General features: G+C 57.8%; 52 protein-coding genes and 1 tRNA gene (1 of these 53 running past the window's edge). 28 read left to right on the top strand and 25 right to left on the bottom strand.

Features of this window, described 5'->3' with window-relative positions:
* The 3 genes from hisG to VNL17_13380 all read left to right on the top strand — a co-directional run.
* A protein-coding gene (hisG, locus tag VNL17_13390; GenBank protein HXI85074.1) for an ATP phosphoribosyltransferase crosses the window boundary here: on the top strand, positions 1–807 show its 3' portion. Its footprint begins 84 nt before the window's first position; the window shows 807 of its 891 coding nt (coding positions 85–891); its start codon lies beyond the left edge, outside the window; it ends in the stop codon at positions 805–807.
* A 43-nt stretch (positions 808–850) separates the two neighbouring features.
* Positions 851–946, top strand: a complete 96-nt coding sequence (locus tag VNL17_13385) for an AURKAIP1/COX24 domain-containing protein (protein HXI85073.1) — start codon at positions 851–853, stop codon at positions 944–946.
* A gap of 95 nt (positions 947–1041) precedes the next feature.
* Positions 1042–2676, top strand: a complete 1635-nt coding sequence (locus VNL17_13380) for a tetratricopeptide repeat protein (protein ID HXI85072.1) — start codon at positions 1042–1044, stop codon at positions 2674–2676.
* Here VNL17_13380 and VNL17_13375 read toward each other — a convergent pair.
* The 16 genes from VNL17_13375 to VNL17_13300 form a co-directional block, all read right to left on the bottom strand.
* Positions 2673–3680, bottom strand: a complete 1008-nt coding sequence (locus VNL17_13375) for a zf-HC2 domain-containing protein (protein HXI85071.1) — start codon at positions 3678–3680, stop codon at positions 2673–2675. The genes VNL17_13380 and VNL17_13375 overlap by 4 nt on opposite strands.
* Before the next feature lie 10 nt (positions 3681–3690).
* The gene (locus tag VNL17_13370) at positions 3691–4299 is read right to left on the bottom strand and encodes a sigma-70 family RNA polymerase sigma factor (GenBank protein HXI85070.1); all 609 of its coding nucleotides are present in this window, start codon (positions 4297–4299) and stop codon (positions 3691–3693) included.
* An 18-nt stretch (positions 4300–4317) separates the two neighbouring features.
* Complete coding sequence (locus VNL17_13365) at positions 4318–5313, bottom strand: NAD(P)H-dependent glycerol-3-phosphate dehydrogenase (GenBank protein ID HXI85069.1); 996 nt, start codon at positions 5311–5313, stop codon at positions 4318–4320.
* A complete protein-coding gene (plsY, locus tag VNL17_13360; GenBank protein HXI85068.1) occupies positions 5310–5942 on the bottom strand; it encodes a glycerol-3-phosphate 1-O-acyltransferase PlsY in 633 nt (210 codons plus the stop codon). The genes VNL17_13365 and plsY overlap by 4 nt, the downstream gene beginning before the upstream one ends.
* Positions 5939–7537: an apolipoprotein N-acyltransferase gene (gene lnt / locus VNL17_13355; protein HXI85067.1), complete on the bottom strand. Its 1599-nt coding sequence runs from the start codon at positions 7535–7537 to the stop codon at positions 5939–5941. Before lnt ends, plsY begins: the two co-directional genes overlap by 4 nt.
* Before the next feature lie 47 nt (positions 7538–7584).
* Positions 7585–10578: a preprotein translocase subunit SecA gene (gene secA / locus VNL17_13350; protein HXI85066.1), complete on the bottom strand. Its 2994-nt coding sequence runs from the start codon at positions 10576–10578 to the stop codon at positions 7585–7587.
* Positions 10579–10592: 14 nt separating this feature from the next.
* Positions 10593–11159, bottom strand: coding sequence for an orotate phosphoribosyltransferase (pyrE, locus tag VNL17_13345; GenBank protein ID HXI85065.1), 567 nt, complete (start codon positions 11157–11159; stop codon positions 10593–10595).
* On the bottom strand, positions 11156–12520 hold the full coding sequence (locus tag VNL17_13340; protein HXI85064.1) for a glucose-6-phosphate isomerase: 1365 nt from the start codon (positions 12518–12520) through the stop codon (positions 11156–11158). The genes pyrE and VNL17_13340 overlap by 4 nt, the downstream gene beginning before the upstream one ends.
* 141 nt (positions 12521–12661) lie before the next feature.
* Positions 12662–13420, bottom strand: a complete 759-nt coding sequence (locus VNL17_13335) for a hypothetical protein (protein HXI85063.1) — start codon at positions 13418–13420, stop codon at positions 12662–12664.
* Entirely contained in the window at positions 13420–13902 is a 483-nt protein-coding gene (locus tag VNL17_13330) for a methylated-DNA--[protein]-cysteine S-methyltransferase (GenBank protein HXI85062.1), read from the bottom strand. The genes VNL17_13335 and VNL17_13330 overlap by 1 nt, the downstream gene beginning before the upstream one ends.
* Positions 13875–14435, bottom strand: coding sequence for a hypothetical protein (locus VNL17_13325; GenBank protein HXI85061.1), 561 nt, complete (start codon positions 14433–14435; stop codon positions 13875–13877). Before VNL17_13325 ends, VNL17_13330 begins: the two co-directional genes overlap by 28 nt.
* Before the next feature lie 14 nt (positions 14436–14449).
* The gene (locus tag VNL17_13320) at positions 14450–15091 is read right to left on the bottom strand and encodes a hypothetical protein (GenBank protein ID HXI85060.1); all 642 of its coding nucleotides are present in this window, start codon (positions 15089–15091) and stop codon (positions 14450–14452) included.
* 105 nt (positions 15092–15196) lie between these two features.
* Positions 15197–16939 carry a hypothetical protein gene (locus tag VNL17_13315; protein ID HXI85059.1) on the bottom strand — a complete coding sequence of 581 codons (1743 nt, stop codon included), beginning with the start codon at positions 16937–16939 and terminating at the stop codon, positions 15197–15199.
* The gene (locus VNL17_13310) at positions 16936–17679 is read right to left on the bottom strand and encodes an ABC transporter ATP-binding protein (protein ID HXI85058.1); all 744 of its coding nucleotides are present in this window, start codon (positions 17677–17679) and stop codon (positions 16936–16938) included. The genes VNL17_13315 and VNL17_13310 overlap by 4 nt, the downstream gene beginning before the upstream one ends.
* A 4-nt stretch (positions 17680–17683) precedes the next feature.
* On the bottom strand, positions 17684–18547 hold the full coding sequence (locus VNL17_13305; protein HXI85057.1) for a hypothetical protein: 864 nt from the start codon (positions 18545–18547) through the stop codon (positions 17684–17686).
* Between the two features lie 34 nt (positions 18548–18581).
* Entirely contained in the window at positions 18582–19427 is an 846-nt protein-coding gene (locus VNL17_13300; GenBank protein HXI85056.1) for a LysM peptidoglycan-binding domain-containing protein, read from the bottom strand.
* Between the two features lie 186 nt (positions 19428–19613).
* Here VNL17_13300 and VNL17_13295 point away from each other — a divergent pair, with 186 nt between their 5' ends.
* From VNL17_13295 to VNL17_13270, 6 genes are all read left to right on the top strand, one after another.
* Positions 19614–19763 carry a DUF5679 domain-containing protein gene (locus VNL17_13295; GenBank protein ID HXI85055.1) on the top strand — a complete coding sequence of 50 codons (150 nt, stop codon included), beginning with the start codon at positions 19614–19616 and terminating at the stop codon, positions 19761–19763.
* A 151-nt stretch (positions 19764–19914) separates the two neighbouring features.
* Positions 19915–21102, top strand: coding sequence for a nucleoside-diphosphate kinase (locus VNL17_13290; protein ID HXI85054.1), 1188 nt, complete (start codon positions 19915–19917; stop codon positions 21100–21102).
* Positions 21103–21157: 55 nt separating this feature from the next.
* Positions 21158–22330: a pyridoxal phosphate-dependent aminotransferase gene (locus VNL17_13285; protein ID HXI85053.1), complete on the top strand. Its 1173-nt coding sequence runs from the start codon at positions 21158–21160 to the stop codon at positions 22328–22330.
* Between the two features lie 25 nt (positions 22331–22355).
* On the top strand, positions 22356–23471 hold the full coding sequence (locus VNL17_13280; protein ID HXI85052.1) for a DUF933 domain-containing protein: 1116 nt from the start codon (positions 22356–22358) through the stop codon (positions 23469–23471).
* Between the two features lie 117 nt (positions 23472–23588).
* A complete protein-coding gene (locus tag VNL17_13275; protein ID HXI85051.1) occupies positions 23589–24164 on the top strand; it encodes an ester cyclase in 576 nt (191 codons plus the stop codon).
* On the top strand, positions 24145–24975 hold the full coding sequence (locus VNL17_13270; GenBank protein ID HXI85050.1) for an SMP-30/gluconolactonase/LRE family protein: 831 nt from the start codon (positions 24145–24147) through the stop codon (positions 24973–24975). The genes VNL17_13275 and VNL17_13270 overlap by 20 nt, the downstream gene beginning before the upstream one ends.
* A 3-nt stretch (positions 24976–24978) precedes the next feature.
* Here the strand turns inward: VNL17_13270 and VNL17_13265 are convergent, their stop codons facing one another.
* The gene (locus VNL17_13265) at positions 24979–25791 is read right to left on the bottom strand and encodes a hypothetical protein (protein ID HXI85049.1); all 813 of its coding nucleotides are present in this window, start codon (positions 25789–25791) and stop codon (positions 24979–24981) included.
* Positions 25792–26064: 273 nt separating this feature from the next.
* Here VNL17_13265 and VNL17_13260 point away from each other — a divergent pair, with 273 nt between their 5' ends.
* From VNL17_13260 to VNL17_13230, 7 genes are all read left to right on the top strand, one after another.
* Positions 26065–27669, top strand: coding sequence for a choice-of-anchor Q domain-containing protein (locus VNL17_13260; protein ID HXI85048.1), 1605 nt, complete (start codon positions 26065–26067; stop codon positions 27667–27669).
* Positions 27670–27840: 171 nt separating this feature from the next.
* Positions 27841–29142 (top strand): isocitrate dehydrogenase (NADP(+)), encoded by a 1302-nt coding sequence (gene icd / locus VNL17_13255; GenBank protein HXI85047.1) that lies wholly within the window; start codon positions 27841–27843, stop codon positions 29140–29142.
* A 9-nt stretch (positions 29143–29151) separates the two neighbouring features.
* Positions 29152–29769 (top strand): hypothetical protein, encoded by a 618-nt coding sequence (locus VNL17_13250; GenBank protein ID HXI85046.1) that lies wholly within the window; start codon positions 29152–29154, stop codon positions 29767–29769.
* 78 nt (positions 29770–29847) lie between these two features.
* Positions 29848–30552 (top strand): hypothetical protein, encoded by a 705-nt coding sequence (locus VNL17_13245; GenBank protein ID HXI85045.1) that lies wholly within the window; start codon positions 29848–29850, stop codon positions 30550–30552.
* A 111-nt stretch (positions 30553–30663) separates the two neighbouring features.
* Entirely contained in the window at positions 30664–31575 is a 912-nt protein-coding gene (locus VNL17_13240; GenBank protein HXI85044.1) for a hypothetical protein, read from the top strand.
* Between the two features lie 687 nt (positions 31576–32262).
* Positions 32263–33123: an alpha/beta hydrolase gene (locus tag VNL17_13235; protein HXI85043.1), complete on the top strand. Its 861-nt coding sequence runs from the start codon at positions 32263–32265 to the stop codon at positions 33121–33123.
* Positions 33124–33146: 23 nt separating this feature from the next.
* Positions 33147–33512 carry a cupin gene (locus tag VNL17_13230; GenBank protein ID HXI85042.1) on the top strand — a complete coding sequence of 122 codons (366 nt, stop codon included), beginning with the start codon at positions 33147–33149 and terminating at the stop codon, positions 33510–33512.
* A gap of 24 nt (positions 33513–33536) precedes the next feature.
* Here the strand turns inward: VNL17_13230 and VNL17_13225 are convergent, their stop codons facing one another.
* Both VNL17_13225 and VNL17_13220 read right to left on the bottom strand, forming a co-directional pair.
* A complete protein-coding gene (locus tag VNL17_13225) occupies positions 33537–34022 on the bottom strand; it encodes an SRPBCC domain-containing protein (protein HXI85041.1) in 486 nt (161 codons plus the stop codon).
* Position 34023: 1 nt separating this feature from the next.
* Entirely contained in the window at positions 34024–34365 is a 342-nt protein-coding gene (locus tag VNL17_13220; GenBank protein ID HXI85040.1) for a metalloregulator ArsR/SmtB family transcription factor, read from the bottom strand.
* Positions 34366–34475: 110 nt separating this feature from the next.
* Here VNL17_13220 and VNL17_13215 point away from each other — a divergent pair, with 110 nt between their 5' ends.
* On the top strand, positions 34476–35294 hold the full coding sequence (locus VNL17_13215) for a mechanosensitive ion channel family protein (GenBank protein HXI85039.1): 819 nt from the start codon (positions 34476–34478) through the stop codon (positions 35292–35294).
* On the opposite strand, the gene VNL17_13210 is transcribed toward VNL17_13215, so the two are convergent.
* Both VNL17_13210 and VNL17_13205 read right to left on the bottom strand, forming a co-directional pair.
* The gene (locus tag VNL17_13210; GenBank protein ID HXI85038.1) at positions 35291–35923 is read right to left on the bottom strand and encodes an ElyC/SanA/YdcF family protein; all 633 of its coding nucleotides are present in this window, start codon (positions 35921–35923) and stop codon (positions 35291–35293) included. The genes VNL17_13215 and VNL17_13210 overlap by 4 nt on opposite strands.
* 69 nt (positions 35924–35992) lie before the next feature.
* A complete protein-coding gene (locus tag VNL17_13205; GenBank protein ID HXI85037.1) occupies positions 35993–38914 on the bottom strand; it encodes a Calx-beta domain-containing protein in 2922 nt (973 codons plus the stop codon).
* A gap of 921 nt (positions 38915–39835) precedes the next feature.
* On the opposite strand from VNL17_13205, the gene VNL17_13200 reads away from it, so the two are divergent.
* From VNL17_13200 to VNL17_13165, 8 genes are all read left to right on the top strand, one after another.
* Positions 39836–40306 carry a peptidylprolyl isomerase gene (locus tag VNL17_13200; protein ID HXI85036.1) on the top strand — a complete coding sequence of 157 codons (471 nt, stop codon included), beginning with the start codon at positions 39836–39838 and terminating at the stop codon, positions 40304–40306.
* A gap of 120 nt (positions 40307–40426) precedes the next feature.
* A complete protein-coding gene (locus VNL17_13195) occupies positions 40427–42394 on the top strand; it encodes a hypothetical protein (GenBank protein ID HXI85035.1) in 1968 nt (655 codons plus the stop codon).
* 158 nt (positions 42395–42552) lie between these two features.
* Positions 42553–43254 (top strand): SDR family oxidoreductase, encoded by a 702-nt coding sequence (locus VNL17_13190; GenBank protein ID HXI85034.1) that lies wholly within the window; start codon positions 42553–42555, stop codon positions 43252–43254.
* Positions 43255–43278: 24 nt separating this feature from the next.
* Entirely contained in the window at positions 43279–44073 is a 795-nt protein-coding gene (locus VNL17_13185; protein HXI85033.1) for an SDR family oxidoreductase, read from the top strand.
* 34 nt (positions 44074–44107) lie between these two features.
* Entirely contained in the window at positions 44108–44533 is a 426-nt protein-coding gene (locus VNL17_13180) for an OsmC family protein (GenBank protein ID HXI85032.1), read from the top strand.
* Positions 44534–44641: 108 nt separating this feature from the next.
* Positions 44642–45244: a YceI family protein gene (locus tag VNL17_13175; GenBank protein HXI85031.1), complete on the top strand. Its 603-nt coding sequence runs from the start codon at positions 44642–44644 to the stop codon at positions 45242–45244.
* Between the two features lie 37 nt (positions 45245–45281).
* Entirely contained in the window at positions 45282–45872 is a 591-nt protein-coding gene (locus tag VNL17_13170) for a class I SAM-dependent methyltransferase (protein HXI85030.1), read from the top strand.
* A 25-nt stretch (positions 45873–45897) separates the two neighbouring features.
* A complete protein-coding gene (locus VNL17_13165; GenBank protein ID HXI85029.1) occupies positions 45898–46449 on the top strand; it encodes a DNA-3-methyladenine glycosylase in 552 nt (183 codons plus the stop codon).
* A gap of 5 nt (positions 46450–46454) precedes the next feature.
* On the opposite strand, the gene VNL17_13160 is transcribed toward VNL17_13165, so the two are convergent.
* The 4 genes from VNL17_13160 to VNL17_13145 all read right to left on the bottom strand — a co-directional run bounded on the left by VNL17_13160 (position 46455) and on the right by VNL17_13145 (position 51839).
* Positions 46455–48683, bottom strand: a complete 2229-nt coding sequence (locus tag VNL17_13160; protein ID HXI85028.1) for a glycoside hydrolase family 31 protein — start codon at positions 48681–48683, stop codon at positions 46455–46457.
* A 52-nt stretch (positions 48684–48735) separates the two neighbouring features.
* Positions 48736–50568: a translational GTPase TypA gene (gene typA, locus VNL17_13155; protein HXI85027.1), complete on the bottom strand. Its 1833-nt coding sequence runs from the start codon at positions 50566–50568 to the stop codon at positions 48736–48738.
* 111 nt (positions 50569–50679) lie between these two features.
* A tRNA-Ala gene (locus VNL17_13150) sits at positions 50680–50755 on the bottom strand.
* Between the two features lie 565 nt (positions 50756–51320).
* Entirely contained in the window at positions 51321–51839 is a 519-nt protein-coding gene (locus tag VNL17_13145; protein ID HXI85026.1) for a response regulator, read from the bottom strand.
* A gap of 419 nt (positions 51840–52258) precedes the next feature.
* On the opposite strand from VNL17_13145, the gene VNL17_13140 reads away from it, so the two are divergent.
* From VNL17_13140 to VNL17_13130, 3 genes are all read left to right on the top strand, one after another.
* Positions 52259–55519, top strand: a complete 3261-nt coding sequence (locus VNL17_13140) for a tetratricopeptide repeat protein (protein HXI85025.1) — start codon at positions 52259–52261, stop codon at positions 55517–55519.
* Positions 55520–55623: 104 nt separating this feature from the next.
* A complete protein-coding gene (rpsO, locus tag VNL17_13135; GenBank protein HXI85024.1) occupies positions 55624–55887 on the top strand; it encodes a 30S ribosomal protein S15 in 264 nt (87 codons plus the stop codon).
* Between the two features lie 119 nt (positions 55888–56006).
* A partial coding sequence (locus VNL17_13130; protein ID HXI85023.1) for a polyribonucleotide nucleotidyltransferase occupies positions 56007–57671 on the top strand: 1665 nt, incomplete at its 3' end.

The following is a 57671-nucleotide window of genomic DNA, read 5'->3' as shown; positions in this document are numbered from 1 at the left end:
AAAGCGGGCTGGAAGATTTCCACCGGCAGCCGCAGCTATGTGCCGCGCACTGACGACGCGGACCTGGAGTTGCGGCTCATCCGCGCCCAGGAAATCAGCCGTTACGTTGAACATGGATTCCTCGACGTTGGTCTAACTGGCGCGGATTGGATTGCCGAGAACGACAGCGACGTGCAGGTGGTCGGCGAGATCGCCTACAGCAAGCAGACCACGAATCCCGCGCGCTGGGTGCTGGCCGTGCCGAACGATTCGCCCGTCAAATCGGTGAAGGATTTGCAGGGCAAACGTATTGCGACCGAATTGGTCGAGATGACGCGGCGCTGGCTGAAGAAGAACGGCGTGACGGCGGAGGTGGAATTCTCCTGGGGCGCGACCGAGGTAAAGGCGCCGGAACTGGTCGATGCGATTGTCGAATTGACGGAAACGGGTTCGTCACTGAAAGCGAACAACCTGCGCATCGTCGAGACCATCGTTTCGAGTTACCCGCAACTCATCGCCAACAAACAGGCATGGGACGACAAGTGGAAGCGCAAGAAGATCGAGACGATCGCGCTCATGCTGCGAGGTGCGCTGGCGGCGGAGGAGAAGGTCGGACTGAAAATGAACGTGCCGCGCGCAAAGCTCGCGACATTGTTGAAGGAATTGCCCGCCCTTCGCAACCCGACGATCTCGACGCTCTCTCGCGAGGACTGGGTGGCGGTGGAAACAATCATTGACGAGAAGATTGTACGCGAAATCATCCCGCAGTTGAAAGACGCAGGCGCAGAGGGTATCATCGAGTATCCGTTGAACAAGGTGATTTACTGAATTTGTCCCGAGAACTGATGCCGCAACCAACAAGGAGGCCCGGATGGGCTCGCTGAAGAAACGACGCAAGCAGAAGATCAACAAGCACAAGCGCCGCAAGCGCTTGAAGGCAATGCGTCACAAGAAGAGAAACCGGTAGGAGTCGTAATCCAGGACATGTTTTGCCCAAGAGCAAGTGCGCGCAGTCGCGCGGCTGCGCTGGCGGTTGTGTTTTCTGCCGTCGCAAGCTTGAGCATGGCCATGGCGCGCCCCGCTCCTTCCAAAGGCCCCCCGGCCGGCCCGTTGGACGGGACGGCGGATCTGTCCCCCACGCAGACACGCCGTGCCGAAGCTCTCGCGGAATATGGCACCGGCGTCTCGGAGGAATTCCGTGGCGAAATGGACAATGCCCTGGAACGCTATCAACGGGCGCTGCAACTCGATCCGCAGAACACCGCCCTGGCCGTTCGCCTCGGACAAATCTACGCAACCCGCCGCGACATCACCAACGCGCTCAGCGTGCTGGAGTCATCCGTCAAAGCCAACCCCAACGATGCGGAGCTTTCCTACTGGCTGGGTTACATCTATCGCAGCGACAACCAGAACGAGAAAGCGATCACCGCATTCCAGAACACGTTAAAGCTCGAACCGACGAATCTCAATGCGCTGGGTGGGTTGCTCGACATCTATGCCCTGAAAGACTCGCCTGTCGAGGCCGTCAAATTGTTTGATCGCGCCTTCCACCAAAAGGTGGATGCCGGCAGCTATTGGATGCGGCTCGGCGATTTTTTCACCGCGATCTCCCGGCAAAAGCCGACATGGGCGCAAAAGATGGATCGGAAGCGGATCCAGCAATGTTACGAAAAGGCGCTGGCCCTGGCGCCCAACGACGTTGAAATTGAGGTACGGCTGGCCGACACCTACGCGGATAACGGCAACTTCCAGAAGGCAGTGGACGCGTACGCCAAATTGCTCGCCCAAAATCCGGATGCCCCGCGCATTCGCGAGCGACTGGCGGCCAATTACATCCGCGCTGACCAGAAGGAGAAGGCCGCGGCGGTGCTCGAGGAAATTATCAAGCGCGAACCGCTGCAGTTTGCGATCTACAACTACCTTGGCGAGGTTTACGAGGATTTGGGCAAACACGAGAAGGCCATTTCCAATTACCAGCAATCTCTCGTCGTCAACCCCAACCAGCCGGAGAACTACTCCCTCATTACCGCCCTGCAGTTGGATTCCAAGCAGGTCGATCAGGCGTTGGAAACCCTGGCCACCTGGAAGAAAAAGTTTCCGACCGATTTTCGTGTGCCTTATTTCACAGGTCTCATCCAAACCGACAGGAAACAGTACAGCGAGGCGGTGGCCTCTTTTGCCGACGCGGAGTCCATGGCACAGGAATCGGGCCCGGACGTCAAGCTGAGCAGCAAGTTTTACTTTTCGTATGCCGCCGCATGCGAGCGAAACGGCGAGTACGACAAGGCGGTTTCGCTTTTCCGCAAGTGTCTGGAGCTCGACCCGGCGGACCATGGTGCCTGCAATTATCTCGGGTACATGTGGGCCGACAAGGGCGTCCATCTGCAGGAGGCGCTCGACCTGATTCAGAAGGCCGTGAAGCTCGATCCCGATAACGGTGCGTACATCGACAGCCTGGGCTGGGTATTATTCAAACTCGGGCGCAACGAGGAGGCGCTCGTGCAATTGCGGCGCGCGGTCGGTTTAATCAAAGATGATGCGACGCTGTGTGGCCACCTTGCCGATGTGCTCCTGAAGGTCGGCAAGACCCAGGAGGCGCTTACAGTGCTGCATCACGCCAGCGAATTGGAGCCCGGCAACAAAGAGATTTCCGAAAAGCTCCAGAAGCTGAAGGGCAACCAGTCCGCCGTTCACTAGTTCGCCGGCGCGACGACCCGGATCTCCAAAAGTGTTGTGGGCGCTGCGATCGTGGCGTCATTCCCCAGACCAAATGTTGCCAGGCCATCGGCGCTGTTGTTCGTTGGCGCATTGCCCGTCAGCACACCGGTCGGTGATGGCGCCGCGCTCGCTGTACCTGATTCGCCGGTGCTTCCGCCCGTTGCCACTGCCGCGGACGGCCCGGTGGTCTTCGATAGCTCCAACTTGAACGCCGCCACATATTCGCGCGGCATTTCCACGAATAAGGTGCGTTCCGTCACGTCTTTTGATTGAGGAACGACAACCACCCGCCCGTTGCACCGCGTCGCAAGTTGTTGCGCCCGATTCCGCACATCGTCAAAGACCCGCGCGTGAACCGTCACAATTTCACCGGGCTTTGACCGGGGAAATTCCACGCTTCGCACCAGGTCGATGACTGGCGAAGGCGCTAATGGAGGAGTCGCTGACACCTCGTCGGCATTGCCAATCACAGGGGTCCGCCCTGGGCCAGCCGCCGTGGGCATTTGAGCAGCAACAGCTGATTTCGGTTCGTTTGCTATCGCTTGCTTTGCCCGGGTACCCGACGAAACAGTATTCTCGCGCAAGTTCTCCCTGTTTTCCGCCTTGGCGAATTCGAGTGAAGCGGTCTTCTCTGCCGACAGCGGATGGCCGCTCCTTATCACGAGACCAGTGATCACAATGAGCGCCGCCACTTCCAGCGGAATCTTCAGCCAGAGCGGGCGGAACACGTAGTCCTGCCAGGTCAACGCCCCGGGTTTCCCATCAGACGCGATTTTGCGGCGCACGTCGGCGAGGAACCGCGGTGTCGGCTGCAGTTTCGGCAGCGCCGCCACGCCGGTCACCAGTGTCTTCAATTCCACCAACTCTCGCTGGCACTCCGCACACGATGCCAGGTGCGTCTCGACCTCTGTCCTCTGTGGCGGCGTCAATTCGCCGTCGAGGTAAGCCGACAACTCCCCGCGAATATGATCGCAATCCTTCATCTTTCCATCCTCACAGCTCGTCCTTCAGGCTTTTGCGCAACACCTCCCGCGCGCGCGCGATCCGCGATTTGACCGTGCCAACGGAGCAATCCAGCGCTTCGGCAATTTCTTCATAGCTCAGGTTATTGACGTTTCGCAGCACCAGTACCTCCCGAAACTTGCGCGGAAGTTCGTGCATTCGGCGACTCAATAATTCAACAAACTCGTCCTTCACCGCCTGCACGTCGGGCGCATCGGTGTTCCCGGCGATCTGCATGGACACTTCCCCATCAGCGGTCTCAACCGTGCTGTCCAAGGACATGCCCGCCTGTCGACCGCGCCGTTTCCACCAACGATGTTTGTTGCGGGCCAGGTTCACAACGATCTGGTGCAGCCAGGTCGTGAACTCGCACTCCCCGCGAAAATTGCCAATGCTCCGATAGATCCTCACAAACGCATCCTGGGCCACTTCCGTGGCATCCTCGTGGTCGCGCAGTAGTTGAAAGGCGACGTTGAACGCCCGTTGCTGGTGGCGCAGCACCAGGTCATCAAACGCTGTTTCATCGCCCGCCCGGCAGCGTTCGAGCAACTCTCGATCGCTTGCCTCAACTTTGGCGTCCGGCTTTGAGACACGCTCCATGGGAAAAAGTTCCCGCTCTCACGCGCCAAATTCAGGCTTGGCTTCCCGGGTCATCAGGTCGCGGACAGCCTGTTTGGGTGGTTTGCCTTCGTAAAGGATGGCATGCACCTCACGCGTGATGGGCACATCCACGCCATGACGTTGCGCCAGTTGCCAGGCTGAACTGGCTGTCTTTACCCCCTCGGCCACCATCTGCGTGCTAGTGGCGATCTGTTCGGGCGTTTCACCTTTTCCCAGCCGTTCACCGAATCCGCGGTTGCGGCTGTGGCGGCTGAACGCGGTGACAATCAGGTCCCCCACGCCGCTCAGTCCGAAGAACGTCTCGGAGCGCGCGCCCAACGCCACACCAAGCCGAGTCATCTCGGTCAGCCCGCGCGTGCACAACGCCGCCTTGGTGTTGTCCCCAAACCCGATCCCGTCACACGTGCCGGCGGCGATGGCAATGACGTTCTTCAGCGCACCGCCCAATTCGACCCCGATGACGTCATCGTGCGTATAAATGCGGAAGCGTTCGTTCATGAATGCCTTTTGCGCCCGGACCGCGTGCTCGGCCTGGCGCGACGCGACCACCACTGCTGTCGGAATCCCGCGTCCCACTTCCTCCGCGTGGCTGGGCCCGGAAAGCACGACAATGTGTTCGGTCTTGAGCACTTCCGCGATCACCTCGCTCATCCGGCAACCTGTTCCGTTCTCAATTCCCTTCGCAACGCTGACCACGGGAACGTCGGTGGGAAGATAATCGTGAAGTTTTGCGCAGATCGGTCGCATTCCGTGCGAGGGAACGGCCAACACCACCAACTCGGCTCCGTGCAGTGCTGATTTCGTATCCAGCGTGAGCACGATTTCCTTGGGAATCTTTACACCGGGCAGGAATGCCTTGTTCTCGCCGGCCGCAATGATCGGCTCGACCTCCTCCTTCAACCGCCCCCACAAATTGACCTTGTGCCCGTTGCCGTGCAAGAGCACCGCCAACGCCGTCCCCCACCCGCCTGTACCAATTACGGTGACGTTCATGCCATCGCGCCCTTTCCGCCTTCTTCCTTTCGCCGGCCAATACGGTTCTCGGTTCCTGCCAACAGCCGTTGGATATTCGACTTGTGTTTATAGATGATGACGGCGGCAAGAATGACAGTGAAGATGAACAGTGTCTTGTCCTTTGCCAGGAACCAGGTTGCCACAGGCATCGCAACCGCTGCGCCGATGGATGCCAGGGACACGTAGCGCGAGATGGCAAAGATGATCGCCCAAACGCCGAACGCACAGAGAAATGGTATCGGAAGAAACGCCAGCAACGCGCCGGAACTCGTGGCCACACCCTTGCCACCCTTGAATTTCAACCAGCACGTCCAGTTGTGGCCGGCGATCACGAAGATACAACAGGTGATCTGCAACGCCGTCGGACCAACACTGGGAAAAATGCGAGGCGTAACATACACCGGGAGGAAACCTTTCGCAGCGTCCAGCAACAGCACGGCCAGGCCCGGGCCCTTACCAAGCGCGCGCATCACATTGGTCGCGCCAATATTGCCGCTGCCGACCTTGCGGATATCGATTCCACGCGCTTTGGACCACAGAAAGCCGGTCGGAATCGAGCCAAGGAAATAAGAAGCGACCGCGCAGCCAATGAAGATCGCCACCGTCATATTTGCGACTCTAGCCGATTGCGGCGAAACGCGGCAAGCCCGATTGCGGCTACCGAGACAACCGCGCAGGCCCCGACAAACACATCACCGTACTGGGTGTAAAACGTTTTGGTCCGATCATTCGGCAACGGCAAATCAAAGTTCAAAGTCCCCGCGCTAAACGATGCACAACGCGCGCGAACGAAGCCGTGTTCATTTACGACGCACGTCACGCCGCTGTTCGATGCGCGGACCAGTGGACGACGACTTTCGATGGCCCGAAAGATTGCGTTGGCAAGATGCATCTCGGCAGCCGGCGAGGTCTTGAACCACGCATCGTTTGTGACATTGACCATGAAATCGACGTCTTGCCGGACAAAATGGCGGTACAAGTCCGGAACCGTGTCCTCGAAGCAAATGACCCCACCAAACCGCAGGTCCGCCGCGTGAAAGACGGTGAAATCCCGGCCCCGTTCAAAGCTGCCATCGATGGGCGTGAGCCATTTCATGAACGGGAAAATCTTTCGGAGCGGCACGTATTCACCGAAGGGCACGAGGTGGATCTTGTGGTAGATCTCGCCCACGGTGCCGTCCGGCCGCACGAGGATTGCACCGTTGAAGGCTTCGGCAGGTGACGAATACGGTGTGAGGTCAACGGTGCCGGTAAAGAGGTATGCACTCGATTTCACGGCCAGATTCGTCACTAATTCGAATGACTCGCGATCATATCGCAACGCGTCAGGTGTGGCTGTCTCGGGCCAGATGATCATCTCCGGTCGGGCCGCCATGACGGTTTCGGTCAGTGTCCGATACCGTTCCAGAATCATGGGTTTTTGCTCCGGCTCAAACTTCAAGGTCTGGGGAATATCACCCTGGATCAGCGCGAGGCGCACGGTTTTTTGTTTTACCTCACTGTGCCGCAGGATTTGCGGAAGCCCTTGCCAGAACGCAAGGCAGATCAAGCCCATGGCCACGTAGAACTCCCAGCTCAATCGCCATCGCTTCTCGCGGGTTCGCACCTGCACGACAAATCGACGGATGGTGAAATAGAGGACGACATTGACAAAGCACACCAATGCCGATACGCCGTAGACGCCTGTCACACTGGCGAACTGGATGAGCGGACCCGACTGCCACTGGGTCACGCCGAGGAAATTCCAGGGAAATCCGCCAAACAATAATTTCCCGCGCAGCCATTCCAATGTCACCCACCCGGCCGAGGCAACGGCGGCCACAAGTATGTTGCGAATCGCGACCCAGCCGCCTGATTGCTTCTCGGGATCTGCTGACTCGGGGATGAGGCTGTTCGCCATTACAAACACCACCGCACCTGCGCCGAAGTAGAGCGCGAGGAAGGCGATCAATCCCACCGTGCCGGCCGGTGTGACGTGATAAATCCACCAGATCGTCATCCCAAAGAACACCAGTCCGGCGATGTAGCCCCGACGGAACGCCTCCTCCAGACGACAATCTTCCACCGCGAACAATAACGGTACGAGTGAAAGCCAGCCCAACTCACCGCTGTTGAACGGCGGGAGTGCGAAAGCCAGAAGGGCGCCAGTGGCAACAGGCAGAAGCCAGCGGCTTCCAATAGATTTTACGGTCGCGAATCTCATTCGCGGCTTATCTAGCCCGAAACCGGTTCGGGACTACAGGCTGTGCGTCACGCATTCTTTCCGCAACAGTTCTTGTACTTCTTGCCGCTACCGCAGGGACAAGGCTCGTTGCGGCCGACCTTCGGGACCTCGCGCTTGATCGGCATGGTCGCCTTTTCAATCGCTTCGCCCACAACATCCTGGCCGCCGTTGGGAGCGGGCGCTCCTGACTGGGACGGCGGTGGCTGTTTGTAAGCCGACCCGGTCGAGAGGTCGGGACCACTGAGTTGTGTTGGCAGGGCGCGGAGGAAATTCTCGAAAGCGGCGAGCGAACTGGCGGAACGGAAGACATTGTTGGCGATTTCGTTCTTCACGTTGTCCATCATCTCTTCAAACATCGCGAACGCTTCGGTCTTGTACTCCACCAGCGGATCTTTCTGGCCGTACGCGCGCAGGCCGATGCCGTTGCGAAGCTGGTCCATATTGTACAGATGTTCCTGCCAAAGACGGTCAAGGGCATTAAGAACAATCAGGCGCTCGATGGCCTTGAGTGATTCGGGATTCTCGTTGGCCGCCTTGGCCTCGTAGGCGCGAGTGACTTTATCGAGGATCGCCTGCAAGACCTCATCCCGCGTTTTGTCGCTGACCTGCTCCAGACGCAGCCCAATCGGAAAAGCCTGGTTCGACCACCGCAGCAGCGCCTCGAGTTCCCATTCGTCCGCCTGCTTGTCCTCCGGGCAATACTCGACGACGCGCGCTTCGACAACTTCATCGATGATATTGAAGATTGCTTCGCGCGGGCTGTCGCCGCGAATGATGTCGTTGCGGAAGGCATAGAGCACTTCGCGCTGCTTGTTCATCACATCGTCGTACTCCAGCGTGTGTTTGCGCTGGCTAAAGTGGTGCTCTTCGACGCGGCGCTGGGCGGTTTCAATCGAGCGATTAAGAAGCGGGTGCTCCAACTCTTCGCCTTCCTTCATGCCCAGTTTTTCCATGATCGTGGCAATCCGGCCGCTGCCGAACAACCGCATCAGATCGTCCTCCAGCGAAACGTAGAAGCGCGAACTGCCGGGGTCACCCTGACGCGCACAACGCCCGCGGAGCTGTCGGTCGATGCGCCGCGCTTCGTGACGTTCGCTGCCGATCACATGCAGGCCGCCGACTTCCGCCACACTCTCGCCGAGTTTGATGTCGGTGCCGCGGCCGGCCATGTTGGTCGCGATGGTCACCGAGCCTTTCTGGCCCGCGCGCGCGATGATCTCCGCCTCGCGCTGATGGTATTTCGCATTCAAGACATTGTGGGGGACCTTCTGGCGGCCCAACATGCGGGACAGCACTTCGCTGGCCTCGACGCTGACCGTACCAACGAGGGAAGGCTGGCCGTGACGATGTCGTTCCACGATGTCCTCGATGATCGCGTTGTACTTCTCACGCCGCGTCTTGTAGACCACGTCATTTTCATCCTTGCGAACGCACGGCTTGTTGGTGGGAACGACGATGACACCGAGCTTGTAAATATTCTCGAACTCGGTGGCTTCCGTTTCGGCGGTACCCGTCATGCCCGCCAGTTTCTTGTAGAGCCGAAAATAGTTCTGGATCGTGATGGTCGCGAGCGTTTGCGTTTCACGTTCGATGGCAACGCCTTCTTTGGCCTCGACCGCCTGGTGCAATCCGTCGCTCCAACGGCGGCCCGGCATGAGGCGGCCGGTGAATTCGTCGACGATCATCACCTTGTTTTCCTGGACGACGTATTCGACGTCCTTCTCGAACAGGCAATAGGCGCGCAGCAATTGCGAGATGTTGTGGATCTTCTCGCTGCGCTCGTCAAACGCCTGCTGGATCTGCTGCTTCTTCTTTTCCTTCTCGCCGTCGGGCAAATGCTGGGTATCCATCTCCTGCAGGGCCGTCACGAGGTCGGGGATCACGAACGCATCCGGGTCGTCCGGACTCAGAAACTTGCGGCCCTTCTCGGCGAGATCGGAGTCGTGCTGCTTTTCGTCGATCGTGAAGAAGAGTTCTTCCTTCAGATCATGCATTTCTTTCTTGCTCGAGTCTTTCAGCACCTCCAACTCTGCCTCATCGACGAGTTGCCGAATCGCCGGTTCCTCCATCATCTTCTGCAGCTGCTTGTTCTTCGGGGTCCCCAGCTTGACCTGGTACAGCAAACGGCCCGCCCTCTCCTCGCGGTCGAAATCGTCATTGGTAGTCTTGTCGGCGCTACGGCCATCGAGCAACTGCTTTGCTTCACTCACGAACCGATTGCAGAGCATCGTCTGCGCGCGGACAAGTTCGGCGACCTGGGGCTTGTACTTGTCGTAGGCGTGCGTGGAAAGCGTGGCGGGGCCGCTAATGATGAGCGGCGTGCGCGCTTCGTCGACAAGGATCGAATCCACCTCGTCAACAATTGCGAAGAAATGACCCCGCTGCACCTGCGTCTCAATGCTGGTGGCCATGCCGTTGTCGCGGAGGTAGTCGAAGCCGAACTCGGCGTTGGTGCCGTAGGTGATGTCGCACACATATTGCGCGCGACGAACATCCGGCTTTTGGTCGTGCTGGATACAGCCAACTGTCAGCCCGAGAAACTTGTAGACCTCGCCCACCCACTCGGCGTCGCGCGCCGCGAGATAATCATTGACCGTGACCAGATGAACGTTGCCGGCGAGCGCGTTGAGATAGAGAGGCAGCGTGGCAACCAGCGTCTTGCCTTCGCCCGTGGCCATTTCCGCGATCTTTCCTTGGTGTAGCACGATGCCGCCAAGGATTTGGACATCAAACGGCACCATGTCCCACTTGTAGGGCTGGCCGCGCACGGGCCATTCCTTGCCGCAGAGACGGCGGCACGCGTTCTTCACCGCGGCGAACGCTTCCGGCAGGAGATCATCGAGGGACGCGCCATCCGCGAGCCGCTTTCGGAACTCTTTCGTCTTCCCGCGAAGCTCTTCATCGGTGAGTTTCTGGTACTCCGCCTCGACTTCGTTGACACGATGGACCAGCGGCCAGAGGCGCTTGACTTCGCGCTGGTTTTTCGAGCCCAGAATTTTCTTCAATATCCAACTAACCATACAAATCCTTCGCTTCAGCTTCCCGGTTTTATCACCGGCATACCCGCCTGACAGAGCGGACACGTCGCCGGTTCGAATGTATCAATCGACAATCTTAGCAGACTTTCCAGCGGTACGCCAAAACCTACTTTGCCGCCCGAACGATCCACCAGCGCGCCTGCCCCGACCACCTCGCCGCCGAGGGCGCGCACAATGTCGAGCGTCTCCTGCACCCGGCCACCCTTGGTCACAACATCCTCGACCACAAGCGCTTTTTCGCCCTCGGTGACCTCGAATCCGCGCCGCAATTCCAGCTTTACCGCCGCATTCTTCTCCACAAAAATATGACGGACGTTCAGCGCCCGTGCGACTTCGTGACCAACGAACAACCCGCCGAGCGCCGGCGAGATCACCACCTGCGCTCCCGCATTTTTCAACTTCGCGGCCAACTCCCCGCAGAGCCGCTCGGCGATACGCGGGTGTTGCAGCACCAGCGCACATTGGAAGTACTGGCGGCTGTGCAGCCCCGAACGTAGCAGAAAATGCCCGTCGAGCAACGCCCGCGTATCGCGAAAGATCCGCAGAACCTCAGCGTCCGTCACGCGCTCACCACCCAGTTTGGGTTCGTCTTACCGGCTTGTTCAATCTCGCGACGCTTCGCCTCGTAACCTTTGCGGCCCATCAAGCCATACGTGAAGTTCTTCGCCAGTTCTACACCGGGTTGGTCGAACGCATTGATATTGTAGAGTTCGCCCGCGTAGGCCGTTTGCATTTCGAGCAGGTAGAGCAACGCCCCGACCGTTTCCTCGTCCACGCGCGGCAGACGAATCGCACAGTTCGGTATGCCGCTCTGCGTCAGCGCCAACTCGGTCGCGCGCTGTTCGGCCTTGATCAATTCGTTCAGCGTCCGCCCGCCGAGATACTTCGCCGCCTCAAAATCAGGGGACGCCTGTGGAATCGGAACCGTCGCGCGGAATTCGTCCACGGTCAGGAAGGTCACGACTTTGTCGAACGGCCCTTCGAGGTAAAGCTGCAGGAGCGAGTGCTGATCGGTCACGCCCAGCGCCTTTTCGGGCGTCTGCCCGGCGTGTACGATCTTGCCCGCCCGGTCCACCCTCTTGCCAAGGCTCTCGGCCCAAAGTTGACAGAACCAATCGGCCACGTTGCGCAACGCGTGCGAATAGGGCATCATCACCTGGATGTTTTTGCCCTTCGCCTTGTCCATCAAGTAATGCAGGGCCGCGCCCGTGAGCGCGGGATTCTCCCACAACTTCTTCGTTTTCCGGCAGAGCGCGTCCATTTCCGCGGCGCCTTTCAGCAACCTGTGGATATCAATGCCGGTGACCGCTGCGCTCAGCAAGCCGACGGCACTGAGCACCGAAAAGCGTCCGCCTACATCAGACGGAATCGGCATCGACGCGTAACCTACCCGCCTCACAATCTCCCGCAGTTCGCCCCGTTCCGGATCCGTCGTGATGACGATGCGTTCAACATGCCGTTCGGGGCCAAGCTTTTTGATCAGCGCGTCGCGGAACACGAGAAACTCGCTCATCGTCTCAGCAGTGCCGCCGGACTTGGTGATGACGTTGAAGACGGTGTTGTCAAGATCGACAACCTCCAGCAACGCTGCGATGCGATCGGGATCAATGTTATCCGGCACGAACAAGCGCGGCCCGCGCCGGAGCGGACGAGCGAGCTGGTTGTATTCGGGATGATTGAGCGCACTGTGGAGCGCAATGTTGCCCAGCGCGGAACCGCCGATCCCGACGACAACGAAGCTGTCGCACCGTGCCTGGATTTTACTGGCAAGGGCGGCCACCTCATCTGCGAGCTTCGTATCGTGAGGAAGCTTGCGAAAACCGAGTGGCGCCTTCTCCACCGAGTCGGCAGCCGCGGCGAGCTTGGGACCGAGGGCCCGGATCTCAGCGTCCGTGACGCCGTGCTCGCCGACACGTTCGGCCATTAAATTATTGAAATCGTACCGTAAATTCAGCAAAACGCCGTCCTCCAAGTGCGGTGGTTTATCGCAGATTCAACCGGGAGCGGCAACATATTTTGCCAGTCCGCGCTCCGCGCGTGTCCGTCGAAAATCGTCAACGGCCATTCAACCACTGACGCTGCGCATCAGTTGATGGAAAGACCAAATGATTTCTTCCTCGAACGCGCGGACGCTGGGATACACGAAATAACCCCCGGCACTGAGTTTCCGGACACCGCCATTCAAGCGCTCCGCCGGCAAGAAACCGGTCAATTGTTGGAGCAACAGAACGAATTTTTCGTGCTGCTGCAATCGGATTGGCTCCTGATTGACACGCACGATTGACTCGCGGTCCCAGATCCATTGCAAGCGGTAAGGTTCGGTATCGAAAAACCAATCGAACCGGAATTGGGGGACATTTTGGAGCTTATAATCCACGACAACCTCAACGTTCCTGTATCTCGGACGAAAAGGGTCCGTGGCTGGTTCCAAGTGTGTCTGGCAAGGACGGTCGGCGAGCCGCAGTACATATCCAGCGGCGGCAAATACGAATTTCTCCCATGGGTACTCGACCTCGGTCCCGTACAGATCAACGACGACCAGGGCTTGGGGCTTGACCTGAAATTCCTGACCCGAAGCGGGTTCGTTCAACGCCGCGAGTTGAGCCTGGTCAACAACGTCAGTCGGGAAATTTCGCCGACCGAGTTCTTGTTGGAGTGCCAGTGCGCGATCCTGATCCAGGTTGTCCACGACAATCCCGAACAATTCCTTCTGCAATCGCGCGCAATCCGGCCGGGGTATACTGTGCGAGGCCGCCGCCGCGTCTTCCAGCGATTCGCGGTCGATGGTTTGATCGAGCGAACGCTGCAAAAGCGCATACGGCATCAGTGATCCCTCTCCAACGAGAGCAATCGCCGTTTCATCGGCAACCCGCCGCCAAAGCCACCGAGCGAGCCGTCGCCCGCGATCACGCGATGACAGGGGACGATAACAGGTACCGGGTTCGCGCCACACGCGGCGCCAACCGCTCGCGAGGCTTTGGGCTTGCCGATTTGTTTTGCAATCCAGCCGTACGAACGCGTCTCGCCATACGGAATCTTGGTGAGCGCATGCCATACTTGTCGCTGGAAAATGGTACCTGATGAAAGGTCAAGCGGGATTTCCCAGCGGACGGATTTGCCTTCGGCGTATTGTTGTAGTTTGCGCGTCAGATCGTACGGGAGGGTCTCCGCCAGTTGCTTCGATATGTGAAGCACACCGCCGTCTTTGCAAAACTCCAGGCGGGTAAGTCCACGAAATGAGAACTGGACCCGAAACGCGCCCAGCTTCGTCGGGACGATCACCGGATCACGAACCAGATTATCCATAGCGCGAAGAAGGATAACCCCAGCCACATGAAAAAGCGATTCCGCGTTTGTCGTTGTACCCGCTTGAGCGGCTTATAACTCCGGATGCTTCCCGCCCCAAGATAGTGCGCGAGCTTTTCCTGCGGCGGTACCACTTGGGCGGTTTCCAGGGCCGCCGTGCCCGCGAAAGCGGGGTTCACGGACAAAGGCGGGTGCGCGAAGAGATCGGTCTCAGGCTTTTTCGCGAAGGCGATCGGTTCCGCTTCCAGTTCCTTCAGCGGTTCTGCGGCCACATCAAACAGGTCCTCGCGCACTCGATCGGAGGTACGTAACTCGCGCCGGGGCAGCGCGAGCATCCCTTTCACAAATCCAGCGAAAGTTGCTACGGATGCCAGGCTTCGCCCTCCCGCAGTCGTATCCACAGGACGAATCCCGTGGGCGCGTAAGGGGCCGCCACTAACCTCACGCATCTGGCGCTGCACAGTTGCAATCTGTTGATCCAGATCAGTGATGGCGCGATCAATCGGATCGGGATGTTTCCAGCGCAATGACATGGCCATCCTTTGTGCTAATGCTTCACGGTGAGCAGCGCGATCAGCCAGATCGTCCCCGCCAAAATCAGCGGCGCCGACGCGGCAGCGCCAAGGCAGGCGTAACGCACAATTTCATCCCTGCTGACAGGTTTCCTCGTCGCGCCCGCGGGAAGGATCGCATTGTCCTGACCAGCCGCCGGATTAAGGCAATCGAGTTTGGTGCGGGCGCGGTTATACTCGAGGCGCGCACCCTCGATGACACCGAGCGCCCGGCTCAATTCGGCGCGGACGTTGCTGCTGTTCCAGTCTCCATCGTTGATTTGCTGAATCTGCTCGGCATAATCACGGAAGGCGTCGATGGTCTTGCTGGAAAGTTCGGCAAGCCGCTGGGATTCGATCTGCTGGCGTTCAAGGGCCAGCAGGCCCCGGGCAAGATTGTCGGTGATCTCGGCGCGACCGCGGCTGTACTCCTCCTGCTTGCGGCGCAGTTCTTCGAGTTCGCCCTTCTGGCGTTCGAGCTCTTCCTGTTGACGGCGCAACGTGAGCAAGTGTTCGCGGGCCTGATCGAGTTTTGAATCGACCTCTTCACGATGTTGCGGCAGTTCGACAACGGAAAGCGTCGGCCCGATACTGGATTCGGGCATAATGGTGGCGGCGCCACCTCCCCCCTGTTTCATACAAACCTCCTCCTTGTTGGGCGGAGCATAGCAGGGTGCCGGAAAAAGTAAAGACTGTTTGCGCTATTTGGCTGCAAAAATACCTGCATCGGGCCCGAAGCGTGGTCAGAGTTCCAGTGACTCGACCTTCTTCAAGGCGAGCGACATGGGGATGCTGGTGGCCGCAAGGCTGAAGAGTGAGACGAAAACCCAGGAAAAGACGTACCCCCACGGCTGGACTCGCTCCCCGAGGCTGCCGATGGCAAAACCCGTGTACATCGGTGTCACTTCCGCACCAATGACCACCACCACATAGACAAGACTCAGGATGAAACAGAATGTGCCGCCAAAACCAGAGACGATCTTCGCGGGATTATCGTCGCGACGGTTGGCCGTCGATCCGGAACTGAAGTTTGGAAACAGGGCGCCAATGCCCACCGCAATGCCGCACAGCGAAAAGCTCATGACGACCACGGTGGAAGCGAACAGCAACGTGAGCCCGCCCGGTATATGGAGCATCCAACTCGACGTGAGCATGAGAACCAGCGTGATGGCCGCAGTGCAGACACTGCTGAGCCAGAATTTCTCCAGCAGCACCCGCTTCAACCCGTAGGGCACCATTCCGATCATCCACAAACGTTTACCTTCCAGGCTGAATTGGGGAAACACGAAGCGGGTTGTGAGCGTCGCCAGCGTCATACTCGAGGCCCCCAGGTTGAGGAAGGAAACAAAGCTCGCCCAGAGTTCCATGTTCCGGTCGTAGGCAACGCTGCGGAGGTTGAGCACATACATCCCCAGTAGGCCGAAAAAGATGACGAACTGACTCCACTGCGACGTGTCGCGCCAGAACACACGAATGTCCTTGATCACGAGTGCGCGGGTGGCATGGTGCATCCGCGGCCACAAGTTCACGAAGCGCTCGACGAGGGCGGTGTGCGGCAGACTGATAGGGGTGTCCAGCAATGGGACGCCAAGCTCAAAGTGGCCCTGGCTGTGATTGCGGGACCAGCCTTCGTAGTATAAGTGGCGGCTGACGGTGACGCTGACCAGCGTGGCCATCATGGCGTTGCTCAGGAGAACCAGAAAGAAGAAAGCCCCTCGCCCCGACCATCCTTCGCCCCACGCGATCATGCTTGAGGCGACCCAGTAGCTTGGTAAGATCGGTTGCACCGCCACGTGACTGGTGTGGAGCAACTGGTGCAACGCCGCCACGATGTGCGCATTTTCCAGATCCTCCGCCTGCATCGGCTTCAGGAAAATAATCGCGCACACAATCCCAACAAAGCCCACGCCAAAGAGCATCCACTTGAAAATGTGGCGGTGCAGGTAGCGTGTCACGATCAAAATCGCCACACAACCGATGGCCGCCGGGATCACGGTGAAGGGTATAAACAACAGGAAGACCTTCAGGTAAAACCCTATGGATACGTGCCGCGCGTTTCCATAAGCGGCCATCAAGGGCGCCGACAGGAACAGGAATGCCCAACTCGCCAGAAGGGTGGTCTCCATCAGTTTCCATCGAAACACATCCAGACTACGCACCGGCAGCGTCAGCATCCATTGTGTTTCCTGGCTCTTGAAGAGCGTGGAGTAGCCGATGATCATGTTGGAGAACATCAACATCAAAAACAGGAAAGCGAAAAACAGATACAGCATGCGGTCCACCACCAGCCCCTGCATCCCCGGCAATTCCCCCAGCTTATGGAAGCCCATGAAGAACACCGTGTAACCCGCAAACCAATAGCCGATCACGAACAGGGTGATTACGGAAACCATCAGAAACGACTTTTCCCGCACCGCAAGAACGCGGCGACGTAAAATGCAGGCATTCACCCCGGCAAACAAACGAAAGAACTGTAGCGCGTTCATGGTAGCCCGGCGGCTGTCTCCTCCCCGCGCGTCAACGCCAGGAATGCATCTTCCAGTTCGCCTTTCTCGCCGCTTACCTCGCGCAATTCGTCGATCGTGCCCACAGCAATCAGCCTGCCGCGGTTGAGAATGCCCACCTGGTCCGCCAGTTCCTCGGCGATGTGGAGAACATGCGTTGAGAGGAACACCGTCACACCGGCGCGCGAACGCTCTTTGAGCACGTTCTTCACGACGCGGGCGCTACGGGGATCGAGCCCGACCATTGGCTCGTCAATGATGATCACCTTAGGCTGGTGCAGCAACGCGGACGCGATCACGAGCCGTTGCCGCGTACCGTGTGAAAGATTCTCAATCATCTGTCGGCGTGTTTCATCGAGGCCAAAGACGTCGAACAATTCGTCGCTCGCGCGTACCACATCAACCCGATCCATCCCGAACAGTTGGCCGACGAAGAGCATGAACTCCATGGGTTCCAGTTTGTCGTACAGAAACGGCATGTCCGGCACATAGCTGAGGATCTTGCGCGCTTCGACAGGATTCTTCTGGATGTCATAACCGCCAATCAGCGCGCGACCGGACATGGGCTTCAGCAGCCCGGCGAGCAGCTTGATCGTGGTCGTCTTGCCCGCGCCGTTGGGACCCAGAAAGGCGAAAAACTGCCCCTGGGGGATGTCCAGGTTCAGGTCGTTGACAGCAATCAGGCCGCCGTAGCTCTTGGTTAAGTGTTCTGTCAGAATCATCTGTTCATTCCATTCGGTGCGCCCGGCGCATTAGTCGTCTCGGCTGATAATCCGTTCCATCCGTCAATCCAGCGCTAAGCATCTCCAACCCGAGTGACGTGGTCACTTTCAGCACCTGGCCCGAATCGTCGACCCATATTTTCGTCCACATCTGGTCATCGACCTTTGTGTCGATCAGGTACACACGCTGCGAATCGCCTGCGATCTCAACCCGGTCGTAGTACGTGGTGGTCTCTGGCCGCGTCCCCATCGCCCGCTCGCTGTCCGACGATGCTGTCAGCGAACCGGGCATTCCGCTGCCGAGAAAACCCAGATTCCCCAGTCCCGGCATACCAATGGCGCTGGCAAAACCGGCTCCCTTGACCTGATCAAAGTCGAGGGTGCGCTCATCATGGATGCCGTCGTAGCTGAAAACGACTTTCACCTTCCTGGTGCGGTCGCTTCCCTTGATATCGACACGACTGTCACCAAAGATCGCACTGATATCGAATCCATCCAGCTCCAATTTCGGGTTGAATTCGCTCTTGCCATCCAGGGATAATCGGGTTTGCGAGCCGAGCATATAGAGGTTCATCTTCAAATCGGTGGTAACTTCGTAGCCATCGGGTTGTTGTCCTGACCCTATTTGCTCCACCGGCTTATCATTCATCCTTGGCTGGATTCGAATCTCGCATATTCCGATGGGAATTTTGCGATAGAACACATCCAGACGGGCAGGATTGGAGTTCGCGAATATCTTTTTTAAGATACGGTCGTTCGGGACCGTTTCGAGGACGGTCGGCTGGGGGAAAATCTCGACGCGCACAAGGGTGGCCATCATGGCCACCCAAAACGCAATCACCAACCCTGCCAATACCCTGTTCAGCATACAAGTCTCGCTACTTCCCTACCTGCTTAACCGACTACGGAATCATCAACTGCTGGCCCACCTTCAACTGGTCCTTGCTCGGGAGACCGCCCCGATTCGCCTGGTATATCTTCTCCCAAGCCGACCGAGTGCCATAATACCGCAAGGCCAGCGACTGCAATGTATCCCCTCTTTGCACGACATACGTGCGAGCCCGCGACAACTCTGTGGTCGATGGCTCGGCGAACACCGTTATCGGCGCGGCCGCCATGACGATGGGGGGCGCAGAACCCGGCGTCACCACACTGATCGGTGCCGGCGTCGAAACGACCGCTGCGGTCAGCGGTTCAGCGGCCGATGTCGCAGTCACGGTTACCGTTTTCTCCAGTTCGGCAACGCGGGAGCGAAGCGTAGCATTTTCCTGCAGAAGCGCCGCCTTGTCGCTTTGCAAGCGCGCCAACTCACCCGGATCGACGACCGGTGATTGAGGTAACTTCGCCGCCAACGACAACTTGGCGCGTTCGATGAAATCTTCGACCAATTTCCTCTTCTCAGAATCGGGCCGCAACTCCAGGTAACGCCGATAATGGTAAATCGCAGCGATCGGATCGCCCAGTTTATCATCGCTCAACAGGCCCAACTCCAGGTGGGCCTTGGCAAAGTCCGGGTTCGCCGACAGCGTCTTCTTATAGAACTCCGCCGCGGCGGGGAAGTCTTGCTGTTCGTAAAGCTTCTTGGCCCGCAGGTAGTTGACCTCCTGCTCGGCGGTGACATCCGAGACGGGAGCGGAGCGCTCGCAGGCCGCCGATAGAGCGAACACCACCGCCAACGCGAACGGGCGGAACCGACGCCCGACCAAGGCCTCGACATGGACTCGTTGGCTCGTCAGAGTAGTCTCCATACCTCGTGTTTACTGGATGCCTAACGGATGCGAATAGTAGCACGGTCTGGCCAAAAACACAACTGTACTTAGCCGTTTCATTGCGAATTTTTGTCACAGTTTTTGCCCCTTGACGCTCGCCGGGCGCTGCCGGTAAGATACAGCCAGTTTTCCAAGTCAAATTCGGACCCAAGGGAGGTGAACGCCGTGGCTGAAGCTTATTGTGTAAAATGCAAGGCGAAGAAGGAAATGGCAAATGCTCAGGAAGTCACCATGAAGAACGGGCGTCCTGCCATGCAGGGAGTTTGTCCCGATTGCGGCACGAAATTGTTCCGCATCATGGGCGGGAAGAAGTAGGCTCACGACGCATCGTGACCGGGCCAATTGGTCCTGGAAAAAAGTGAGTATGAGTCCCTCGCTGGCCGACTGGCTTGCGAGGGTGGTTTGTTTTGATTAGCATTACACAGGTGTCGTTTGGCTGTCCCAATTCATTAAATCAAGTTAAGTGATGAGCGCAAAAAAAGAAGAGTTGGCTTACGTACTGATCAACCCGTACACGGTTCACAAATCACGCACGGGCGGCGTGATCGCCCGCCTGTTCACGCGCACCGCGCTGGAGCTGGTGGCAGCACGGATGTTTGCCCCCAGCCGCGAGCTTGTCGAACGCTATGCCGAGGTCACCATTTCGACGAAGGACCCGCAGGACCGCAAGATTCAGGAGCTTATTCGGCAGTACATTCTCGACAATTATTCGCCCGACCCGAAGACCGGCCAGCGCCGCCGCGTAATGATGCTGTTGTTCCGCGGCGAGGACGCCGTGGCCAAAGTGCGGCAGGTCGTCGGCAGCTTTCACTCTGACAAAGGCACCGCGGGCGAAACCATTCGCGATACCTACGGCGATTACGTCGTCGGCTCGGATGGCCAGGTAAAATACTTTGAGCCGGCCGTGTTGGCCGCGCCCAACTCCGAAGAGGCCGAGGCCAAGCTCAAGCTGTGGGCCAAGTACTCCGAGAGTGACGGCGGCTTCCTCGAAAACGTCGTCCCCTATCCCAAGAACGCGAAAATCGAGCAGACACTCGTCCTGCTAAAGCCCGACAATTTCCGTTTCCCGAGTGCGCGCCCGGGCAACATCGTCGACATGCTTTCACGCACGGGCCTCTACATCATCGCCATTCAGGTCCATCGCATGAGCGTGGGCGAAGCGGAAGAGTTCTATGGACCTGTCCGCGCAATTCTCCGTGAAAAACTCAAGGACATCACGGGTCAGCGCGCGCGTCTGGCCCTGGAGAAGGAACTCGGCTTTGGACTCAACCCGCAGACCGAGAAAGCGCTGGGTGAACTCATGGGTCCGCTCTTTGCAGACGAGCAGTTCAGCCAAATCGTGCAGTTCATGACGGGCCGCCGGCCGGAAGACTGCTCTGGCCCCGCCAAGTCCCAACCCGGAATGGAGAAAATACTGGCGGTCGTTTACGAAGGGCCGGATGCCGTTTCCAAGATTCGCAACGTCCTCGGTCCCACCGATCCGCGCAAGGCGCCGCCGGGCACCATCCGCCGTGAATTGGGCCAGGACATTATGATTAACGCCGCACACGCCAGCGATTCGGCCGAAAATGCGCAACGGGAAATCAAAATCATCAAGCTCCGCGAGAACAGCCTGAAGCCACTCATCGAAGAGTCGTATAACTGTAAACTTTGAAGTCTCAACTCTGAAATCTCGAATCGTCTAATTAGTTTAATCAGAAGGATCACCCATGCAACAGCTCGCACAACGCGCCACAACCCTGACCCCGTCGCTGACCCTCGGCATCGATGCGAAGGCGAAAAAGCTCAAAGCGGAAGGAGTTGATGTGTGCGGCTTCGGCGCCGGCGAACCCGATTTTGATACCCCGCAATACATCAAGGATGCTGCCGCCCAGGCTCTGGCCGCCGGCTTCACAAAGTACACGCCATCCTCGGGCATCCCGGAATTACGGGCCGCTATCGCGGAGAAGCTGAAGAACGAGAATGGCCTCGACTACAAGCCATCCCAGGTCATTGTCAATTGTGGCGCGAAACATTCGTGTTTCAACGTCATCCTCGCGACTTGCCAGGCAGGCGACGAAGTCATCATTCCCGCGCCGTACTGGCTGAGCTACCCCGAAATGGTCAAGCTCGCCGATGCCTCACCCGTGACCGTCCAAACCGAAGAGGAGAACGGCTTCAAGATCACGCCGGACCAGTTCCGCGACGCAATGACGCCGGCCACGAAGCTCATCATCCTCAACTCACCGGGCAACCCGACCGGCTCCGTGTACACTCGCGAGGAATTGCAAGCCCTCGCGGAAGTGGCGCTGGAAGAGGACATCCTCATGCTGTCGGACGAGATTTACGAGAAAATCGTCTACGATGGCACCGAGTTTGTCAGCCTCGCGTCCCTGGGCAGCGAGGTTTACGACCTGACGATCACCGTCAACGGCTTCAGCAAGGCCTACGCGATGACCGGCTGGCGTCTCGGCTACATCGCCGCGCCGGACCACATCGCCGCCGCGATCGACTCCATCCAGTCGCATTCAACTTCGAATCCGACCAGTTTTGCGCAGAAGGGCGCGCTTGCGGGATTGAAGGGCGACCAGTCGTTCATCGGGGAGATGGTCAAGGCCTTCACCGAACGCCGCGCGTACATGCACGATCGGCTCACGAAGATTCCGGGTGTTACCTGTGTGAAACCGATGGGCGCTTTTTACATGTTGCCGAATATTTCCAAGTTCGGCCTCAACTCGACCGCTTTCTGCTCGAAGCTGTTGGATGAACAGAAGGTTGCGGCGGTCCCTGGCATCGCTTTCGGCAGCGATGCGCACATGCGCCTCAGCTACGCCTGTTCGATGGAGAACATCCAGAAAGGCCTCGACCGGATCGAAGCTTTTTGCAAGAGCCTGAAGGGGTAGCCCTTCCCCGCAGACCGGGTCTTTCATGAAAATTGCGCTTATCGGCCTGCCGCAAGTCGGCAAGAAGACCGTCTTCTCGCTGCTCACGGGCATGGGGATTGACCACTTGCTAGGCCGCGCCGCCGAATACCATGTCGGCGCGGTCAGGGTCGCCGATCAGCGCATCGACAAACTTTCGGCGATGTACAACCCGAAGAAGACGAAGTACGCCGAGATTGAGTGCACGCTGGCCCCCGCCCCGCCCCACGAGCCGAAACCGCGCGAGCAATGGCTCAACAAGTTGAAGGACATGGATGCGTTCTGCCATGTGGTCCGGGCATTTGAAGATCCGTCCGTGTTTCACGTGAACGGCTCTGTCGACCCGCTACGCGACATCGACGCGATGAACCTGGAGTTAGCCATCAGCGATCTCAGCCTCATCGAGACGCGCCTCAATCGCATCGCGCAGGACCAGAAGCGGAAATTCGAGCAGGAACGCGCCGACGAAGCCGCGCTGCTCGAAAAACTCAAACCGCACCTCGAAGCAGGCAAATCGCTTCGGGAATACGCATGGCACGAGGGCGAAGAGAAGCGACTCCGCTCGCTGCAATTCCTCACGGTCAAAGGCATCGTCACCGCGCTGAATTGTGGCGAAAACAATTTCCCTAACCCGAAGCTGGTGGACGCGGCGGAGTCGAAACTCACCGGGCCGCGTTCCGAAGTCTGCGAACTCAGCGCCAAGACGGAGGCCGAGGTTGCCCAGATCGAAAACCCCGCCGAGCGAGCCGAGTTTCTGGCCGCGCTCGGGATCACGGAACCGGCGATCAACGTCCTCACGCGCTTCCTCTATAAGGCGCTAGGTTACATCTCGTTTTTCACGAGTGGCGAAGACGAAGTGCGCGCCTGGACCATCCGCCACGGCGCCACGTCCGTCGATGCCGCGCACGCCATTCACTCGGACCTCGCCCGCGGTTTCATCCGCGCAGAGGTGATGAAATACGGCGACCTGATCGGGGCCGCTGCCGGCCTGCACCCTGAAACTTCGGCGAAGGTCTGGCACGCCGCCGAAGTGAAGCTCAAGGAAACCGGCAAGCTCTATATCAAAGGCAAAGAGTATGTCGTCGAAGATGGCGACATCATCAACATCCGCCACAGCGGCTGAGAAGGTTGCGGGTAATTTCCAATTCCTGGAAGGTCCGGTCTGGGTTCCCGCGCGAAACGAATTGCTCTTCTCCGACATCCCTGTTAACAGGAGGCAGGCTCTACAAAGGAGTGCACGATGAATGAACTGGAGAATTCAGGTTCAGCCGCGAACCTCACCCCGGCCCAGGAGTCACTGCGGCAGCTCTGGGAAGAACACGTGCGACACGAGTTCGCCACCCACAACACCGGGGACACGCTCGACACGATGGTCGAGGACGCTTACGTCAACCATATCCCCGTGTTGACGGGAGGGGTTGGCCGTGACGAGCTGCGGGAGTTTTACTCCAAGCGTTTCATTCCCCAGATGCCACCTGACACCGAGATGACTGCCATTTCGAGGACCATCGGCAACGATCAACTGGTGGACGAAATGGTATTCAAATTCACCCACACCATCCGCATGGACTGGATGCTCCCGGGCATTGCGCCGACGGGAAAGCGGGTGGAGGTTCCGCTCGTCGCCATCGTTCGATTCCGGGAGGGCAAATTGGCCCACGAGCACATTTACTGGGACCAGGCTTCCGTGCTGGTTCAACTGGGCTTGCTCGACGCCGGGGTCCTGCCCGTCGCGGGTATTGAAAGTGCGCGCAAGGCGCTTGACCCAAGGTTGCCATCCAATACACTGATTCGCCGTGCCGACCAACGCCAGTAATCATTCAATTCCCGCTGAAAAAATCGCGGGCGACTTTCAATTCCTTGAAGGTCCGGTCTGGGTACCCACCCGGAATGAACTGCTCTTTAGTGACATTCCCGCCGGCCGGATCTGCCGCTACACGCCGGCGACGAATTCATTCAGCATTTTTCGCGAACCGAGCGGGCAGGCCAACGGGAACGCGCTCGATCCCCAGGGCCGCCTCGTCACTTGCGAGCATGAGAACCGTCGCACCTCGCGCACCGAACTGGACGGAACGGTCAGCGCTCTCGCCACGCATTACGAAGGCAAGCGACTTAACAGCCCCAATGACATCGTCTGCAAGAGCGACGGCTCGGTGTACTTCAGTGATCCTCCCTATGGGGTGAACCCCGAACTGCGCGAGTTGGATTTCCAAGGGGTGTTCCGCGTTTCGGCGGATAGCGAAACCCTCACGTTGGTTGCGAGCGACTTCATCAAACCCAACGGCCTCGCCTTCTCACCCGACGAAAAGATCCTCTATGTTGCCGACACGGAAATCGGCCATATTCGCGCTTTTGATGTAAGCCCCGACGGCACCCTCACAAACAGCCGCGTCTTCTGCAACGTAGAACGCCCCGATGGTTTTCGCGTAGACGTTGAGGGCAGTCTTTACATCTCTGCAATGAAATCGGTCGAGGTGTTCGACCGCACCGGGAAGAAGTTCGGCGAGATCACCTTGCCCGAACGCCCCGCCAACGTCGCCTTTGGCGATCCCGACCGCCAAACCCTCTACATCTGCGCCCGCACCGGTCTTTACCGCGCCCGCATAAATGTCCCCGGGGCGAAATAAGATTCATTCGGCGCTGGCACTGCGAGTGGCATTTAGCAGCCAGAGCAGTTCCGTCTCGAAATCGTGGGGGCCGGTGTAGTTGGCGAAACTAAGGGAGCGGTTGTCCAGCAGGAGGCGCGCACCGAGGTTCACCTTGGCGGATGTCAGGCCGGACAACTCACCGAGGAGCACGCGGAAGTTCGCGGCGGTGTTCAACTGCTTCTTCGCCCCCAGGCCGGAAAAGTCGAAATGTTCGGGACTCAAGGCAAATTGCTCGCCGGCAGTCGTGACAACCCGGGCGAACGTGATGGTGCGGGTGGATTTCACGGGCTTCTCTTCCTTCTTCTTTTTCTTGTTGCCGCCACCCAGTAAGCCGGGCGGTATGCCGGTGGCGAGAAACACACCGACCCCTACCATCATGGCCCCCATTTTTTGTTCGTCACCGCCCGAGGCGCGCTTAATAATCTCTTCCGAAAACTGGCCCGCAGACACGATTTCCGCCTGTGCCCACTCAAGGAAGCGCGTCGGGTCCTTCGGTGATTGCAGGCGCAGGGTGAAGCCGTTGGACGCGAACTCAACACCCGTGGTCACTCGCGGCTCCGCGGGAGCGCGCACTGCAGTGTTGTCGATGGCCAGAACGCCGCCGCCGCAATCACCAACGGCTTCAACGATTCGTTGCGCCTCTTCCTCTGTGGCCTCACGCTCCAAAAACCCCCACCCTTTCCGAATCTTTGAGCGGGCGTCGTAATCGTTGAGGCCATAAACCTGCGCCACAACGGGGGCGAGCGTGTCCAGGTGGTCAAGGGGGAATTGGCGAAATAAAACGGATTGGCTCACGGAGCGCACCATACCTGCAACAGTCCGCGAAGGCAAACTCGCGCCGCTGGTTCACTGGAGGAGTGCGGCATCTCGAATTATTGCTTGCCTACTTGCACCTTCCTCCCTCATATTCCGCTTTGGCTAGGAGCGGAGGATGAGTCCTGCGTCACTCAGAGGCAAGTGGCAGGAATTGAAAGACGGAAGTGTTGTGGCCCGTCCTCCTCATTGACCATGACCACTTCGTCAACAGCCGGCAGTTCCAAGAGCGGCCAAGTCAGAAAGGAACTTGTTATGAGTCATTTCTCGCGGGCGTTCCCCTACCTGCTCATCGCACTTTGTCTCGGTCCCACCAATCGCATGTTTGGCGCCACCCACACGGTCACCACTACCGGCGATACCGGCGCAGGATCCCTGCGGCAAACAGTCGCCACTTCGACGACGAACGACACCATCGATTTCTCGGTCACGGGAACCATCACACTGACCAGTGGTGAAATCGCGCTCGATAAGAACCTGATCGTGTCCGGTCCCGGGGCTGATGTTCTGGCCGTCAGCGGCAACAACGCCAGCCGCATCTTCAATGTCGCCAGCAATGCCACGGTTTCAGTTTCGGGACTAACCTTCAAGAATGGCACCGATGCTTCCGGTGCCGGTGGCGGCATCCACAACGCGGGCACATTGACTCTCCTAGCCTGCACAATTTCCAACTGCCAGGCCGGCGCAGCGGGCACGCCCCTTTCCGGTGGCGGCGCGATCTTCAATGCTACCTCGGGCGTCCTGGTCGTCGTGAACAGCACGCTGGACCACAATCAGGCCACGGGTGGCGCCGGCGATGAGTCGGGTGGCGGCATCTATAATGCGGGCGGTTCCGCGACCATCAGCAACAGCACGGTCGCGGCGAACGTCGCCCAGGGAACGAATGGTTTCGGTGGTGGCGTGTTCAACCTCTCCGGCTCGAACGTGCTGATTAGCAGCACGGTCGCCCTCAATTCAGCGGCGGGAGCCGGCGGCGGTGTGGCCAATTCCAACGGCGTGTTCACCGTGACTGACTCCATTATTGCAACCAATGCCGCAACGAGCGTGACGACCAATGCGCCCGACGCGATCGGCGACTTCGTTTCCGGCGGTTTCAACCTGATCGGTGACGCGGATGACAGCACCGGCTTCGGAGGTGACCTCATCGGCTCGGCTGCTTCTCCTCTCGATCCTCTGTTCGGACCTCTCCAGAACAACGGCGGGACAACCTTCACGCTCGAGTTGCTGCCGGGCAGTCCGGCCATCAACGCCGGCAGTTGCGCCAGCACCAACGGAACCGATGCCGACCAACGTGGCTTCCCTCGTCCGGTTGGATCGGCTTGCGATATTGGCCCCTTCGAGGTGCAGGCCTGCACCAACCTCGGATCGACGATCACCTGCATTTCAACCAATCTCGTTGGTGTGCCCATCGACCCCGCAGGCGGGCGAGTCTTTTTTGACACCCCCACGTTCACCAGTAGCTGCCCCGGAGCGAACGTCCAGACCACACCTCCTTCGGGCGGCCTGTTTCCGATCGGCACCAATGCAATCCCCGCTGTTCTTCTCGACGCATCCGGAACGGAGCTGACCAATTGCTCGTTCACCGTCATCATCCGCGGCATCGACGAGGAACTTAATGACGCCATTGCGGTGGCACAGGGCCTCGGCTTGAGTTTGAAACTGCAAAACGTGATCGTGCGCAAGCTGAACGCTGCGAAGAAGACGCTGCTGGCCGGACACAGAGGTCAAACGTGCCGAACCCTGCAAAAGTTGGTCACTCGCGTCAACGCGGAGGTCCGCCATGGTTTCATAACGACGGACCAGGCGAATCAGCTTTTCGTGCCAATTTCGGGCGTCGAGGGCGCGGTGGGTTGCCGGTAGTTGAACCGCTGTCGATGCGAGAAGTTTGTGGGGCTTTGTGGCGTATTGACCACGGGCATGAAGTCAATACTCTGCATGGTCTTTCGTCCAGCCAGGCCATGAACTTTCTATTGCCCGTCACCGTGTGTCTGCTATCATCGCCACGCTTTTAGGCGAGGAGAACCACAATTCATGGCAAAGATTTCCATTCAAAACGGCCGGCTCAACGTTCCCGACAGTCCAACCATTCCCTTCATCCGCGGCGACGGCACGGGGCCCGATATCTGGGCCGCCAGTGAGCGCGTGTTCGACGCGGCGGTGAAGAAGGCGTACGGGGGCAAACGCAAGATCGAATGGCTGGAGGTTTTCGCGGGCGAGACCGCGTTCCAGAAGTTCAACAACTGGTTGCCAGACGAGACCGTCAAGGCGTTCCAAGACTACCTCGTCGGCATCAAAGGCCCCCTCACCACGCCCGTCGGCAAAGGCATCCGCAGCTTGAACGTCGCGTTGCGCCAGATGCTCGACCTGTACGTCTGCCTGCGCCCCGTCCGCTGGTTCAAGGGCGTCCCCTCGCCTGTTAAGCATCCCGAGAAAGTGGACATGGTGATCTTCCGCGAGAATACGGAGGACATTTACGCGGGCATTGAGTATGCCGCAGGCACCCCCGAGGCGCAGAAGGTTCTCGATTTTCTGGCAAAGGAATTCCCAAAGGATTTTAAGAAGATTCGCTTTGGCTCGCTCGAGGCCGCGCAGGGATGGCAGGGTCAGTTGGAGAAGATCGGCGCACCCAAGCGTTCGGTGAACGTGCAGGTCGGCATCGGCATCAAGCCGGTAAGTTATCTCGGCACGGAACGGCTTGTGCACACGGCCATCGGCTACGCCATCCAGCAGAAACGCAAGAGCGTCACGCTCGTCCACAAGGGCAACATCATGAAGTTCACCGAGGGCGGCTTCCGCGACTGGGGTTATGATGTCGCGAAGAACTTTTACGGCGCGGTGGAGATCGACGGCGGCCCGTGGTGCAAGATTCCCGACGGCAAACCCGGCGCGGGCCTCGTCATCAAGGACGCCATTGCCGACATCGCGCTCCAGCAAGTGCTCACCCGCCCCGAGGATTTCAGCGTCATCGCCACGCTCAATCTCAACGGCGATTATCTCAGCGACGCGCTCGCCGCGCAAGTCGGCGGCATCGGCATCGCCCCCGGCGGCAACATCAATTACATCACCGGCCACGCGATCTTCGAAGCCACGCACGGCACCGCACCCAAGTACGCCAACCAGGACCGGGTCAACCCCGGCTCCGTCATCCTCAGCGGCGAAATGATGCTGCGCTACCTCGGCTGGACCGAGGCCGCCGACCTGATCCTCCAGGGCATGGACGGCGCCATCAACGCCAAAACCGTCACCTACGACTTCGCAAGACAGATGGAAGGTGCGAAGGAAGTAAAATGCAGCGAGTTTGGTGATGCGGTGATTGCGAAGATGTGGGCGTAAACAAACGGTATGAACATCAACGATCTAGTTTCTGTCGCCAGCAAGCCATTGTTCTGGATCGTCTCGGCCCTCTTCTCTATCCTTCTTTCGGTCGTAGCCAACCTCCTGACACCCCGGGTGTCACAGGTCTTACTTAAGCGTCGAGGCCTTTGGAAACAACGCCTCATGAAGAAACAGGCGGTACTTCTTGGGAAGGTTATAATTGTTTTTGAGAAAGAGAATTTGATACTAAACAGCAAACTGGACTCTATCCACGCTCTGTTACTGGCTTGCATTCTGTTGCTCTTTGCGTTCGCGTTCTTCTTCTGGAAGTTGGTGATGGCTGGGCACGGCCCACAATGGGCCTTAGATGTCGTGAGCATCGGCATGGGCGGCATCGGTATGATTCTCTTTTTGCTTGGAATGCTCGCAGCAAACATAGGAATGAATCAAATGCAGATTGTTCGGCTCGCCGAACGAAGACATACGGCTGGAGTGGAATTCCTACGAGACTTTGATGGAGAGCCTGCCGCAAAAGATTTGGTTACATTTTTTGCTAACTGGGACAAGAAGGAATTTGGAGTCACGTGCAATGAGGCTCTGGATGTCTTAAGCCAGAAAGCCATCAAATCAGAAGCCAAGACATGAAGGCAGTGGGTTTGGTGATGCGGTGACAGGCAAGAAGTAACGAACCACATACCCTTGGGGACGGGCCAAAAGCACCATATGTCTACAATCATTCGATGGGACCAAGCCAGATGGGACATTACGTATTCGTTCGACGCGCTCTCCTCCTTTCTCGATACGATGGAAGCGCAGCTTGAGGAAGTTCGTCGACTCGAAGGGGCACGGCTGCAAGCAGAGTATGACTCGTTCAAGTCAAAGGATCAGAAGGACTACGCATTCTTCATGGCTGACTATGAGGACGAGGTACAGGCTCAGAAACACAGGCTAGACGTAATGTTTCCTCGCATCCTCAGGTATTCCCTCGCAACACAGCTATTCATGCTGATTGAAACGAATTTCGACGCAGTGTGTGACGAGATTGCAAAACGTCGAAAGCTACGGCTCCGTTCAAGAGATTTTAGGGGGGCGTTATTTGACCGTGTCAAACTTTTCATGAATGCGGCAGCTAGCCTGCCGTTGGTATACGACAAGAGTTGGCAGGACTTGACCAAGCTTCAGAAAGTCAGAGATTGCATCGCTCATGTCGGCGGGAAGATTGAAGAGTCACGTGACCATGAATACCTTCGTAAGTTGATCGTTGAGCACCAAGACGTGGCGGGTCCTGATGAGGACGGTCGCTTGGAACTTGAACGTACGTTTTGCATTAAAATGATCGCAGCATCAAAATCCGCTTTCAACCAGATATTTGAAACAGCTGGCTTCGGGCCGGCGCAACCCACATTCGAAACGAAGACGACCAGTTAGCGTGGTCTCGACGGTTGCAAGCCAAGCGGAGGGCACGAGAAAATGCGGTGAAGCGAATTCAGCAATGCGGTGATTACCAAGATGTGAACCCCGAACAACGATTGTCGTTGGATGAAACTTAGGCCCAGCATATTTGACAGCAAGTCCGAAGCTGAGATCTTTCGCTCCCTGAGTTCGCGATGGACTCCAAAGCTGGCGCTTTACCCATCTGTCCCCTTCCCAAAAATCATTGAGGTTTCTGGTGAAGAACTGAGGCCCAAGGAGCGAGACTTCTTTTATAAGACAAATATCGACTACACTTTTTGTGTTGGTTCGGGCCGTCCAATTCTCAGCATCGAGTTTGACGGCATTGGGGGTGGTTACAGCAAGAATGGAGCTTATATCCCCGCTCGACCTACGATCGATCCCTACCGGAAGCTGAAACTGGATTTCAAACTCAAACTGGCTAGAAAGGTGAATTATCCCTTCGTTGTTGTCTCGTACGACGAGGCTCGGATGTTTGACTCCGACGAGTCACTAATGTTTCTGGATGGGATCATTGGGGAAGTCGTGGCACAAGATGAGTTTCAACGTCGCGTGGCTGAGATGTATGAGGAATCAAGGCCCGAGATCGGAAGGATTGAAGGAGCTGATCGAGATGAGCTTCTCCAAGACCTGGTTCTAGCCGCTGAAGTAGAAGCCGAGATGGCCGTTGACCCTGTAGCGCAAAAGGCTTCGCAATACGAATGTCTGGCAAGCGACCGAAAACTCGCACAGAGGATCAGTGAGTCATACCTCCATGATCCACCGCTTCCTGATATGAAGGATTTCTTTGACGTGAGAGCTCTGAAGGCACGGATTGCAGGAATTCAGAAGGCTGTTGAGGTCGGTTACGAAATTACGGTTGATACACCGAAGGGCCACGTGCGTGAAGCAGTGTGGCTTCGTAATTTTGAAGGACTGGGCATTTCGCCTTCATCTATCGCGAAAAAAATCGCGGAGTATTTGGTCTTCAAGCGAGCCTGCGGTGATCAGGCAGTGTAGAATTTACGACTCCATCGTCCATCCAAAATTGAAGATGACACCAGCGAATTGTTAAGCCGCACCGTTTGTCCACCACCCCGCCGATTGCCACGAGAGTGAACGCATGCGGCATCGGCTTTAGGGAAGCGGTACCTGACTTTTTCGGTCACACCTTCCGTGTAATATCATTAATCGATATTTGTTCTCGACTTGAACCGGCTTATGAGATAGGGTTTGCACGGTTCTTTGAAATATATGTGACCTGAGGTTTGGCCAAGGGCTGACGGCGGTCACGGACCGCCGCTACAGGGAAGAGGATGCGCAAAAACATGCGTTTCTGCGAAACGAACCCAAATTCTTTGAGGCACAATTCGATTGGATGCACTTTATGGATAGGATGTTAGCCTGAATTATAGGAAAATGACAAATGGGTTCGTTTTTGCCGAAATGACAGCTTTGCGAGGGCGACAGTAGGCGGAGGTTTCCAGCAGTTGGTATGCTGGCGGCAAAGTTACCGACTCCGATTTGATCGCGTGGCTCGTAGCTACGCGGGTCGCCCACAGCAACTCTCGACCAACAGGCGCAACGGGATTATACGACGATCCCGAAGCGTGAAGTTTCCCTCCTGAACCTTCCTAGGTGGAATTAGGTACGCTGCCCAATTGATGCGTTGCAGGGCCGGACGTATTATGCGGGCAGGAGGTTGTTATGAATGCGATGGCGGTGGAAAAAGGGTTGTTGTCGGGAGACCTTTCCTATGTGCGATTGGGGAACGGGCCGCAGACGGTGGTTGTTTTTCCAGGACTGGCTGATGCGGCATGGGACGTGACAAGTCGGAAATGGGATTTCTCCTCCCGTCATCGACGTCTCGCGGATGCATTCACTGTCTACATCATCAGCAGGAAGCGCGGACTGCCGCGTGGTTACACTACACGAGACATGGCGGACGATTACGCGCGGGCATTTGAAGGCGAGATTGGCTCGGCCGACGTTTTGGGGATTTCTCTGGGAGGTTACGTGGCCCAGCATTTCGCCGCGGATTATCCGGACCATGTGAAACGGCTGGTGATCGCCTGCGCCGCGCACCGCGTCAGCGAAGAGGGACGGAAAACCCCGAAGCGCTGGTTGACCTTGGCGCGGCAAGGACATTGGCGGGAGTTTTACCAGGACATTTGCAGGGTCACAGTGGAGGAATACCGCCACACTTTCAAACGGTTCCTGGTTTCATTGATACAAACGCCTCCGCGCAATCCCGCAGATTTTCTTGTTTCCCTGGAAGCCTGCCTTGCCCATGACGGCTGGGAACCATTGGCCCGAATTCAGGCGCCGACCCTGGTGATCGGCGGCACCGAGGACATCTTTTTCCCACCGTCGCTGTTGCGCGAGACGGCGCGCCGCGTACCGGAAGCCACCCTGCGGTTCATTGTTGGCGGCGGCCATTCGGCGTATGAATTGCACAAGCAGGAGTTTCAAGACGCGGTCCTGGGATTCCTGCAGAATCACGAAGCAACGTTGGCTGCGGCAGGCGATCCACTGGCTACAACCGGCGAACTACAGGTGACGGCATGATGGGCATGTTGTAAAATGCCGGCATGCCAACATTCATTGAAAAACCTACGCGCATCACTGCGGCGGGCAACAAACCGAAGCTCATAGACGAATTCATCGGACGCGTGAATTCGAAGACTGACGCTGTCAGCATCGCCCATATGCGGAGTCCGTCGGGTTGGGTGGAACCGGGGCAAACGCCGCAATTCGACGAGTACACCTACGTACTGAAGGGCGTGCTGCAGGTGAAACACAAAGGTGGCGCACTCGAAGTCCGTGCCGGACAGGCCGTCATCACGCGCAAGGGCGAATGGGTCCAGTACAGCACCCCGTCAGCGGACGGTGCCGAGTACATCGCGGTTTGCCTGCCCGCTTTCTCTCCCGACACCGTCCACCGCGACGAGACCTGAGCGAACAGGTCTCCACGCGCCGACTTAGGATTTCGCAGTAACAAATTCCCCGAGGTGGCTGAGGCAGCCGTTCCAGCCATGATTGTGGCGGTCGCGGGATTCCGCGTCGGGGAAATTCTCGTGCGTCAACACGACTTCGGTGGCATTGCCCCGCGCATGGAATTCGATCGTGACGAGTGTTTCCGTCGAATTGCCGGAGCTATCTTCGCCCGCACAGGAGCTTCCTTCCGTTTTCCACGTGAACACCAGCTTTTCGGGCGGCTTGATCTCGCGGTAGGTGCCGACGGCGACATGCAGTTTTCCTTCGGGAGGTTTTATCTCGATGCGGTACTTTCCGCCGACACGCACATCCAACTCCACTGCGTGGGTTGCAAATCCGTCGGCTGGGACAAACCAGCGTTTCATCTGTTCGGGGTCCGTCCACGCGCGGTAAACGCGTTCACGGGGCGCGTCGAATGTTCGTGATATGCGAAGTTTTTCCGTTGCGGTGATCGTTTTGGTCGGGGTCATCTTAGTCTTCCTTTCCTTTGGATTCGTTCAGGTATTTCGCCAAAGCATCGAACTGGCCTTCCCAGAACCGCTGGTACCGCGCGATCCAGGCGCCCGCCTCTTTCATGCGGCGCGGATCCACGCGGCAATGCCGCACGCGGCCGCGCTTGTGGCGCTCCAACAGGCCGGCGTGTTCCAATACCCGCAAATGCTTCGAAATGGCGGGCAACGACATGTCAAACGGCTCGGCCAATTCCATGACCGTGGATTCACCACGGCTCAGCCGGGCCAGGATCGCGCGCCGCGTCGGGTCAGCCAGCGCGGCGAATGTTGCGTCCAGGGAATCAGTCCTATACTTAACCATATGGTTAAGTATTACCACCGGCCCGTTTTTCTGTCAAGTGGTAACATCCCTTTCATCCAGCCACCCAGTTGAGAATTGACAACTTCAGCCCGCTCGCTGATAAAAGCGCCATGCCTCCCGTGGAACAGTGGCAAAACACCATCGTTAACTTTTTCATCACCTACGGGTTTCAGATGGTCGGCGCGGTCATTATCCTCATTGCCGGCGGCCTGATCGCCCGCTGGCTGGCCGGTCTCACCGACAGGACATTAATCAAACACCACCTCGAACCGCCAATTCGCGTTCTCATGGTCCGCGTCGTGCGCCTCATCGTCTTCGGGTTCGCCGTGGTCCTGGCGTTGGACAAGTTTGGCGTACCCATTACGCCCATGGTGGCGGGAATTGGCGTGGCCGGTGTCGGTATCGGTTTGGCGGCCCAGGGTGTGCTCGGCAACATCTTCGCCGGCTTGACCATCATTTTCACAAAACCATTCCGCGTCGGCGAATACATTGAACTGCTGCACGTCAGTGGCGAGGTCACCAACATCGAACTTTTCTCCACAACGTTGCTCCACGGCGACCGGTCGCGCGTCGTGATTCCCAACCGGAAAATCGTCGGTGAAATCTTGCACAACTACGGTGCCACGCGCCAACTCAGCCTCAGCGTCGGCATCGCCTACAACGCCAACGTCACCCAGGCCTTGAGCATCGTGCGCGAAATCCTCAGCGCCAACCCGCGTGTGCTGAAAGACCCCAAGCCGGTGGTCGGCATCGAAGCGCTGGCGGATTCCGCAATCACGATTGGCATCCTACCGTGGGTGGCGGTGCCGGATTATGGTCCGGCGCAATTGGAAATCTACCAGGCCATTATCGACCAGTTCCGAACGAGGGGCATTGAGATCCCCTTCCCGCAACGCGAAGTGCGCTTGCTGGGAAAAGCCACGGCCTAACTCGCTGCCACAGCGGGTTTGGTATTCAACACGTACAGATCCAGCACTGCCTTGACCCGGGCCAGGTACTCGCGCGCCGTCGGACGGACCATCCAGCGCGCCGATAAATCGCCCGGCGCATACGCCACCGCGTCGATTCCGAAGTAGCGACTGAGAAACAACGCGCGAAAATCGTGGAAGCGCTCGGAAATGATCGTGAGCCTGACGCACTTAAACACGTCGCGCGCTCGCACCACCGAATCGAGCGTGCGCGATCCGTAGTTGTCGAGAACCAGGGCCGACTCGGGGACGCCCCGTTGCAGCAACGCCCGCTTCATCTCCATCGGTTCGTCATACCCCTTGTCACCGCTGAGGATCAGCCGCTTCACTTTGCCCTCGCGATAGAGCGCCGCGGCAGCGTCAATGCGCCGCACAAAATGCTGGTTCACCCGGCCCTTCTCGATTAGCTTCCCCGTCCCCAACACCAACCCGACATCGTTAACCGGAACAGAACTGACGTCGTAAAACACCTGCGATTTCGTCGACGCGATGATCCAGATATTGCAGCCAAACACCAGTACCAGGAAGATCATCCAACCGATCATCAGCGTCGTGACAGCGATTTTCTTGAATGGGCGGCGCTGTCTCATCACGGGGTGGCTCATCGGTTGGGCATGCTACCACACAGCTTCCTTTGGGCAAGCGCGAGATCTGCTACCCTATGGATGGGTGATATGTAACCGAATGAAACGGCGGGTTGCCGTACCCGATGGCACGAGGTCACGGGCCTGGATGGTTTGGAAAACGGAATTGCTAGCCAGCACCGATTGGCTGACGAAAGACGGTCCGCCATTCCAATTGACAAGGTCGCCGCTGACTTCGGGCAGATAGCTGATGTCGGTCGCGCTGTTGACGCGCATATAGGTCAACGTGAGAAAGCCGTTGGTTTGGCCGACCGCGGGCAGGCCGCTCAGATTGGCAGCGTTCGGGTTTAGACCGAGCGCGTACTCGAGCAAATTCGTCACCCCATCGCTGTCGGGGTCGGCCAGGTCGCCAGCGATCGCCACGTTGTTGGCGTTCGTGCCGAAGTTCGTCACGCGCCAGACCTGGATGGGTTGTTTGAGGATCGTGACGGATGCCGTGTTGGTTACGGTGCCGCCAGTCAACGTGATCGTAAAGGTCTCGTTGCTCTCCCCCAGGCCATCGTTGAGAATCGGAACCGTCAGCGATTTGCCCGTCGCGTCGCCGTCCAGCCATGTGAGTACACCGTTTGTGGCGACATAGTCAGTGCCTGCCAGCGCCGTGCCATTGGCTGTATTGAAGGTTACGGTAAGCGGGCCGACGCTGCCACCGATGCGATTGACCGGGATTGTGAGACCACCGGCAGTTTCGGAAACTGAATAGTTCGCGCCGCTGAATTGCGCCGTACCAACGGGATTGCTGGCCAGCCAGAAGCGCAACAGCGTACGCAAAGCCAGCGGCTCGTTGGTCGGAGGACCCTGAATACCCGTCTGATCGTGCTGATTGATGCCATGGCAATTGGCGCAGGTGCGGACTTCGCCGGGCTGGAACGTGATCCAGTAGCGTTCACGGACAATCGGCGCGGCGTTCGTGTCGGTCAGTTGCCAGCTTAACGCGCGACGCGCGGGAACGATCACCGCGAACGAACCGTCCGTGGCCAGTTGAACAGCACCGGCCGGCGCAATGTTCGTGGGCGGAGGATTCAACGCGAAGGCATCATGCAGCGGCTGGCTCAGCACGCGCCGACCCGGCGCGGGAGTCACACCATCTGGCATGAAACCACGCAACAAATCGGCTTGCATCAGTTGCAGGAAACCAATCGTGTAGATCGTGCCGTTGGTGCCGAGCGTTTGGGTGCCGCCGGGCCAGCCAACCTTGAGGTTGAACGGCTGCTGACGATCGGCGTGGTCGCGGGCAGTTGCGTTGCGGCTGACGACGAGCGCCAGATTGTTTGTGCGCAGATAATTCTGGAACGTGGGCAGATCGACACCCTCCTCCGTGAAGACCTGCCCTTCAACGGTCTGCACGCTTGCAACGCGCTTCGGCGGGATGGGACGCGAAGCGACTTCGACAGGATCCAGTTCCCAGAGCGCGCCGCTGCTGGTGACCAGATTGGAGCCGACATAGTAGCTGAACGTATTGGTAAAACCCGGCGTGAGAATTTTATCAGGCACGAAAACATTTCCGGTCTGTTTAAGGGTCTTCAAACGAAAATCGTACATTGATTTCGGCGCGGTGGGCGTGCCGACGTTTGAGTCCACGTTGGTGGCATTCGCGGCATGGATGGCGACCAGCACGCCGTTGCTCATCGGCAGTGGATTGCGGTAGAGGCCGCCGGTAAACGGTGGAACCTGCGGTAGTTTTGCCGTGACGTAATTGATGACCATGAAATCGGGATTCGTATTGATGTTGGCGGTCAAGGTCACGATTTGCCCCGCGGCATGCGTGCCGATGTCGGCGGCGTCCACGCCATAGAGCAGTCCGGTCGTGCCGGGATCTTCTCGCGAGGGAAAGAAGCCACCAACATAATTGGTGTTGAAGCGTTGCGTATGATCGAGCGTAACGATATTCGGATCGTTGGTGAAAGTGGAACTGGGCACGTTTTGCAGTAGCTCGTGCCTCCCGATGTGGTTGACGACCTCCTCGCCCGTGCCGTCTTCGTCGGTCGCCCACGGAAAGAACTGGTTAAAAGCGTTCCCGCGCATGTTGGTGCCCGCGAGCGCGGCAGTGTCGGAGGGACGCGGCTCGGGAAACACTTCGGTCGTGTTCGTCGTTACCAACGCGCCAGCCGATTCGTCGGAATAATTGAAAACATGGTTGGTGCTTGTCCCCTGACGGTCGGTCACCGCCTCCACGTCGCGCGCGAGATGGTCCCAGCGCGTGAAGATCACGCGACCCACGCTGTCCACGAACGGCTTGAAGGAACCCGACGGGGAGTGCTCTACCAGAAACAGATCGCCCGCATTCGGATCGAGACTCCACAGGCCCGACACAGTCGGCAATTGCAAATACTCTTCGCGCTGCGGATACAGGTACGCCGAACCATCGCGCGGCCGGTCGCTGGCAAAGATGATGCGCCCATCCGTGCCGTAGGTGGGGCTGACATTGTTGTAGTTCGTGGGCTGACGCGGCACGTAGGTGATAATCGGCGTCTGGCCTTTCACGGCGAAGTTCGAGATCTCATAAATCTGCCAGTAGAATCTGGTGAGGTCGGCCTGGTTGGTCGGCGCACCGACAACCATGCTGAAGAGCGCCTTGGTCCCGCCCCAATGCACGCTTGGCTCGCGAGCGGCGATGCTTGTCGTCCCCTGAAACGTGTTCGCGGTTCCGTAACCTGCGAGCAAGGTGAGGTTCGTTACGGAACCATCGGGGTACCAAATCCAAAGCGCTCCCCCGCGCCCGCAGGACGCGGTATCACCGAGCTGGTTCCCGAACGATGACGAGACATTTACAACGCTCTGCGTGATCTCCCGCGCGTTGATCTCCGTCGGCATCGGCACCTGCGTGACAAAGAGAATCGCATTCGTCGAGATCGGGGGAGTGGCAAGACAGAGGCTTGAGAAGCACATATGCAACAGCGCCGTGAGAAAGAAAGAGATATTCCTTAAGGAATGCTTCATGGCATCAAAAGCTCACCCAGTACGATCAACCGGAGGGTTTAGGATAACCCCGCAAAGCAGGAAACTCAAGGAGGTCGGACCGCCGTCCCTCTCCCCGTAGGCGCGGTTCCGACTTTCTCCTTTCGCGAAAAAAACCAACCCATTTGTCATTTTTCTGTAATGTTTCCATACTCTTCCACATCAATCACTTATCCCATTTTTTTCACAAATCGCATTTGGGTTCGTTTCGCAGAAAGCATGTTTTTCGCGCCTCATGGTATTCCGACGATTTTGGGGGCGCGCGGCCCGCGCGTCGTCTTTCCGGTCCAACTTGTAGGGCGACCGGCCCGGTTGCCGCCGTTCCGGTCCGACTTGTAGGGCGCGAAGCCCGCAGGGTTTCGCGCCGTTCCCGTGCGTTCATTTGCCCTCCGCACCATGGAAACACTTGCCCCGCCACTCAATCGCTTCTTCCGGTTAGAGAACATGCGGCACTATACTATTATCGGTAATCGATGTCCAGAAGAAATATCCATTACTAATAGTCGATTCCGCCCATGTCACAGCTTGCGTTGTAGGCCCGCCGCGGCGTTTGGGCTTCGTAGCCTTGGCGAAGAAGGCTCGGCGTGTTTCGGCCTGCCGGTTCGACTTGTAGGGCGCGGCCCGCGTGCCATCGTTTCTCCTTCACCCAATTCCCCGGCCTGTCATCCTGAGCGAAGTCGAAGGATCTCTGTCGTGGTCCGGTCGTTCTGCGAGAAGCTTGACGCGCTGAACCAACCCGCCATCACGCCTTCCCATATTTCCGCACAAACTTGAAGAATCGGATGGTGTCGGGAAACCGTATCCACGCCAATTCCCCCGCCAGCGTTCTCGCTTTCTTCTTCGACAAATCGCTCAAACCATCGTAGGGTGCGGCCCGAACAAATTATTGAAAGGTCAACCAACGTGAGCCAAAAGATCATTTCATTCCACTACACGCTAACGGATCCCGACGGCAAGACTCTCGACTCTTCCGCCGACGGCGAGCCGTTGACGTTTCTCGAAGGCGTCGGGCAGATCATTCCTGGTCTCGAAACGGCGTTGAGCGGCATGAAGGTCGGCGACAAAAAGCACGTCAAAGTTAAAGCCAAGGATGCCTACGGCGAAAAGGACCCGGAGAATATCGTCGAAGTGCCGTTGGATCAAATGCCCACCCGCGGCATCAAAGCGGGCGACCGCTTCCGTGCCGGACAGGATTCACACTCACCCGTGGTCACCGCGCTGAAAGTAACGGAGACCCATGTGACTCTCGACGGCAATCACCCGCTGGCGGGCATGGACCTGGCCTTTGATGTCGAAATCACGGAAGTCCGCGAGGCGACAAAGGAAGAGTTGTCCCACGGCCACGCCCACGGTGCGGGCGGACACCACCACTAACCTATACCTGGCCTACCCGGCTTGCTGGAATATCGGCCGCACCCCTTTCTGTCACTGCGCAACGAAATGGTTGCATTACAAGCCCCGTTTCGTTATATCCTTGTGCAAGGAGGCTTCCTGATGAAGAAACGTTTAGTAGTTCTGTTCGCGATAGTTCTGTGCCTATTGTCCGTGGTACCTGCCCGATCCACTTGGGCTGCTGACGAGGGTTCCCGATATGCGGACGCCTTTGTTCTCATTGAGCAGGGTCAAACCGCCGAGGAGAAATCAGATCTCGCGACCGCATACCACAAATACCAGGCCGCAGTGGACATCTTACATGGCATTCGGACCGAGGCGCCCGACTGGAATGCTCAAATGGTCGAGTACCGTCTGAAGGACTGCCAATCTCGTTTCGACGCGGTGAAGGCGAAAATGCCGGAGCCACCTCCCGCACCCGCCCCACAGGCGCCTGCTCCATCGGTGGTCACACCGGCGGTTGAAGTGCCAACGGCGCCACCAGCACCCGTGGCCACGCCTTCCACCCCGCCACCGGCTCCAGAAGTAAAAGCAGCCACCGCCAAACAATCGGCAAAGCTCAAGGCACAAATTGACAAGCTCGAAGCGGAGAACCACCAGCTTCAATCCGATCTCACCGATGCAAAGCGCGCCGCCAAGTCCAGTTCCAAGCTCGATGCGCTCGCCAAGGAAAACAAGGATCTCAAGACCCAACTGGCCGCCGCTGAGAAAAAAGCGGCTGCGGTCAAGCCTGCCCCTCCCGCTCCGGCACCTGCACCCGTCGATTTTGGTGAAGCGAAGAAACTGCGCGCCGAACTCGCCGATGCGCGCGCCGAACTCGCCGATGCGCGCGCCGAAATCGACCGTTTGAAAAAGGCAGCGGCCACGCCGGCGTCAGGGTCTTCGACAGTTATTGCCAGCCCACCCGTAGCCGCCCCCCCGGCTGATTCCGCGGAAATGAAGAAGCTCCGCGCCGAATTGAGCAAAGCGCACGCGGATGCTGATGCCGCGAAGAAATCGGCCGCCCAGGTCCCCGATCTCGAGAAACAAAATAAAGACTTGAGCGCGAAGCTCGCCGCTGCCGATAAGAAGGCAACCGCTGCCGCCGGGAAACCGGTGCCGGTGGACAATTCGGCGGAATTAAAGAAGCTGCAGGGACAACTCGATGCCGCTCGCGCTGAAGCGGACAAGGGCAAGAAAGCCAGCGCTCAGGCTGCCGACCTCGAAAAGCAAAACAAGGATCTCAGCGCGCAGCTTGCGACCGCCCAGAAGAAGGCGGCAACACCCACAGCTGATCCCGCTGAAGTGAAAAAACTGCGAGCGGATGCCGACAATGCTCGTGCTGACGCGGACAAGGCGCGCAAGTCCAGCACTGACCTGGAGAAGAAGAACGCTGCCCAACTATCGGATCTGCAGAAACAGAACAAAGATCTAAGCGCGAAACTGGCAGCGGCTGAGAAGAAGACGAATATCGCGTCCGCAGATTCCGCACAGGCCAAGAGTCTGCGCGACGAACTGGACAGGTCGCGCGCTGAAGTGGCCGACTTGAAGAAGCAGGTCGCAGCAAAGCCGGGAGTTACGCCTGTGCCCGTGGCTGATAGCAGCGAAGTGAAGACCCTGCGGGCCCAACTCGCAGACACGCACAAGCAACTCGACCAGGCAAACAAATCCGCCAGCCAGGTTTCTGACTTGCAGAAGCAGAACAAGGACCTGAGTGCAAAGCTTGCTGCCGCCGATAAGAACGCGGCTGCGGCCGCCGCGAAACCGGTGCCTGTCGACAACTCGGCGGAGTTGAAGAAGCTGCAGGGACAACTCGACGTCGCTCGTGCCGAAGCGGACAAGGGCAAGAAGGCCAGCGTGCAGGTTGCCGACCTCGAGAGGCAAAATAAGGATCTCAACGCGAAGCTCGCTTCAGAGAAGAAAGCGGAAGCCGAAGCCCCGGCCGTCGCCCCGGATGTTCGTGTTATGAAACAGTTGCGCAATGAGAATTCGTATTTGCGCAACCTGCTCGACACGTACGCGGAGCAGAATTCTGAATTGAAAGGCCAGTTACGCCGCCACGATCAGAACCAAAGCAAGAACAGCCAATAGCCGCTCATTACAGTCCGTCAGGAAGCCTGTCCTCGTTTCGTCGGGGTCAGGCTTCCTTCTTTTTCTGACCAATGCTACAAATACGAATCGAAACTCCATCGGCAGCATCGTAAGCCCACGGCTGATTCTCTTGAAACAGCCTTGGGAGGAATTAGGATATGGCGAAAAAAAGAATTGCCCTGGTAACGGGCGCTAACAAGGGGATCGGCTACGAGATTGCCCGGCAGCTTGGTGAAAAGGGCTACCACGTCCTCGTGGGAGCGCGCAAAGCTGAGGCGGGCAAACAGGCGGTCGCCTCCCTCCAAAAAGGCCGGGCATCGGCGGAGTTCGTCGAGATTGATGTGAGTGACCGAGCGAGTATTCAACAGGCAGCAAAGGCGGTAGCCGCGCAGTTCGACCACCTCGATGCTCTCATCAACAATGCGGCCATCATGGAGGACAAAGGCAATATCACAGAAGTACCGGATGAACTATTGCTCCGTACGTTAAAGACAAATACCCTTGGTCCTTTGCACATGACGCAGGCATTTCTTCCGTTGCTCACGAAAAGCTCCGGTGCGACCGTGGTCAATGTGTCCAGCGGGCTTGGGCAGTTAACCGATATGGCTGACATGCATCCCGCGTACAGCATTTCCAAAACATCACTCAACGCGGTCACCCGCCAGTTTGCGGCCGCTCTCCGAGACAAAGGCGTTACCGTAAACTCTGTTTGTCCGGGCTGGGTCAAGACCGATATGGGCGGCGCGAATGCCCCGCGCACGGTCCAACAAGGCGCCGACACAGTAACGTGGCTCGCCACGGAGGCGCCGCGTGACCTGACGGGCCAGTTCCTGCGGGACAGAAACGTAATTCCCTGGTAGTTATCCAATCGGCAGCGAAAGAACATGAACCTGAAACTCAACGGAAAAACAGCGCTTGTGTCTGGCTCAACAGCCGGTATCGGTTATGCCATCGCTCTGGGACTCGCTCGGGAAGGAGCGCGGGTATTTGTCAATGGGCGGACTCAGGCGCGTGTCGATGCGGCGCTCGCGACAATTCGACGCGAGATTCCGGACGCGATTATTGAAGGAATCGCCGAAGATTTGGGAACGGCTGCTGGTTGCGAGCGTCTGGCAAGCCGCCTCCCATCGGTGGACATTCTCGTGAATAATCTGGGCATCTTCGAGCCCAAGGCTTTTGCCGAGATTCCGGACGCGGATTGGTTGCGCATGTTTGAAGTGAATGTCATGTCCGGTGTGAGGCTGAGCCGCGCATATCTGTCCGGTATGAAACAGCGTGATTGGGGCCGCATCGTCTTCATTTCGAGCGAGAGCGCCGTCCTGACTCCCGCGGAGATGGTTCATTACGGCATGACCAAGACGGCACAGATTGCCGTCGCGCGCGGCATCGCGGAAGGGTGCGCGGGAACCAGAGTGACAGTCAATAGCGTGCTGGCCGGCCCAACGGCCTCGGAGGGTGTAACCACCTTTGTGGCCGAACTCGCGAAACAGCAACGCATGACACCGGCGGATTTCGAGAAGGAGTTTTTCAAGAATGTCCGCCCGTCATCCCTGCTCAAGCGGTTCCTTGATCCCGCTGAAGTAGCCAATGTCGTCGTCTTTGTCTGTTCTCCCGAGGCTATCGCCATCAATGGCGCGGCGGTGCGGGCCGAGGGCGGTGTCGTGAAAGCGATCTTATAAAACAGCATCACCTTTATTACGGAGAGACGATACTATGAAACGAAAAGCATCAGCGGTGTGGCAAGGCGCGTTGAAGGATGGCAAGGGCACGATCTCGACCGACAGTGGAGTATTGAAGGATGCGCAGTACTCCTTCAGCACCCGGTTCGAGAACGGCATCGGGACCAATCCCGAGGAACTTATCGCCGCGGCGCATGCGGGTTGTTTCTCGATGGCGCTATCCGGGCAACTGGGTGGCGCGAACCTGAAAGCGGAACGGATCGCCACGACGGCTACCGTAACCATGGAAAAACTTGAAGCCGGTTGGACGCTCACAGCGGTGCACCTCGACGTTACGGCGAAAGTTCCCGGCGCAACGGCGGCGTCATTCGCAACAGCGGCCGGCAACGCCAAGGCGGGCTGCCCGATTTCACGCGTACTGAATGCCACCATCACCATGGACGCAAAACTGGAACAGTAAGCGATTGATTTGAAATAAAATTCATGCCACGCTGCCCGCGCGACTGGCTGCTGGGATCGCAGTCGCCTAAATTGACCGGAACACACAACCTAAGGAGAGATAATCACCATGAGAATTACCCGCATCGTCGTCAGCTGGGCCGTCAGCGCCTTGGTCGCATCAACTACGCTGGCGTTGGATACGTACAAGGCCGATCCCATGCATAGTTCCATCAACTTCTCCATTGACCACATGGTCGTCAACACCGTGCACGGACGCTTTCGCCAGTTTGAGGGCACAATCACGGTCGACCCGGATAACAGCAACGTGCTGAAGGCAGCCAGCGGGACGATCCAGGCCAAGAGCATCGACACCGACATCGAGAAGCGCGACAACCATTTGCGCAGCCCTGATTTCTTTGACGCCGAAAAGTTCCCGACGATCACCTTCGAGAGTACGGAGGTCAAGAAGGATGGCAATGGCCAGGTCCTGGTTGGCAAGTTTACGATGCACGGCGTGACGAAGGATGTTTCCCTCCCCTTCACGCTCAAAGGTCCGGTCAAGGGCCCGATGGGCGGCACCATCATGGGCTTCGAAGTGACTGGGAAGCTCAATCGCAAGGACTATGGCCTGACATGGAATAAAGTCATTGAAGCCGGTGGAGTCATGGTCGGCGAGGATGTCACGATCCAAATCAACGCCGAGTTTGTGAAGCAGGCTGAGAAGAAGTGACCCGGGTGTTCGCTGGCTGCTTTTTGCGGGAACCAACATGCACGAGAAACCTGATTTCGCTGAAAGATACGCGAGCGGGAAGACGCCATGGGATTCGGGAGCGCCAAGCGAGGAATTGCTCCGCGTCTTGCATGACGGAAAGCTGTCGGGACGTTCAGTTCTGGAGATTGGTTGCGGCACGGGGACGAACGCCATCGAACTGGCCCGACGCGGATTCCATGTCACGGCAGTGGACATCGTCGACCAAGCCATTCAGACTGCGCGCGATAAAGCGCGCAAGGCCGGCGTGGACGTGGACTTTCGCGTAGCAGACGTCTTGCGGGACAATCTCGGTGGGCCGTATGACATTCTTTTTGACCGGGGCGTGTATCACTGCCTGCGGACGGAAGACCTGAAGGCATTTCAGGAATTCCTAAAGCAGGCAACGCACAACGGTAGTTGGTTTCTAAGCCTTGCCGGAAATGCCAAGGAGGAATCAGACCCGGGTCCTCCGGTGGTCAGCGAACAGGACATCCGCTCTGAACTCGGGCCGCTGTTTGACATCCTCGAATTGCGAGAGTTCCGCTTCGCCACCAACGAGAGCGATTTCCGCCCACTTGGCTGGTCGATCTTGATGCGGCGGAAATAGGATGACCGCTCTCTGCCGTGCCGCAATGCGAAAGTTGCCGCGCTCCTTTTACGACCGGGACACGATTGTGGTTGCGAAGGAATTGCTTGGGAAATATCTCATCCATAAATCTCGCCACATGGAGCGCATCGGCAAGATCGTCGAGGTTGAGGCCTATCTTGGACCGCATGATCTGGCGGCGCACTCTGCCCGTGGGCTGACCCCGCGGACCAAAGTAATGTTCGGACCTCCTGGCCACGCGTATGTTTATCTGATTTATGGGATGTACTGTTGCATGAACGTGGTTACCGAACGCGAAGGCCACGCTTCAGCCGTGTTATTGAGGGCGGTCGAGCCGGTGAAGAATGTCAAAGGACCCACCCAGGGTCCCGGTTTGCTGTGCAACGCGCTACGCATTGATAAACGTCTCACCGGGCACGATCTATTAAGCGACGATTTCTACATCGCCGCGCCACCCAGGACCAACCCCTTCGCGATTGTCAAACGACCGCGGATCGGCGTGGATTATGCAAGACATTGGGCGAAGAGACACCTGCGTTTCTACATCAAGGGTAGCCCGTTTGTCTCACGACGATAGACAGATCAGGCGCCGCTAACTCGCACCCGATACTTCTTCGCGGCTGATTTGTAGCCGGTCTTGTTTTTATCAACCTTCAACCTGCCATCCGCCCACGAGAAATGCGTCAGAGAATACGCGCCCCGCTCGTAGTCAAAACTTTCGCCATCATCTTCGTAAAGACAACCGACTGTCTTCTTACCGGGATAAACATCGAGGATGATCTCACCGATCGATTTCCGGCCGATGAATTCCATCGGTTTGGTCATCGGTATTATCGAGCCCGCGCGCACGAAAAGCGGTAGCGTGTCGAATGGCGCGGGCGCAGTAACATGCTGGCCACCGCCGTGTTTCTGTTTCGTCCAATAATCGTACCAGTCGCTGCCGTCCGGCAAATAGACCGCACGCTGACGGGCTCCCGGCTTGATAATGGGCGCGACAAGTAATGATGCACCCAAAAGAAATTGGTCATCCACCGCGAAGCCGTGTGGATCGTCGGGAAACTCCCAAAACAACGGGCGCATGATCGGCGCGGCGTTTACCGCCGCTTCATGGAACAGATTATAGAAATAGGGCAAGAGCTGGTAGCGCAAGCTGATGTAGCGACGGCAGACATCCTCCACTTTCCTGCCGAACGCCCACGGTTCCTGTCGTCGGGTATGTAACGCGGTGTGGTTGCGGAAGAATGGAAAGAACGCGCCGGCCTGCGTCCAGCGCGCGAGTAGTTCTCCCGTGCAATCGCCACCGAACCCGCCGACATCGGGACCGCAGAACGGGACGCCGGAAAGGCTGAGGTTGAGGCACTCGGGAATGCTGACCGCCAACTGCTCCCACAAGCTTTGGTTGTCGCCAGTCCAGACCATCGAGTACCGCTGAATACCGGCATAAGCCGAGCGGGTAATTAGGAACGGCCGCTGGTTCGGTCGCAGCCCGCGCAAGGCTTCATGACAGGCGCGCGCCATATTGAAACCGTACACATTGTGGGCGCGCTCGTGCGTAGTCGGCTGGCCGTCGTAATCATGCGGGATATCGAGCGGCATGGTGCCACCGGGATGGTTCCACACTGCCGGCTCGTTCATGTCATTCCAGATCCCCGCCACGCCAACGTCCAACAACTCTTTGTGCCACGGCCCCCACCATTGCCGCACACGTGGATTGGTAAAATCCGGGAAAACACATTCACCGGGCCAGACATTGCCCGTAAACCATCCACCCTCCGGCTTCTTCAAGAACATCCCCTTCTCCCGCCCGTCGCGACACACAGCGTATTTATTGTCGTTCTTCACGCCGGGATCGATGATCGTGACGAGCTTGAAGCCCATCCTGGCAAGGTCCTGAATCATCTTGCGCGGTTTGGGGAATGTCTGGGGGTTCCACGTGAAGACCCGGTAGCCGTCCATGTAATCGATGTCGCAGTAGATCACGTCGCAGGGGATCTTGCGTTTACGGAAATCCCTGGCCACATCCATGATCTCCGCCGCGCTCATATAACTCCAACGGCACTGCTGAAAGCCCAGCGCCCAGCGTGGCGGCATCCACATCCGGCCTGTCAATTCTGCATAACCCCGCACCACCTCGCGCACCGAGTCGCCGGCAAAAAAATAGTAATCAATCTCCCCAGCGTCAGATTCGAGGATGTAATGCTTCTCGTCCTCAACCTGCCCGAGGTTGAAATGCGTCCGATGCGTGTTGTCCCAAAAGATTCCGTAATGCGCGCCCGGCCGCGTGGAGATCAAAAAGGGAATCGAAACGTAAATGGCTTCGTTCAGGTAGGTGTGATCCGGATCGTCCTTGTTCCAGAACGTCGTCTTCGATCCGCGCTTGTTGAGCGGGCTGGTCTTCTCGCCACAACCGAAGAACATCTCGTCCGCCGCGAGCTGCCGATGACTGCGGCCCTTCGTCCCCTCCCACCCCATCCCATGGGCCCGCTCATCGCCGTTCAACGGCGTGCCGTCGGGCTTGGCGAACTCGATCCGAAACGGCGCCTTGCTGATGGTCACCAGCAGTTTCTTCGTGCGAATGGTGACCGCCTTGCCACCACGAATCGCCGCCTTCACCTTCGGCCATTTTGTCTTCGCCACCGCGTACGAGAAGTCGGGATCGAAGTTGTTTGCCTGAGTAGCTCGCACACGGACGATACTGTCGGAAAGAATGGCAACGCTAACGCGCCCGCGCTGGCAGTGAAAATCGAGCGTGTTACCGCGGCGGGTGAACTTTTGAACGGCTCCAACGCTTTGAAATTGTGGCCTTGGCACCTGGCTGGTCCTTTGTTTGCGCGTCGATTCACACAACGCCAACCGCGCCTGCTTACGCCAGCGCTTCGGCGGACTGCGATTGCGCGGAGCGTTTGCGTTGCGTTGCGTTCAGGATCTTCTTGCGCAAACGAAGATTCTTCGGCGTGGCTTCAACGTATTCGTCAGCGGCGATGTACTCGATCGCACGTTCGAGGCTCATCTTCAGCGCGGGTTCCAATTGAATCCCTTTGCCGTCACCCTGGCTGCGCATGTTCGTCAAATGCTTGGTCTTGGTCGGATTGACGGGCATGTCTTCTGCACGGGGGTTCTCCCCGATGATCATACCGGCGTAAACCTCTTCCTGCGGTCCGACGAAGAGACGACCACGCTCCTGGATGTTATTGAGCGCCCAGGCCGTGGCGATGCCGGTTTCCATTGAAACCAGCGTGCCGGTGAGTCGCGTGGTGATCTCGCCGCTGAAAGGTTCGTAACTCTTGAACATATGGCTGATCACGCCGCGGCCATTGGTGAGATTGGTCAGGTCTGTCTCCAAACCGATGAGACCGCGCGTCGGGATGGTGCACTCCAGGCTCACGCCGTGCGCATGGTGCTGCATGTTCGTGATCTGCGCCTTGCGGCCGGCCAGGTTTTGCATCACGTCGCCGAGACACTCAGCCGGCACTTCCGCCCACAAGGTCTCGAACGGTTCGAGCGTGCGGCCCGAGGAATCTTTCTTTAGAATTACTTCGGGACGCGAGACGAGCACTTCATACCCTTCACGGCGCATTTGCTCGACGAGCACCGCGATCTGCATTTCGCCACGGGCGCTGACCAGAAAAATGTACGCCGCCTCGGTGTCTCGAACGATCAACGAAATGTTCGTGCGGATCTCCTTGTAGAGACGCTCGCGAATATGGCGGGCGGTGACGAATTTTCCGTCCTTGCCCGCGAGGGGGCCATCATTGACGGCAAATTGCATTTGGATCGTCGGCGGATCGAGTTCGGTCCACGGCACCGGCTCGCGTTCCTCGCTATCGCACAGCGTTTCGCCGATCGCGAGTTCCTCGAAACCCGAGATGCCGACGATATTGCCTGCCTCGCCGTTGACGATCTCGCCGGACTTGAGGCCGCTGAATTCCCAGACCTTCGTTACGGCGGCGCGTTCGCGTTTGCCGTCCTTGTGAATGCACACGATGGAATCGCCGACCTTGACGGTACCACCGGTGATCTTGCCAATGGCAATACGGCCCACGTAATCGCTCCAATCGAGATTGCTGATGAGCATCTGGAACGGTGCCTTGATATCGGCTGTCGGGGCCGGGATATGTTTCAAAATGGTTTCAAACAACGGCGTCATGCCATTGGTGATCGGATCGCCAATCTTCAGTACGGCGTACCCGTCGCGGGCGCTGGCGTAAATGAACGGCGCATTGAATTGTTCTTCGGTGGCGTTTAACTCCAGCAAAAGCTCCAGCACCTTGTCGTGCATCTTGTGCGGGTCGGCGTGTTCGCGATCGATCTTGTTGATGACCACGATGACCTTCAAGCCGTGGCTCAACGCCTTCTTCAATACAAACCGCGTCTGCGCCTGGGGACCATCAAACGCGTCCACCAGCAGCAACACGCCGTCCACCATGCCGAGAATGCGTTCCACTTCCCCGCCGAAATCCGCGTGGCCGGGCGTGTCCACGATATTAATGGTATGCCCGCCCCAATGAACGGAGGCGTTCTTGGCCCTGATGGTGATGCCCTTCTCTTTCTCAAGGTCCATCGAATCCATCGCGCGCTCTTCCATGGCCTGGTTGGCGCGATACACCCCACCCTCGCGCAACAGCTTGTCCACCAGCGTCGTCTTGCCGTGGTCAACGTGCGCAATAATACCGATATTCCGAATGTTGCTGTTCATGTCTTTACGTCCGAGGAGAGCACTTACGCCTCAGAAGGCGCGTCAATGTAGTGGAATTAGAAAAAAAAGCAAGGCTTTTGGAGACCTGCCGCAAACCGACAAAAAGCGGGTTGGTGGAGACGACGGGAGTTGAACCCGTGGCCTCCGCAATGCCATTGCGGCGCTCTACCAGCTGAGCTACGTCCCCAACCATTTCTTCGCGACTCTGCCCCGGGATGCTACCGCCCGACCTCGCGATTGTCAAATGATGCGTGTACAGGGCACTGGCGCGGGCAGAAAGCTTCCGAAATCGTTGAAAGTGTACCGTAGTGAGGCTCATTTACCCCCTCAATTTGGGTTCGTTTTCCAAAACGAACCCATTTCAAAAATCCACTTTTCTTCTACCCAACTCGCTGCCCTCCTTCCACTTCGGTCAGAAACTGTGCTCCAAAAAAATGGGTTCGTTTCGCAGAAACGTATAGGGGGCTCCCTGCGTGTCGCGCCGACTTGTCCACCGAAACGGTTTCGTGTAGGCGGAAGCTTTGACAGTGGCGGTCCAGCCGTTTGCCATAATACTCAATTCACAATCCATCCGATCATCCTACCGCGACATCCAGAATCACGTGAGTGGGCTTTGGAAGGTTTGGAAGCTTTGGGAGCTTTTCTAACGGAGGCACAAACATTGGGCTGTTGAAGGTAGAATTGCGGAAGAAGTGGCGAAAAGGGCGATGTTGAAGATTCAGCAATCGCAACGACTCGACCGCTCCTTCACATCAATGCGCAAGCATCGTCTCGTTCGCAATTTGGTAGATCCACCTGAGGATCCCATAACAGCAGCCAACATATAACGCGTACCACAAGCCGAACCGTATCCAATATGTCGTCCCGCGTTTGGCCGTTTTAGATCCGACCGCTACGCCGAGCACGGAGTGAATCGAGCCCACCAGATCGCTAATCTTGATCGGCTTAAGCAACAGTTGCTCTACCCCTTTGCGGAAGGTGTCTGGAATCCGTGAAGCGTCGACCCCGGTGACACCGATCGTTTTGACATGTGGAAACTGATCTTTCAAATGCTCCAACGTCTGGGAACCATCGAGCCACGGCATATTGTAGTCGAGCAGGACCACATCGACTTTGCCCACATGTCGAATCGTATCCAGGCCCTTCGGTCCACTGCTGGAAGTGAGAACGTTGAAGCCTGCGCCTGACAATGCATCCCGCCACACGTCGCCAAGAGCGACGTCGTCGTCAACAACCAGAACGGTGTAATTGGAATTCGCTGTCGTTTGCATTCTTTCCTTCCAAAATGTTTGTTGGGCTGTGTCGTCAGTGTAAGAACAGCACGTTGCATTCCAACTGCACGTCCGTAACATCTTGCCCTAAAATACGTTAGCAAATGTTGTTCTGTTGAAATCCTCACGTGGACCATCACGCCAGCACACCCCGCCGTAAATGGAACCGCGATAACACCTTTCCCTACGGTTGCTCCATCGCAAAACCGGGGGTGTACACAGCCTGACCCGCAAAACAATTCATCTTGCCAACACGCGTCGGCATGAGCTATGGGCATCTACCAGACCGGCATGCAATTGGAGCGGGACAAGATGTTGCGGCGAACGTGCCGCGCACTCGACTCATTATGAAAATCGGACTGACCTCTTTATGTCAACAGCTCGCTGGCTTCTTTACAATTATCCTCCGGAGGTGGCACATGTTCTCGATCCGCATCTGCTTCATGATTTCGATCCTTGCTGTGACAGCGAAGGCGGTTGACTTTCAGGGTGCTGCCGCCGTTCTCAAGGAGGTTTCTAACAAGACCACGGGTTCGCCAACTAATACTCCCACCAGTGAACGCGATAGGCTTCTTGCCGATCTCAAGTCAGCCCATACGGCATCTCCCGACGTTGCTCCCCAGGATGCTGCGGAACACTGGTTGTCGTTGGTCGACCGTTACTTCGTACTGGCCTCCAAACCGATCGACCCCACCGATAGCGAAGTCATTATGCAGCCGCTGCAATTTCAAGCCGTCGTCGCCACCCTGCCGTCGCCCAACGCTTGGAATGCGCTGGCCACTGCGGTTGAATCGCGCCCCCAGGGAAAGGGCGCCATGGCCGTTCGTGAGTTGTGTCTGCGCCTTCTCGTTCACATGTTGACAAATAATCAGAAGGCCCAGCGCGACGACCTAACGGCCTTTGAATCCATTCTCACGAAAAGCAAAGATGCTTCCCTGGCGCAATTGAGCTACCAAATCCCCAGTTTCGCCGAGACGCTCGACAACGCTTCCGATGACCCGGACCGACTCGTCAAAAGCTTCGAGAGGCAGATTGACCAGATGAGTCGCGAGGCTACCGCGCAAGCCTTGCAGTCCGCCGATTCCGACATAGAAGCGGAAAGGTACACGCCAACTCTGGAAGTTCCCGACCTCGTCACGCTCGTCGGAAAAGAACGCGCGGAAAAATTGATCCGTCGAGCCTTGGTGGCGCCCGTGCAATTGAGCATCGGCGTCGGCGACGATACCCGTGCGCTCACTCAACGATTGGCGCTTGAAATGATTGACCAACTTAAGCTCGCTCAATGGCCGCTGGTCTGCTCGTTGGATGCGGGGCCTTTATACGAGGCTTTGGAGAAAAAATTCGCGGAGCCCAAGGAATCCGTTGTGGCGACCAATAGCGACTCGTCCGATATTGCCGCCCGTCTTCGCCAACTCTCCTCCCATGCCATATTGCAAAACACGCGGGATGAAAGTCGGCGTAACGCACAGATGTTCTACCTGCTCGGCCTCATTGCCGGCGGCAAATCCAAGGATGCCGCTGCCCTGCTGAAAAAACTCGATCTGACAGTCACTGCTCGCTACCAGTCAGAAGTCAGTCTTCCAAGCGAAGCAATCGAGGCCCTGGACCGCGCGGGCCACACGCGCCAGCTCTACGATTTTCTCCACGAAGCGCTGACCGACCGCCCGGAACTGCCGTTTTGGGACAATTACATCAATCTCGCCGCTCGTGTTGGTGAAACAGAGGAGATGCTAGCCCTGACACGCACGGCTGCCGACCGTCCCAACTTAACCCCGTCGCAACGGCTTACCATTCGCAAGCATCTTGCCAATGCTCTGTTGGCCGCAGATCGTGTCGACGAAGGCGTCGCGGAACTCCGCAAGCTTCTCACAGCACCTCCCCAATCGAAGGGATCCGAGGCTGCCGCCATGTTGCAGATGTTACAGAGCCAGGGCATCGCCAGTACGCCGGGCATAAGTCCCGAAACTCTCTCGAAGGCGTTCGCGGAGCTAAAGCGCGGCACGGAGAACGACGCCGCGACAAGACTCGCCAAACTCGGTCGCCTGCTCAAGCGCGACGACTGGGTGGAAGAGGGATTGCTGGCATTGCGCCAGCATTCCGCCACCAGCTCGGTCAACAGCCCAAGCATCTATGATAGCAGCCGCCTCGCAGCGACACTGCTGGATCTCAATCGCGGCCCGGATGCCGAGGCCGTTTTGCTCTCAGCCTTGCGCGATGCCGTCAAGCATGACGAAGCCCGGCAGGCCGCCCGGGGAGAGATGATGTTCGGCGAATTCACAACCGAGGCGAGCTCGATCCTCGGTGAGTTGGCGGGCGTCTACCACAAGGCGGGGCGTGATGCGGATGTGTTGATTCTGCTGAATGAAGCTCCTTGGTGGGGACGGAAAGATCTGGCAGGACTGCTCATGATGACATACCGACATGAAGAACCGCTGGCGGTGGTCGCAGCCTCTGCGCTGGCGACCACGGACCATAAGGCCGACGCCCGAGCGATCCTGGACGCCTACCTCGATAGGTCGGGAGGCCACGACCCGGCTTATCAGTTACTCATTACGCTTGGGGATGATAACCTCATCCCCCGCCTCGACGAACTGTTTCATCGCGACCAACTTGAAGAACGGCCGTTGATCTGGAAGGCGGAATTGTTGCGGCGTGCCGCCAAATTGGAAGAAGCCGAGCGGACCGCCCGCCAGGCCATCGCCATTGATCCGTCCGATGGCGACGAACCCCATGGCGACCGCATGCGGGTTTACGCCATACTCGCCGATATCCTTGAGGCTCGCGGTGACAAGGCCCAAGCCACCACCTACCGCGAGGCCGTCAAGACCATCCGCCTGTCCGAACAGGCCGATGATTATTACGAGGCCGGTCTCCTCAAGCGCGCGGTGGCGATGTATGAGGATGCCCTCACCCATTTTGCGGACGCCTATTGCGTGCAGTCGCGTACCGCCCTGCGACTGGCCGACCTTGGGCAAAACGATGCTGCCGAGGAGCACTACCGTCGTGCTTACGAACTGATGCCTACCAGTTTTGGGCGCATGGAAAGCCACTGCTTCGGTTGCGAGCGCATTTTTGAGGGCCAACGTGCCCAAGGCATAGCGGAAAAGGTTTTCGTTAAATTGGTCACCCAACAACCCACCAAGCCGCAAATCCATTACCTGCTGGGCTACTTGCGCGAAGAACAGGGTCGCTATCCGGAAGCACTCGCTTCTTATCGCAAAGCGGTGGCTCTCGATCCCGATTACATCAATGCTTGGAAACGTATCGAAGAGCTGCGCAGCCATGTTTACCTTACCCACGCCGACTGTGACGCGGCCTCCTTGAACATCCTGCGGCTCGACCCGCAGCTTCATCACGAGCGGCCCGATCTGTCCGAAATCGTCAACCTCCGCGCCCTTGCGGAAGCCTTGGTTGCTGCCGGTAAATTGCAGGCGCCGCCTCACGACTCCGTTTATCCCTTGGCCGCCGCGAAAGCCGTCTTGGAACAACATGAGAAACAACATCCGCAGTCTCCTCTGCAGAAACGCTACCAGTATTATCAAGATTTCTATCAGCGCTATTCTCAGGAGGGGTCCGCGCCGTCACCGAGTGCGGTCATTTCCCAAACTCGAGGGATTCAGGCCCTCACGCAAATGATTGATGCCAGCGTTAATATCGAAGCGACGTCCAATCGCGAGTAAAATAGTCGCTGGCGCGTATCCCAAAAAACGAGCTTTACACTCCTCCCCGGCGTCGTTAAACTGACGGAGTTCAAATGAGAAAGGCGTAATACCAAGTGGAAACGATTGCCATAGCAAAAAAGTCGGAAGTCACCAAACAATTTCAGCTTCACCCGAAAGACACGGGCTCGGCGGACGTGCAGGTCGCCCTGTTGACCTCGCGCATCAACGAGTTGACAGAACATTTGAAGATGCACAAGAAGGACCACAGTTCGCGACGTGGTCTGCTAAAGATGGTAGGACAGCGGCGGCGGTTGCTCGATTATTTGGGCTCGACCGATACGAAGCGCTACTCCGAACTTATCAAGAAACTCAACCTCAGAAAGTAGAAAGGCGATTGGCTCGGCAGGCGTTGGAGGATTGATGGATTGATGCCCGCTTACACCGCGAGGCGCGGGCGGACATCATTCCATTAATCTGACACTTGCCGGGCGTTCGAAGCCCAAGCATGCACCATACCGTACGCGTCCCCGTCGGGGACAAAGAGCTCATCATTGAAACCGGCAAACTCGCCAAACAGGCCGACGGCGCCGCCGTCGTCACCTACGGCGAAACCGTCCTGATCGTCACCGCCGTCGCCAGCAATTCCACACGCGACGAACTCGATTTCTTCCCGCTCACCGTCGATTACCGCGAAAAAGCGGCGGCGGCAGGCAAATTCCCCGGCGGCTACTTCAAGCGCGAAGGACGCCCGACCGAGAAGGAAATCCTCACCGCCCGCATGATCGACCGTCCATGCCGCCCGTTGTTCCCCGAAGGCTTTTATAACGACACGCAAATCATGGCCATCCTGCTCAGCGCGGATGTCGTGAATGATCCCGACATGCTCGCCATCAATGGCGCGTCGGCAGCGTTGGCCGTTTCCGATATTCCGTGGCACGGCCCCATCGCCGCGGTCCGCGTCGCTCGCGTCGGCGGTGAACTCATCGTCAATCCGACGCATGAACAGCGCAAGGACAGCGATCTCGACCTCGTCTACGTCGGCAATGAAAAAGACCTCGTCATGATCGAGGGCGCTGGCCAGGAAATTTCCGAAGCGGACATGATGAAGGCGGTCGAATTCGCCCATTCCCATGCCCAGAAGATTGTCGCCGGTATTAACGAACTCGTGAAAAAGGCCGGCAAGCCCAAGCGCCAGGTGAAGTTGTACACGGTCAGCCCGGAAATCCAGGCTGCCGCCCGCGAAATCATCGGCAGTGAAATCCTCGGCGCGATTCTCACCCCCGGCAAACTCGCCCGTCACGCCGCCGAACATGTTTGCAAGGAGAAGTTGGTCGAGGGCCTCAAGAAGAAGTTCCCCGACATCACTCCCTTCGAACTCAAGGAGTCGTTCCACAAGATTCAGAACGACGCCATCCGCAATTCCATCGTCAACGACAACAAGCGCCCTGATGGCCGCGGCTCCCGCGACCTGCGCCCGCTCTACACCGAAGTCGGCATCCTCCCGCGCACACACGGCTCCGCCATTTTTCAACGCGGCGAAACGCAGGCGCTGGTCATGACCACCCTCGGCTCGAAATCGGACACCCAGGACATGGACGCCTGGACCGGTGGTCCGACGGAAAAGAAGTTCATCCTTCATTACAACTTCCCACCTTTCAGCGTTGGTGAAACCGGGCGCACCGGTTCCCCGGGTCGCCGCGAAATCGGCCATGGCGCGCTCGCCGAGCGTTCCGTCGAGCCGATGATCCCCGATGAAGTGGATTTCCCGTACACCATCCGCGTCACCTCCGAGATTATGGAATCGAATGGCTCAACCTCAATGGCGAGCGTTTGCGGTGCAACTCTTTCCCTGCTCGATGCGGGCGTACCGATGAAAGCGCCCGTCGCGGGCATCTCCATCGGTCTCGTCGTGGATGAGAAGACCGGCAAGTCCGCCATGCTCACCGACATCCTGGGTTCCGAAGATCATTTCGGCGACATGGATTTCAAGGTCGCCGGCACCCGCAAAGGCATCACGGGTTTCCAGACCGACCTCAAGCTCCACGGCCTGACCCTGGAGTTGACGAAGCAAGCCTTTGAACAGGCCCGCGAAGCGCGCGGCTTGATCCTCAATAAGATGGAAGAGACGATCAAGACCAACCGCACGGAACTCTCCAAGTACGCGCCGCGC

This window comes from Verrucomicrobiia bacterium (assembly GCA_035577545.1).
Classification (GTDB): Bacteria; Verrucomicrobiota; Verrucomicrobiia; order Palsa-1439; family Palsa-1439; genus Palsa-1439.
Note: the sequence above shows the minus strand (reverse complement) of the source record. Positions and strands in the feature narration are given on the sequence as shown.

What these genes read in the sequence shown, in the direction of transcription:
- VNL17_13385 (HXI85073.1), top strand. Translation starts at nt 851, where the DNA reads ATGGGCTCGCTGAAGAAACGACGCAAGCAGAAGATCAACAAGCACAAG.
- VNL17_13380 (HXI85072.1), top strand. Translation starts at nt 1,042, where the DNA reads ATGGCCATGGCGCGCCCCGCTCCTTCCAAAGGCCCCCCGGCCGGCCCG.
- VNL17_13375 (HXI85071.1), bottom strand. Translation starts at nt 3,680, where the DNA reads ATGAAGGATTGCGATCATATTCGCGGGGAGTTGTCGGCTTACCTCGAC.
- VNL17_13370 (HXI85070.1), bottom strand. Translation starts at nt 4,299, where the DNA reads ATGGAGCGTGTCTCAAAGCCGGACGCCAAAGTTGAGGCAAGCGATCGA.
- VNL17_13365 (HXI85069.1), bottom strand. Translation starts at nt 5,313, where the DNA reads ATGAACGTCACCGTAATTGGTACAGGCGGGTGGGGGACGGCGTTGGCG.
- plsY (HXI85068.1), bottom strand. Translation starts at nt 5,942, where the DNA reads ATGACGGTGGCGATCTTCATTGGCTGCGCGGTCGCTTCTTATTTCCTT.
- lnt (HXI85067.1), bottom strand. Translation starts at nt 7,537, where the DNA reads ATGAGATTCGCGACCGTAAAATCTATTGGAAGCCGCTGGCTTCTGCCT.
- secA (HXI85066.1), bottom strand. Translation starts at nt 10,578, where the DNA reads ATGGTTAGTTGGATATTGAAGAAAATTCTGGGCTCGAAAAACCAGCGC.
- VNL17_13340 (HXI85064.1), bottom strand. Translation starts at nt 12,520, where the DNA reads ATGGCCGAACGTGTCGGCGAGCACGGCGTCACGGACGCTGAGATCCGG.
- VNL17_13335 (HXI85063.1), bottom strand. Translation starts at nt 13,420, where the DNA reads ATGCCGTATGCGCTTTTGCAGCGTTCGCTCGATCAAACCATCGACCGC.
- VNL17_13330 (HXI85062.1), bottom strand. Translation starts at nt 13,902, where the DNA reads ATGGATAATCTGGTTCGTGATCCGGTGATCGTCCCGACGAAGCTGGGC.
- VNL17_13325 (HXI85061.1), bottom strand. Translation starts at nt 14,435, where the DNA reads ATGTCATTGCGCTGGAAACATCCCGATCCGATTGATCGCGCCATCACT.
- VNL17_13320 (HXI85060.1), bottom strand. Translation starts at nt 15,091, where the DNA reads ATGAAACAGGGGGGAGGTGGCGCCGCCACCATTATGCCCGAATCCAGT.
- VNL17_13315 (HXI85059.1), bottom strand. Translation starts at nt 16,939, where the DNA reads ATGAACGCGCTACAGTTCTTTCGTTTGTTTGCCGGGGTGAATGCCTGC.
- VNL17_13310 (HXI85058.1), bottom strand. Translation starts at nt 17,679, where the DNA reads ATGATTCTGACAGAACACTTAACCAAGAGCTACGGCGGCCTGATTGCT.
- VNL17_13305 (HXI85057.1), bottom strand. Translation starts at nt 18,547, where the DNA reads ATGCTGAACAGGGTATTGGCAGGGTTGGTGATTGCGTTTTGGGTGGCC.
- VNL17_13300 (HXI85056.1), bottom strand. Translation starts at nt 19,427, where the DNA reads ATGGAGACTACTCTGACGAGCCAACGAGTCCATGTCGAGGCCTTGGTC.
- VNL17_13290 (HXI85054.1), top strand. Translation starts at nt 19,915, where the DNA reads ATGAGCGCAAAAAAAGAAGAGTTGGCTTACGTACTGATCAACCCGTAC.
- VNL17_13285 (HXI85053.1), top strand. Translation starts at nt 21,158, where the DNA reads ATGCAACAGCTCGCACAACGCGCCACAACCCTGACCCCGTCGCTGACC.
- VNL17_13280 (HXI85052.1), top strand. Translation starts at nt 22,356, where the DNA reads ATGAAAATTGCGCTTATCGGCCTGCCGCAAGTCGGCAAGAAGACCGTC.
- VNL17_13275 (HXI85051.1), top strand. Translation starts at nt 23,589, where the DNA reads ATGAATGAACTGGAGAATTCAGGTTCAGCCGCGAACCTCACCCCGGCC.
- VNL17_13260 (HXI85048.1), top strand. Translation starts at nt 26,065, where the DNA reads ATGAGTCATTTCTCGCGGGCGTTCCCCTACCTGCTCATCGCACTTTGT.
- icd (HXI85047.1), top strand. Translation starts at nt 27,841, where the DNA reads ATGGCAAAGATTTCCATTCAAAACGGCCGGCTCAACGTTCCCGACAGT.
- VNL17_13250 (HXI85046.1), top strand. Translation starts at nt 29,152, where the DNA reads ATGAACATCAACGATCTAGTTTCTGTCGCCAGCAAGCCATTGTTCTGG.
- VNL17_13245 (HXI85045.1), top strand. Translation starts at nt 29,848, where the DNA reads ATGTCTACAATCATTCGATGGGACCAAGCCAGATGGGACATTACGTAT.
- VNL17_13240 (HXI85044.1), top strand. Translation starts at nt 30,664, where the DNA reads ATGAAACTTAGGCCCAGCATATTTGACAGCAAGTCCGAAGCTGAGATC.
- VNL17_13235 (HXI85043.1), top strand. Translation starts at nt 32,263, where the DNA reads ATGAATGCGATGGCGGTGGAAAAAGGGTTGTTGTCGGGAGACCTTTCC.
- VNL17_13230 (HXI85042.1), top strand. Translation starts at nt 33,147, where the DNA reads ATGCCAACATTCATTGAAAAACCTACGCGCATCACTGCGGCGGGCAAC.
- VNL17_13225 (HXI85041.1), bottom strand. Translation starts at nt 34,022, where the DNA reads ATGACCCCGACCAAAACGATCACCGCAACGGAAAAACTTCGCATATCA.
- VNL17_13220 (HXI85040.1), bottom strand. Translation starts at nt 34,365, where the DNA reads ATGGTTAAGTATAGGACTGATTCCCTGGACGCAACATTCGCCGCGCTG.
- VNL17_13215 (HXI85039.1), top strand. Translation starts at nt 34,476, where the DNA reads ATGCCTCCCGTGGAACAGTGGCAAAACACCATCGTTAACTTTTTCATC.
- VNL17_13210 (HXI85038.1), bottom strand. Translation starts at nt 35,923, where the DNA reads ATGAGACAGCGCCGCCCATTCAAGAAAATCGCTGTCACGACGCTGATG.
- VNL17_13205 (HXI85037.1), bottom strand. Translation starts at nt 38,914, where the DNA reads ATGAAGCATTCCTTAAGGAATATCTCTTTCTTTCTCACGGCGCTGTTG.
- VNL17_13195 (HXI85035.1), top strand. Translation starts at nt 40,427, where the DNA reads ATGAAGAAACGTTTAGTAGTTCTGTTCGCGATAGTTCTGTGCCTATTG.
- VNL17_13190 (HXI85034.1), top strand. Translation starts at nt 42,553, where the DNA reads ATGGCGAAAAAAAGAATTGCCCTGGTAACGGGCGCTAACAAGGGGATC.
- VNL17_13185 (HXI85033.1), top strand. Translation starts at nt 43,279, where the DNA reads ATGAACCTGAAACTCAACGGAAAAACAGCGCTTGTGTCTGGCTCAACA.
- VNL17_13180 (HXI85032.1), top strand. Translation starts at nt 44,108, where the DNA reads ATGAAACGAAAAGCATCAGCGGTGTGGCAAGGCGCGTTGAAGGATGGC.
- VNL17_13175 (HXI85031.1), top strand. Translation starts at nt 44,642, where the DNA reads ATGAGAATTACCCGCATCGTCGTCAGCTGGGCCGTCAGCGCCTTGGTC.
- VNL17_13170 (HXI85030.1), top strand. Translation starts at nt 45,282, where the DNA reads ATGCACGAGAAACCTGATTTCGCTGAAAGATACGCGAGCGGGAAGACG.
- VNL17_13165 (HXI85029.1), top strand. Translation starts at nt 45,898, where the DNA reads ATGCGAAAGTTGCCGCGCTCCTTTTACGACCGGGACACGATTGTGGTT.
- typA (HXI85027.1), bottom strand. Translation starts at nt 50,568, where the DNA reads ATGAACAGCAACATTCGGAATATCGGTATTATTGCGCACGTTGACCAC.
- VNL17_13145 (HXI85026.1), bottom strand. Translation starts at nt 51,839, where the DNA reads ATGCAAACGACAGCGAATTCCAATTACACCGTTCTGGTTGTTGACGAC.
- VNL17_13140 (HXI85025.1), top strand. Translation starts at nt 52,259, where the DNA reads ATGTTCTCGATCCGCATCTGCTTCATGATTTCGATCCTTGCTGTGACA.